Raw genomic sequence first — 56,908 nt, forward strand, 5'->3', positions numbered from 1 at the left:
GGTTGCTCCCCCTGCTGGCGGGCGCCCCCCCCCCGGTCGTGGGGGGCGGCCTCGACGTCGAGTCCGCGCGGCTGGTTGCGGCGTGCGACCTTCAACCGCTCGGCGACCCACGGCAGGGTCGGGCCGGTCAGCAGCGTGTAGACCACGACCATCACGAAGACGATGTCGAACAGGTCGTCCGCGCCGTCCACGCCCTCGGCGAGCGGGATCGTGGCGAGGACGATCGGCACCGCGCCGCGCAGCCCGGCCCACGAGATGAAGCCGAGGTCGCGCAACCCCATCGGCTGCGCGATGCTGCTGGCCAGCACCGACAGCGGACGCGCCACGACCGTCAGCACGAGCCCGGTCACCACGGCCTGCACGACCGTGCCGCCGTCGATCCGGCCGGGCGACAGCAGCAGGCCGAGCATGACGAAGAGGCCGATCTGGGCGAGCCAGGCGATCCCCTCCGCGAACGACCGGGTCGCCACCCGGTGGGGGAGCTCGCTGTTGCCGAGGATCAGCGCGGCGACGTAGATCGCGGCGAAGCCCGACGCGTGCACGGCCGACGCGGCGCCGTACGCCGTGAACGCGAGGCACAGCACCGCGAGGGGGTAGAGGCCCGAGGACGGAAGTGCGACCCGGCGCATCACCCACCCGCCGGCGATGCCCGCGGCGCCGCCGATCATGGCACCGGCGGCCAGCTCGAAGACGATGATCCCGGCGACCTCGACGAGGCCGTGGTCGCCGACCGCGCCCGTCGAGATGATGCCGACCAGCACGACGGTCGGGGCGTCGTTGAGCCCGGACTCGGCCTCGAGCGCCCCGGTCAGGCGCTTGGGCAGCGGCAGCGCGCGCAGCACCGAGAACACGGCGGCGGCATCGGTGGGCGAGCAGATCGCCCCGAGCAGGATCGCGAGCTCCCACGGCAGCCCCAGGAGGTAGTGGGTGCCGACCGCCACGACCGCCACCGAGACGGCGACGCCGAGGGTCGCGAGCGACAACCCCAGCCGGATGCTGGGGCGCATCTGCCGCCAGTCGGTGGTGAGGCCACCCTCGGCCAGGATGATCGCCAGCGCGCCGAACCCGAGCGCGTGCGCGAGCTGCGCGTCGTCGAAGGGGATCGCGAACGGGCCGCCCTCGCCGAGGAGCACGCCGATGAGCAGGTAGATGAGCAGCGACGGGAGGCCCGCGCCGGCCGACACCCGGACGGCGAGGATCGCCGCCAGCGTCACGACAGCGCCGACCAGCACGAACAGGTCGAGCTGGTGGACGTCGAAAGTCATGCAACCTCGTGCAGTCGGGCGAGCGCGGACCGGGCCTGGGTGGACGGGGTACCCGAAGGGCCTCGATCCTATCGTCGGCGAGGTGCCGACCCGGCCGCTGTCCGAGGCGCGACGATGCCCTGGACGCCACGTTTGGGGCGCGGCCGTGGAGGGTAGACGACCACCGACGAAGGGGTGTGATCGATGTACGGCGACACTGCCGCCGGGCGCAAGCGGGCGGCGCAGCTGCGCGAGCAGGCCGGCGACGTCCGGGCCCTCGCCGCCCGTCTCGTGTCGCAGGCCGAGGCCGTCCCGTGGCACGGCAAGGCCGCCGAGGCGATGCGTGAGCGGATCCGCGAGCGGGCCAGCCACCTGCGGACCGCCGCCGCCCAGCACGACACCGCCGCCGAGTCGCTGACCGCCCACCTGACCGAGGTCGACCGGCTCAAGGAGGCGATCGAGGCCCGGTCCCGCAAGGCCACGACCCTCGTCGAGGACGCCCGCACCCGCGCGAGCGAAGGCGCTCCTGCCGACGACGCCGACGCCGTCCTCGTCGCGTTCGACCCTCCTCCCAGCGGCCACCGCGACTGGCTGACCGTCGAGCTCCCGGGACTCTGACATGGTGACCATCGACCTGACCACGCCGCCCGCCCCACCGACGAGCTTCCTCGACGCCACGGCCCGGCGCCTCGCGCTGACCCTGCCCGAGCTGCGGCTCGTCGCCGAGCTGGCCGGGGGTGCGCCCCTCCCCTTCGACCTCCAGCCCACCGAGGACGCGAGCGGCAGCGAGGGAGCGCTGTCCGGGCGCCTCGGGGCCAGCCGCGGCTCGACCGAGGACTCGGCCTACACCGACGCGCTCGGCACGCTCCACGACCCGGACGACTCGTTGCGCCGCCGTGGCCTGCTCACCGACGAGGGCGCGGATGCCGGCCTCCTGGGCGCCGTCGGCCTGCTCGCCACGCCGCGGCTCGCCCTCGACGTCGACGTGGCCGCCGGGTCCACCCAGGTGAAGGCCTGGCACCGCCAGTCCGGCGGCGCGGTCGCGAGCCTGTCGACCTGCGACGGGATCGTCTTCGAGATCGCGTGGTTCCCGGTCGACCAGTGGACCGTCGAGCTGGCCCGCGTGACCACGGTCCCCGAGGACCTGCCGCTGACCACCTCGCGCGTCCCCGCACTGCTCGACGTCCCCTACGCGCTGGCGGACTCCGTCGGCGAGGCCGTCCGGTCCGGACGCTCCGACCTCGTGCCGGTCCTGATGTCCCAGGCCGAGGGAGAGGTCCGCGCCGACGGCGAGGTGCTCGGCGAGGCCGACGCCACCGCTGCCGTGTCAGCGGTGCACGCGGAGAGCCGCGGCCGGCTGCGCATCCTCGCCGCCGAGGTCGCGGAGGGCGCCACCTCGTCGGTGGGGGTGGTGTCATGGGTCCTGCTCCAGGACGGCTGGCACTCGCTCACCCCGCGCCACGACGACGGCGCCCGGGTCTCGGTCGCGCTCGTCCGGCCCGACGACCTGGCCACGGAGCTCGCGCCCGTGCTCGCGCAGGTCTCGACCACGGAGGCCGCACGATGACGATGGACATACCCCGGACCACCCCCAGCGACGCCTCGGACGCGCCGGCCTCGTCGGCGTCCGTCGCGGCCGACAAGTACGACCAGATGCTGGCGCTCGCCGACCTGTTCGACGCCTCCGGCAACGAGATGCGCACCCGTGCCCGCCTCGGCAGCGACATCCTCGCCGACGACGACGTCGTCGAGTCCGGCGAGCTGTCCAAGGCCACGTGGGGCCAGGCGGAGGAGGACATCCGCGCCGCCCTCACCGGCAAGCACGGACTGCTGACCCGCTCGGTCGAGCTGGACGCCGACGCGCTCGTCGTACGCGCCACGGTGCTGACCTACCGGTGGATCGACGAGCTCCAGCAGGCGGCCTACAAGACGCTCGGCTCGATCGCGGGCCGCGCCATCGGCTACCTCGCCCCCGAGGTCGCGCTCGGCGGCGCCATCGTCAGCGCCGGCCTCATCGAGACCGACGCGCTGGACCGTGACGGCGTCGCGGCCTACCTGAGCGATCTCGCCGACAACAACCCCGAGCTCATGGAGCACCTCTCGGGAGGCGGCGGCCTGCTCGACGGCCTCCACATGCGCTCGCTGCTCACCGCCGGCGTGCTGGCCTCCGACCAGGGCGCGAACGCGGCCCGCGGCGGCCTGCGCGCGATCGGTGTCGCCCCGTTCCCGACCGACGCCGTGTCGGCCTTCCGCGACTCGGCGGGATCGTTCGTCGAGGCGGAGACGCCCGAGCCCGACGCCGCCTCGGGCGAGGCCCAGGCTCCCCGCTCGCTGGAGGAGCTGATCGCGACCCTGCTCGCCGAGGACAGCAGGATCTCGGTGCAGCGGGTCGGCGCCGGTCGCTACATCGCCTACCTCCCGGGTTCCCTGAGCAGCGAGCCCGGCAGGCTGCGCCTCGTCGGCGCCGACCCGACCACCTCGGTCGGGCAGGTGGTCCGCGCGATCGAGAAGGTCGTGACCGAGGACGACGCCCGCGTCATGCTCGTCGGCTCGGCCGCCGGCGGCACGGTCGCGGCCGAGATCGCCGCAGCCGCGAGCTCGCCACGCTTCGTCGTGGACCAGGTCGTAACGGCGGGTGCGCCCTCCTCGCAGGTGCCGCGGATCCCCGACGCCACCCGCGTCCTGTCGCTCGAGGACCGCTCCGACCCGGTCGCCCTGCTCGGATCGCTGATCAACGCCTCGAGCGCCAACCGCGTCACCGTCGTCCTCGATGGCGGCTCCGCTCCGGGCTCGCAGATGTACGTCGCCGGCGCCCGTGCCGTCGACAGCGCCGAGCACCCTGAGCTGAGGGCCGAGATCACCCGGATGCAGGACCTGGGCTACCTCGCCGGCTGAGGCCTGGACCGCTGGCCGAGGAGGTCGCGCAGCGACCGTCACGAGACCGAGGTCAATGGTCTCGTGACAGGGCTTCGTCCTTCCTCGACCATCGACGATCCGCTTCAGACGATCTCGTGCACGAACTCCCCGAGCTGGGCGAGGTTGCGGCACTCCACCATCGGCACGACCCTGCCGTACTGGTCGGCCGCGCTGTCCCCGGTGCCCCAGTGGCGGGGGTGCTCGGGATTGAGCCACCACGCGTGGCGGGCCCGACCGGCGAGGTCGGCGAGCACGGGCAGGGCGAGGTCGCTGTAGTTGGACCGGGCGTCGCCGAGCACGAGCAGCGACGACCGCGGGGTGATGGCGTCCGAGTGCTGCTCGGCGAACCGGGTGAGCGCCCGCCCGTAGTTCGTCCGTCCCCACAGCGCGGCGTGGGAGATGCTCGCCGACAGCGACTCCATCACCTCGACGACGTCGGCGCCAGGCCGGAAGGTGTCGCTCACCTCGACGACGTCGTCGACGAAGGTGAAGGCCCGCACGCCCCCGAACGCCTCCCGGAGGGCGAAGACCAGCATCAGCGTGAACTGCGCGAAGTTCGCCACCGACCCGCTCACGTCGCACAGCACCACGAGGTCGGTGCGGTGCGGACGCCGCGGCCGGTGGTGCGTCGTCAACGGCACCCCGCCGGTCGCGATCGACGCGCGCACCGTGCGTCGTACGTCGAGCGGGCCGCGGCGCACCGCGTGCTGCTCCTTGGTGAGGCGGGCCGCCAGCCGGCGGGCGAGCGGGTAGACCTCGCGCCGCATCTCCTCCAGGTCGCTGCGCCGCGCTGCGGTGAAGTCGAGCCGGTCGATGGTCGGGCGCACCGTCACGTCGACGACGTGCTCGGGGCCCTTCTCCTCGGCGATCCGGCGACGGGCGTCACCCTCGACGAGGCGGGTGAAGTCACCGATGCGCCGCCCCGCCGTCCGTTCCGCCCGCTCGGCGTCCAGCCCGCCGGCCAGGAGGCCCTGCACGAGCCGGTCCATCAGCTCGGCGGGCGACACACGCTGGAGGGAGGTGTACGCCGACCAGCTCGACAGGCCCGGCCCGCGTCCCGGCATCGCGCCGAACCTGGCGACCGCCTCGACTGCAAGGTCCTGCAAGGCCTGCTCGTCGCCGGACGCGAGCGCCTCGGCCAGGGCCTCGCGGAAGCGTGCGAGCTCGGGACCGGTGTCGGGCGGTCCCTCGAGGGCCGGCGCGTCCTCTCCGGCGACCCCACCGCCGATGAGCCGGGGGTAGTAGATGTCGAAGACCGCGTCGAAGGTGACCCGCTGCGGCTGGCGCTTCACCAGCGTCGCGGCGTACGCCGCGCGCACGGTCTCGCGGTCGTGCCAGCGCACCTTCTCGAGCGCACTGATCGCGTCGAGCGCCTCGGCCAGCGACACCGACAGGCCCGCCGAGCGCAGCGCCTCGACGAAGCCGATGTGGGTGTCGAGAAGCGTCATCGCAGGAGCTTGAGCTCCTTGGTCGCGCGCTGCTGGTCGGAGGCGTGCTTGAGCACGACGCCGAGGGTGCGCGCGACGGTCGCCTCGTCGAGGTCGCCGATCTGGAGCGCGATCAGCGTGCGCGCCCAGTCGACGGACTCCGCGATCGACGGGGCCTTCTTGAGCTCGAGCTCGCGCAGGCGTACGACGACGTCGACCAGCTGCGCGGCCACCTTGTCGTCGATCCCCGGCACCTGGCTGGTGACGATCGCCCGCTCGCGCTCGGCGTCGGGGTAGTCGAGGTGGAGGTAGAGACAGCGGCGCTTGACCGCCTCCGACAGCTCGCGACTGGCGTTGGAGGTCAGCACCACGAAGGGCCGGCGGGTCGCCGTCACCGTGCCCAGCTCGGGGATCGTCACCTGGAAGTCGCTGAGCACCTCCAGCAGCAGGCCCTCGACCTCGACGTCGGTCTTGTCGACCTCGTCGACGAGCAGCACGGTCGGCCCGTCGCGCCGGATGGCGCTCAGGAGCGGGCGGGTGAGCAGGAACTCCTCGGTGAAGATGTCGTCGTGGGTCTCGCTCCACGCCGCGTCCCCGCCACTCGCCTGGATCCGGAGCAGCTGCTTCTTGTAGTTCCACTCGTAGAGCGCCCGCGCCTCGTCGAGCCCCTCGTAGCACTGCAGCCGGACCAGCTCCGCACCCGCCGCCCGCGCCACCGCCTTGGCCAGCTCGGTCTTGCCGACGCCGGCCGGGCCCTCCACCAGGAGGGGCTTCTCGAGCGCGCCCGCGAGGTACGCCGTCAGCGCGGTGGCGTCGTCGGTCAGGTAGCCCGCGGCACCCAGCCGCGCCGCAGCGTCGTCCGCGGACTCGAACCAGGTCGTCACCCGCGCGAGCCTATCCGCCGCTGTAACGCCGGGTTATGAGCTGTACCCACCCCGGAGGAACGTAGGGGGTAGAGCACCTAACCCGGCGTTACAGCACCTTCCGGCCCGCAGAGAGGGCGGGATTCGAACCCGCGGTAGGTCTCCCTACGACCGCTTTCAAGGCGGTTCCGATCGGCCGCTCCGGCACCTCTCCTCGTGCCGCGCCGAGGCGCCGCACACCGCGGGACTCTACCGTGGGAAAATCGGCGGGTGAGCACCGAGACCGTGACCGTGCACCGCCTCGCGCCCGCCGTCGCGGCGCGCCTGCTGGGGCTGGTGCTGTGCGCGGTCGCCGTACTGATCCTGCTCAGCACGGTGGCGATCGCGGTCCTCGACCTGCACACGGTGTTCCTCCTGGTCCCCGTGGCCATCACGGTCGCGGTCCTCGTCGCGAGCTGGTGGGTCTGGCGCGAGAAGGGCTGGGTCGCGCGCTTCACCGGCGAGGGCTACCGGGTCCGGTGGGTCCGCGGCGTCGGTACGCCGTCCGCGCGCTGGAAGGACGTGGAGGATGCCGTGACGACGACCATCGCCGACTCCCCGGTGGTCGTGCTGCGGCTGCGCGACGGGCGTACGACCACGATCCCCGTCGAGGTGCTCGCGACCGACCGGGAGGAGTTCGTGCGCAACCTCCAGCGCCACCTCCGCGACGGCCAGGGCCTCCGCCCGCTCTGACCAGCACGGCCCCGCCGGGCGCCGGGACTCGCGCATCCGGCGGGCTGATTCGGCGCACCCGCACCGGGCCTTGTAACCTTCTGTGCGCCCGGCCCACAGCCGGGCATGGAGGCGTCGCCTAGTCCGGTCTATGGCGCCCGCCTGCTAAGCGGGTTTGGGGCTAAAACCCCATCGAGGGTTCAAATCCCTCCGCCTCCGCCAGTGTGACCGGCCCCCCATCCGGGTGTGGGGGCCGGTCCCTCGAGCGTGGGATCAGTTGCATGATCCTGCAATGCACAGACCTGCAGCAGCATCGCACTGACGCTGTCGCGGGGCATGGGCGAGAATGGATCGGTCATCCCCTGTGACACATGACTATGAGGTGAAACCCCCAATGACCCCTGTACGCCGCATCGCCGCCGCCGCCCTCGTGGCCACCCTCGGCCTCGGATTCGTCGGCATCGCCAGCGCACCCGCCAACGCCGACTTCACCTGGGGCGGCAAGGTCAGGATGAACCCCTGACACCAGCGCGTGCGATGATCAGCCCGCAGTGAAGAAGCCGGGACACGGACCCCTCAACCCCCCACGAGTTCTGGTCCGGCGGCCGCCCCCACCGGCCCGTCCCGGCACGAGGGCAGCAGCTCGTCGAGCTGCTGCCCTCGCCTCATTTCCACGGCGCACCTCTGCCGAGGGCCGCCGAACGGCGTCGGGGTGCACCGAACGGGGCTCAGCCCGTCGGCTCGTCCGTCTCGCGACCGGACACGCCCCGCTTGCCCATCTCGTAGCCGAGCTGGAAGCGCGTCTCCACCTCGAACTCGTTCTTGAGGTCCGCGACGTAGGCCGCGTAGGTGCGCGGACTGACCCCGAGCCGCTTGGCACCTGCCGGGTCCGCCCGGCCCTCGAGCAGCATCCGGATGGTCATCGCCCGCTGCTCGGCGGCGATGTCGCGCATCAGGGAGCTCTCGTTGCTCGTGAACGGCCTGGCCCGCTCCCAGTGCCGCTCGAACATGTCGACGAGGTAGGCCACCATCGACGGGTCGCTGATCACCATCGCCACCTCCACGCCCTCGTGGCTGGGGATGATCGCGACGCGTCGGTCGATGACGATGAGGCGGTTGAAGAACTCGTCCAGGGTGCGCACCTCGGCCCCGGCGGCGGTGACGGCCGCGACGTACTTGCGCGTGTCCACGCCGCGACGGGCGGCGTGCTGGTAGAGCGTGCGCATCCTGACCCCGCGCGACAGCAGCGCGACCGCCCGCGCGGTCACCTCGGGGAGCTGCTTGATCCCCCGCCGGTCCTGCGGCTGGGCCGTGAGGATCTCCTCCTCGGAGTCGGCGACCATCGAGAGGAGCACCGTCTGGATCGTGCTGACCCCCCGGATCTCGGCGAAGGGACCACCGACCGCGCTCGGGGAGCGGCGCCACGCGTGCGACAGGGAGCTGAAGGCCTGCGCCCAGTGCGCCGACTCGGCGATCAGCTCGGCGCCCTGCTGGCCGAGCGGGGCCACCACCTGCGCCTGGACGGCGGACGGGTCGACCGCGCGCCAGTGGGTCTCGTCGTCCCCCTTGCTGACCAGCCCGACCTCGACGAGCAGCGCGAAAGCCTCGTGGAGCTCGCCGCGCTCACCGATGCGGGGGTCGCCGGCGCTGATGCCGCCGGCGTTGACGATCTCCTCGTAGAGCGGGCTGGACTGCTCCTCGAAGACCGCGCGCTGGTGCTGCCCGAAGGGCACGGCTCACCTCCCACGTTCCCACGAGACCGACGTGAGGATGGTGCCACACGCTCCCCAGCCGTCCGGCCCGAAACCGTGCGGGAGCACGTCGACCCGCCGCCCTCGCACGAGGGAGGCGGGTCGACGGTGGCCCGGGGCTGGGCAGCGGACGATCAGCCGTCGAGGCGCGCCTTCAGGGTGTCGAGCTCGCTCCACAGCACGGCGGGGAGGTCGTCTCCGAACTTCTCGAACCACTCCTCGATCTGCGGGATCTCGGCCCTCCACTCGTCGGCGTCGACCGCGAGGGCCGCGGCGACCTGCTCCTCGGTGAGGTCGAGCCCGTCGATGTCGAGCGAGCCCGGGGCGGGCACGTGGCCGACCGGGGTCTCGACCGCGGCGGCCTGGCCGTCGAGGCGCTCGATGACCCACTTGAGGACACGGCTGTTCTCGCCGAAGCCCGGCCACAGGAAGTCGCCGTCCTCGCCGCGGCGGAACCAGTTGACGTAGAAGATCTTCGGCAGCTTCGCGGCGTCGTTGTCCTTGCCGATGCCGACCCAGTGGCCGAAGTAGTCGCCGGCGTTGTAGCCGATGAAGGGCAGCATCGCCATCGGGTCACGGCGTACGACGCCCACGGCGCCGACGGCCGCCGCGGTGGTCTCCGAGGAGAGCGTGGCGCCCATGAAGGTGCCGTGGTTCCAGTCGCGGGCCTCGGTGACGAGGGGGATCGTCGTCTTGCGGCGACCGCCGAAGAGGATCGCGTCGATCGGCACGCCGCGCGGGTCGTCGTACTCGTCGGCGAGGATCGAGCACTGCTTGATCGGGGTGCAGTAGCGGCTGTTGGCGTGGCTGGACAGCTCGTCGCTGTCCGGCGTCCACGGCTCGCCCTTCCAGCTGGTGGCCTCGGCCGGCGTGTTCTCCAGGCCCTCCCACCACACGTTGCCGTCGGGGGTGAGGGCGACGTTGGTGAAGACCGAGTTGCCCTTGCGGATGGTCTCCATCGCGTGCGGGTTGGTGTGCTCGTTGGTGCCGGGCGCGACGCCGAAGAACCCGAACTCCGGGTTGACCGCCCACAGGCGGCCGTCCTCGCCGATGCGCATCCACGCGATGTCGTCGCCAATTGCCTCGACGGTCCAGCCGGGGATGGTCGGCTTGAGCATCGCCAGGTTGGTCTTGCCGCAGGCGCTGGGGAAGGCCGCGGCGACGTACTTCGTGACGCCCTGCGGAGAGGTGAGCTTGAGGATGAGCATGTGCTCGGCGAGCCAGCCCTCGTCGCGCGCCATCACCGAGGCGATGCGCAGCGCGTAGCACTTCTTGCCGAGCAGCGCGTTGCCGCCGTAGCCCGAGCCGAAGCTCCAGATCATCCGCTCCTCCGGGAACTGGACGATGTACTTGGTGTCGTTGCACGGCCACGCGACGTCGGCCTGGCCGGGCTCGAGCGGCATCCCGACCGAGTGGAGGGCGGGGACCCACTGCGGGTCCTCGCCGGCGGCCTCGAGCTCCTCGATCCGGCGCAGCACGTCGGTGCCCATCCGCGCCATGACCCGCATGGAGACGGTGACGTAGGCCGAGTCGGTGACCTCGATGCCGAACATCGGCTTCTCGGCGTCGAGGTGGCCCATCACGAACGGGATGACGTACATCGTGCGCCCCCGCATGCAGCCGGCGTAGAGCCCGCGCATGAGCTCCTTCATCTGCTCGGGGTCCATCCAGTTGTTGGTGGGCCCGGCGTCGCGCTCGGCACGCGAGCAGATGTAGGTGCGGTCCTCGACGCGTGCCACGTCGGTGGGGTCGGACGCCGCGTGGAACGAGTTCGGCATCACCTCGGGGTTGAGGCGGGTGAAGGTGCCGGTGGCCTCGAGGGAGGCGGTGAGCTCGGCCCACTCCTCGTCCGAGCCGGTGCACCAGTGGATGCGGTCGGGCTGCGTGAGCTCGGCGACCTCGGTGACCCAGGCGAGGATCCCCTCGTGGGTGGTGGGAGTGCTGTCCGAGAGCGTCGTCTGCGAATCGATCGTTGCGGTCATGGGCGTGTCCTTCAGCGTGCGGGGCTTCTGGTTCGCGCGGCCTCGTTGTCGGCGACTTGCGCGGGACGCTAGCCCTTGTGAAGGGGTGCACATATTGGATCGTGCCAAGGGTTGTGACGTGGATCTCGCTACTTCGGCGTATGCCAGTTCCGACGATTTTCGGCGGAACTGCACGGGCTCAGACGGGCGCTCCGGGGTCGATGCTGCGGGTCTCGGCACGGCGGTTGCGGTTGCCGAACCAGTCGCGGACGTAGACCTTCGGCAGCACCTTGGCGACGGCGAGGGTCACGTAGGCGATCGTGTTGATGGCAACGAAGGCCGCCAGGACGGCGAACGACTGGTCGCGCAGCAGGCCCTCCGGCAGGAGGATGCCCATCGGCAGGACGGTCTCGATCGCGGCCATGTCAGACCTCCACCTTGTGCGTGCTGGGCTGGACGACGTGCTTCCACGTCGCCTGTCGGGCAAGCGTCAGGTCCCAGATGCCCTTGAGGTAGACGACGTTGAGGAACATCGCGTAGCAGAGCTCGGGGAACAACGACAGCCCGAGCAGCCGTGCCTTCGGCCCGCCCCGCCACACGGTGACGACCCGCTCGAGGGTGAAGACCGTGCCGATGCCGAGCCAGAAGGGGAACCACACCCACGTGGACGTCGCCAGCACCATCAGGAGGATGAGCAGCAGGTACGCGCCCAGGGCGATCACCCCGTAGCCGATGCCGAGCTGCTGCATCCAGTAGCGGAAGGTCTGGGTGCGCACGCCGTACGCCCCGAGGTTCTCGAGCGCACCCCGCTGCCACCTCAGTCGCTGCGCCCACAGCGCGCTCCAGGTCGGCATCACCTCGGTGACGACCGTGCACTCGCGCGGGGAGATCATCAGGGCCCCGAGGCACTTGAGCGCCAGCGTCAGCTCGTTGTCCTCGGTGAGGGCGACGGTGTCGTAGACGTCCCCCGGTACGCCCGGGAGGAGCTTGCCGCGCTCCTCGGCCACCGCCCGCAGCGCCCGCGGGCGGAAGACCGACGCGGTGCCGGTGAGCACGAACACGCGGCCGCGACGACGGCGCAGGTCGCGCTGGTAGCGGGCGTACTCGTTGCGCTGGAACTGCCCGATCAGGCCGAACCCGTCCTCGCCGTAGAAGAGCCCGCCCACTGCCATCAGCGCGCGGTCGTCGGTGAGCCGCTGGGTCGCGCCCTCGAGGAAGCCCGGGTCGAGGCTGGTGTCGGCGTCCATGACCATCACGCAGTCGTTGTCGCCCTGGCCGGGGAGGAGCGCCGCGAGCGCCTGGTTGAGGGCACCCGCCTTCTTGTGGGTGTTGGCCACCGTCTCGAAGACGTCCACGCCGGCCTCACGGGCGAGCTCGACCGTGCGGTCCGTGCAGTTGTCGGCGACCACGATGATGCGCGCCGGTGGCATGGACTGCGAGACCAGCGAGGACAGGGTCTCGGCGATGCACCCCTCCTCGTTGTGGGCCGGGATGAGCACCGTGATCGTGACCGGTCCGGCGAACACCCCGCGCGTCTCGGCCATGACCAGCTTGGGGGCGAGCGGCATCCGGTCGCCGTCCTCGGAGCGCCGTGCGCTCGTGAGGAGCCGGCGCTCGAGCCCGGCGACGCCCGCTGCCAGCAGGAGGGCCACCCCCATCGCGGCGAGCAGCACCTGCCGGGACGGCATCTCGGTGTCGTAGAAGACCTGCCAGACCCCGAAGAGCACACCCTGCTCCGGGTCGTCGCTCCCCCGGGCGCCGCCGGCGGACACGCCGACCCACAGGGCGACGGCCCCCAGCGCGGCCGTGCCGATGATCGCCAGGCCGACTGCGCGCTGCATCCACTGCATCTGGTGTGCCTCCTTCCGGTGCCTGCGGGACAGGACCTTCATCGCGCCATCGCGGCTGGGGTGAGCATGAAGTCCTCGACGAACACGTTCATCGGCACCGGCTTGCCGATCATGAAGCCTTGCGCGTAGTCGACGCCCTCGGCGCGCACCACCTCGAAGATCTCGGGGTCGGACACGAACTCGGCCACCGTCTGCTTGCCGAGGTCGCGGGCGATGCCCACGATCGAGCGCACGATCGTGCGGTCGACGGACGAGCGGTGCACGTGGGCCACGAACTCCCCGTCGATCTTCACGTAGTCGAAGATGAGGTGCTTGAGGTAGTAGAAGGAGCCGAAACCGGCGCCGAAGTCGTCGAGCGCGAAGCGGCAGCCCAGCGCCGCCATCCGCTCGGCGAACTCGCGGGCCAGCGCGACGTCGGCGACGGCGGAGGTCTCGGTGATCTCGAGGATCAGGGCGTGCGGGTCGACGTCGAAGCGCTGGAGCGCGGCGAGGATCGTGGCCTCGACCGAGGGGTCACCCATGGAGGCGCCGGAGATGTTGACCTCGAGGCAGAAGTCCGGGACCAGCTCGCGCAGCTGGGCGAGCATCTCGATGCTGCGGTCCAGGACCCAGCTGTCGACGCGGGGCATGAGCCCCGAGCGCTCGGCGATGTAGACGAAGCGGCCGGGCGGGACGATCTCGCCGTCCTCCCCGCGCAACCGGAGCAGGACCTCCGCGGAGTCGACGCGCCCGGTGGCGATGTCCATGATCGGCTGGAAGTGCAGGACGAACCGGTCGTTGTCCAGCGCGTCCTCGATCCGGGCCTGCCACTGCAGTCGCATCGAGGTGCGCGGGCTGCGCGAGTCACCCTCGGCCAGGAGCGCGACCCGGTTGCGGCCGGACTCCTTGGCGTCGTACATCGTCATGTCGGCGAGGGCGAGGATGTCCGCGGCGTGCTCGGTGGCGGCGGCGAAGGTGACCGCGCCGACGCTGGCGGAGACGCGGCGTCGTACGCCGTCCAGGGTGGACGCGTGGTCGCGGATCCGCTCGACCACGAGGTCGGCGACCTGCTGCGCGACCACCTGGTCGCCGTCGGTGAGCATGATGGCGAACTCGTCGCCGCCGACGCGCGCCACGACGTCGGTGCTGCGGATCGACCGGCGCAGCAGGCCGGCGATCGTGACGAGGAGCTCGTCGCCCGCGTTGTGCCCCAGCGAGTCGTTGACCTGCTTGAAGTTGTCGAGGTCGAGCAGCAGGAGCGCGCCGACCGGACCGTGCCGGCGGCAGCGGTCGAGGTGCCGCTCGAGCTCGGTCTCGAACCTGCGGCGGTTGGCCAGCCCGGTGAGCACGTCGTGGTCGGCGAGGTGGGACAGCCGGTCCAGGTAGCGGCGGCGATCGGAGATGTCGACCACGTTGACCATGACGATGTCGCCGGCCTGCGGGTCCGCCACGATGGTGCTGCTCAACGCGATCGCGACGTCGTTGCCGCCGGAGTCGCGGAGCCGGCACTCGGCGTCCATGTCGGTCCGGTCGGACATCAGCCGCTCGAGGTGGTCGGCGATGGCGTGCTCGCCCGGCGTCTCGAAGGAGCCGAGGTGGTGCCCGACCATCTCCGGGGGCTCGAGGCCCACGACGACGGCGAGCGCAGTGTTGACCCGCAGGATCGTGCCCGAGCGGTCGAGCAGCGCGACCCCGTGCGGGGCGTCGTCGAACAACCGCTCCACCCGGTCGTTGGCCAGGCGGGCACGCCGGGTCTGGCGGTCGAGGTCGTGGACGATCCGCTGGACGACGGGGCCGAGCACGAGCGCGACCACGGTCCACACGACGACACGTCGCCAGTCGCCCCATCCGTAGGCCGGCGGCCCGATCAGGACGATCGGCGCGACGAAGACCAGGAACGTGAGACCTCCCGCGACCCAGAGCTCGCGGCGCGTGCCGGTGATGGCGAGACACAGGATCGGCAGCAGCATGCTCGCGCTCAGCCCGGACGACGACCCTCCGACAGCACCGCCCGCGGCGTGGTGCACGAGCGCGACGAAGACGAACATGAGGTAGGCCGGGGCCGCGTCCAGCCAGGTCCGCTCCGGCACCCGCAGCGAGAGCGCGAAGAGGACACCGACGCACACGAGCACCGCTGCGGCGAGGCCGGTGACCCACCACGCGCTGACGTAGGGCGGCACGAGGACGACCACCAGGCACGTCGCGGCCACCACGGCGAAGGGCAGCGCGAGCGCGACCCCGGGCTTGCCGTCGCGGGACCACAGCGCCCCGCGCGCGAGTTGACGTTTTGTTGACACAAAGTTGATGCTATGTAGATTTTCCACACCGCGTGTGGGTTTCGCGAGTCACGCCTCGGCGTCGAGCTCCTCGGCGACCCGACGGTGGGCCTCCCATATCTCGTCGGGCATCCGGTCGAACTGCGAGAGGTGCTCCTCGCGGAAGTCCATCTCCTGCTGCCAGCGCTCCGTGTCGATGGACAGGATCCGCTCGAGGTCATCGGGAGCGATGTCGACGCCCTCGAGGTCGAGCTCCTCCTCGGTCGGGATGATGCCGACGGCCGTACGGCGCCCCTCGACCTCGCCGTTCTTCAGCTGCAGCAGCCAGAGCAGCGGGCGGAGGTTGTCGCGGTAGCCGGGCCAGAGGAAGTGGCCGTCCGTCGCGTCGCGCTGGAACCAGTTCACGTGCGCGAAGATCGGCTGATCGGTCGCCGCACCCACCACGTCGAGGTAGTGGCGGGCGTAGTCGCCCTCGCCGTAGGCCATGAAGGGCCGGTTGGACATGGGGTCGTAGCGCAGGATCCCCTCCTTGCCCTCCGCGGCCGACGTCGCCTCGGCGCCGAGGGTGAGGCCGTCGTACACCCCCTCGGCGAGGTCGGTGATCGCCCGGATCAGCGGCTCGCGGTCGCGCGTGCGCCCGCCGAAGATGATCGCGTCGATCGGGACGCCTGTCGGTGCGTCGTAGTCCTGCGCGATGTTGGGGACGTTGGCGAGCGTCGTGGTGAACCGGCTGTTGGGGTGCGCCCACGGGGCGGTGTCGTCGTCCTTGCGGTCGGCGACGGGTGAGCCGGTCCAGTCGAGCCAGCCGTGGCGGTCCTTCGGCTTCTCCTTCGTGCGGCCCTCCCACCAGACCTCGCCGGTGGTCGGGTTGTAGGCGACGTTGGTGAAGATGCAGTCGGTGTGGGGGCCGACCGAGGCGAGGGCGTTGGGGTTGGTGGTCTCGTTGGTGTCCTTCGCGACGCCGAAGACGCCGTACTCCGGGTTCATCCCGTAGAGCTTCCCGGACGCCTCGTCGACCCAGAGCCACGCGATGTCGTCGCCGTAGAACGACACGTGGTAGCGCTCGCCGAGCGCATCAGGGGCGGCCATCATGGCCAGGTTGGTCTTGCCGGAGGCGCTCGGGAAGCCGCCGCAGACGTGGTAGTCCTTCCCGGTCTCCTTGTCGTGGATGCCGATGAGCATGTACTGCTCGGCGAGGAACTTCCCGCTCGCCCAGCCGTCGTAGGCCCCCTGCCGGAGGCCGTGCGCGATCTTGCCGAGCAGTGCGTTGCCGCCGTACGACGACCCGAAGTGCAAGATGGTGCGCTCGTCGGCGACGGTGACGAAGTAGCGCTTGTCCCGATCGGTGCCTTGGCCGAGGTTCTCCAGGTCGCCGGTCACGTGGACGGCGCGGACGAAATGACCCGGGTCCTCCAGGTCGTTCACGAACTGCACGCCGACGCGCGCCATCCGGATCATGTGCAGCACGACGGTGCGGGTGTCGGTGAGCTCCACGCCGGCCGCCCACGGCGCGAGCGCGTTGCCGGCGGGCGCCATCAGGTAGGGGACGACGTACATCGTCTTTCCCTCGCTGGCGCCGCGCATCAGGTCGTGGAGCTTGGGCTTCATCTCCGAGGACGGTCGCCAGTTGTTGTAGACGCCCCGGTCCTTCTCGTCGGCGGTCGCGACGATCGTGCGCTCCTCGGAGCGGGCGGTGTCCTTGTGGTAGCTGCGGGAGTAGTAGCGGCCCTCGCCGGCCTTCTCGAGCTCGCCGGCCGCGACGGCCTCCTCGAGGAGGCGGCGGTCGTCCGAGGCGTTGACGACCTCGATCCGCTCGGCGCCGGTGAGCTCGGCGTACTCCTTCACGAACTCGCGGACCTCCGGGTTGGTGAGCCCGGCCTCGTCCATCACTGCCTCGAGATCTGCCATCGGCGCTACCTCTCCTCGTGCGACGTACGTCGTCCGACGCGGCGTCGCGTGTGCGGGTGCTGTGCACATTAGGGCACCGTCTCAGCAGGTGGGACCAGCCCTCCGGGCAGGTGCTGATTTCGCCCGGCCGGAGGCGGTCGGCTATCCTCGACCAGTCCTCGCGGGCCATGCGGCCGGCGGAGACGAGCGCCTGTAGCTCAACGGATAGAGCATCTGACTACGGATCAGAAGGTTTGGGGTTCGAATCCCTACAGGCGCGCAGCACGCGAACGGCCCCTGACCTGCGGAAACGCGAGTCGGGGGCCGCTTCTGTCGGACGAGAGAGGCTCGGACGGGTCTCAATAGCAGTCTCACTACCGTCGGTTTGACACTGTATTCGTCTTAACGACACTCGGTTCATGAGTGTTCGCCTTAGTTCGCGGCGCTCCGCTGTCACGGCTCTGCCCGGTCGCTTCCCCAGCCGGCACAGGAAGTGCATGCCCAGCTCACCGAACCCCCTGCCCACCTTCCTCACCGTCGAGGAGGTGGCGTACGAGCTGCGCTGCACGCCTCGCCACGTCCAGAACCTCCTCGCGCGCGGCCTCCTGCCGTTGGTGAAGTTCGGACGCTCCGTCCGCATCCCCTCAGAGGCGCTCCTAGAGATCGCCGCGACAGCGACCACCGAGCTCACGCGGGAAGCAGACCCGTCCACGCGAGGCGGAGGCAAGCGATGAGCCCGAAGCGCCGTCACACCTCGCTGAAGGACTACAAGCCGACGATCTACCAGACGGCCGACGGCAAGTGGCACGGCCGCATCATCGTGGGCTACAAACCAGACGGCTCCTACATCCGGCCCCACCGCGTGCGGGACACCCCTCGGGAGATCCGCCAGGTGATGGCCGAGCTGCAAGCTCGACGTGATCAGGGCTTCATCTGGAACTCGGACAAGGTGACTGTCGGCGCTTGGCTCACGCACTGGCTCGAGGTCCTCATCCGTCCTCACCGGAGCCACAAGACCTATGCGGACTACCGCAGCAAGCTGAAGTGCCACATCCTGCCTGTCCTGGGAGGCATGACGCTCACGGACCTCGAACGCGAGGACATCGAGCGGCTCTACGCCTCGATGTACGCCCGCGGCCTCTCCGACTACACCGTCCACGGAGCGCACCGGGTGCTGAGAAGCGGACTGGGGCAGGCGGTCGAACGCAAACGACTGGTGGTCAACCCTGCCGCCCACGCCGAGGTACGCGAACCAGAAGAGCCCGACATAGACCCGTTCCTCGTGGACGAGATCGCCGCTGCCATCCGCGTAGCCCGGTCGATGAACAACTTCCCGCGCTGGAGCCTGGCCCTCGCGCTCGGCCTTCGCCAGGGCGAGGCACTCGGACTCCGTTGGTCCGACCTCAACCTAGGCACGGGGACTCTGGCCGTCCGCAAGCAGTTGCAGCGAATCACGTGGGAGCACGGGTGCACTGACCCGTCGGATGCCCCTCGTTGCGGCAAGACTTACGGCGCCTACTGCCCCGATCGCCACGGTGGCGGGCTACTGCTCGTGAAGGTCAAGACTCACCGATCGAAGCGGCCCATCTCGCTGCCGAAGTTCATCATCGACCTCCTCGAAGTCCACCGCCGGGAGCAGCTTGAGCAGCGGATGCGCGCGAGCCACTGGGGTGACATGAACCTCATCTTCTGCGGGCCGGAGGGCCAGCCGCTGGATCCCAAGCACGACCGCGCGCAGTGGCACGCGCTCCTGGCGCGCGCCGACCTGCGCGATGCTCGGCTGCACGACGCACGCCACAGCGCAGCAAGCATGCTCCTGGCACTCGAAGTGGATCAGCGCTTCGTGATGGACGTGATGGGCTGGACCGAACTGCGGACGGCGAATCGCTACATGCACGTCGTCGCCGAGCAACGCCGGGCCGTAGCAGACCGACTGGACCACGCACTTGGCTTCGAGCACGCGTGACTCGCACACGGCTGTGCGTCGCCTGACGGCGCGCGGGGCGAGCCGGATTGCGGCGCCGCGAGTCCCGTGAGCAGAACTTCCCGGTGCAGCCTCGAGCTGCTCTCGGGTTCGACCACCTGGATGACCGGTAGCGCGGTGAGATGTCGCGAAGCGACCCGGGTCGCTGGTGAGGACGTCCCAGACGCCGGGCAAGACGCTGAAGGCGTCGTGACTCCTAGGGCTACTCCGCGTACGCCCGGAACCGCTGCCACGCTGCCTGCCGCGTAATCCCCATGACCCGACCCACGTCAGCCCAGGTGAGGCCTCGAGACCGCACGACCTTGATCCACTCGCGCAGGAAGTCATCGAGTTGCTCCTGCACGGCCGTGATCTTCGGGACGGTCGCCAAGATCTCTTCGTCCGTCATCACGTTCCACCACGGACGCTGCAGTTCGCGCTTCGTCTCCGGGGAGGACATGATTTCGTAGTACTTCATCACGCAGTGAGAGCACATCAAGGCGCCGAGCCCGCCCGCGAAACTCGACTTGCTGGTGCCTACGACACCGCAGAACGAACACACTTTCCCGATCGGCGTATGGTCCACGGCTTGGATCCTCTCCGTTCGAGCCGCCCGGAGTCGAGCAACGTCTAGCGTCGACGTGTCCGCTGCGAAACAGCTCATGTTCCGTAGCCGGAACGGTGTTCTCGCCGCGCGCTGCGGCAAGAAGTTCCCGAAACGCGTCCCAGAGTAGTCACCGGAACCTAGGGTCTTGAGGCACAGGATCGTCACACCCTCGGGAGGGAACACATGTCCACCGTCAAGTTCTTCGTCGCGCGCCTCATCTGCAACGTGCAGGGGCGGGGCTCGACGGACTGGTACGTCTGGTAGCTGATCTGGGCGTCAGACGAGTGGCGTCGCTCGGGCCCGTCCCCCCAGGTCCCCGTGGTGGTCTCCTCGTGGGCAACTTGAGGGCGTATGAAGAGGATCGCCTGGGCTTTCTCCAGCGAGTCGCGGAGAACTACGGACCGATCTCCGCGTTCGATCGCAGAACGACGGTCCTGAGCGACGCCGGGCTGGCCCGTCGTGTACTAGGCGAGCTGGCCGGCACTGCCGTAATCCGGAACAACGTTCTGCAAGAGCCCATCCCCGTGGGCGAGGTGGCGTCCTGGCCGGTCGCTCGAAGGTTGATGAACCCCGTGCTGCGCAAGCGCGTGATCGACCAGCGGCGCAGCCAGATCGTGCGACTTGCCGTGGACCATGTTCGGTCCTCGGGCGCGCGCTTCTTCGATGCCGTCGAGTACTGGGAGCCCTTCACGTCCCGGACGGCGGCGGATTACTTCCTGGGCGAGGACGGCGGTCGCGTTCCCGCATTGGTCCGTGACCTCCTCGCGAGCCTTCCGGCCGTCGCGGGCAACGTCTTCGCGCTCCCTGCTGCGGTACCCACGCCCAGCCGCCGACGCGTCCGCAACGCCTTCGCGGAGCTGCGGGCCCACCTGCTGCCTCCGCTCACCGCGCGTGCCCGGGACCCCCAGAGCTACGATGACGCAGCGGGCAATCTCGTCCGGCGGGCAGCGCAGATGGAGCCGAGGCCGGGACTGGACAGACTGGTCAACGTTTTGATCGGGAACCTCTTGGCGTCATACACAGTGCCCGCCGCCGGCTTGGCTTGGGCGACCTGGGCGCTCTCGCAACACCCGGAGTGGATCACTCGGGTCCGGGAGGAGGCTCCGCGAGCCCTCGCGCCGCCGGACACTGCCAACGCGCAGATGCCGCACACCACGGGCGTGCTAATGGAGTCCTTTCGCCTGTATCCACCCACGTGGCTGCTAACCCGCCAGCTCTCCTCGGGCGCAATCGTCGGCGGGTACGCCCTGCCAGCTGGGCAGACGATCATGACCAGTCCGTTCGTCCTGCACCGCGATCCAGCTAACTTCGACGACCCGCAGTCGTTCGCCCCGGAGCGTTGGGGACCGGGAGGAAACGCCGACCCGGCGAACTTCTTCGGCTTCGGACACGGGCCGCGCGGTTGCCCTGGACGTGATCTCGCGATCATCAGTTGCTCGTCTGCCCTCGCGGCGTTGGTGTCGCAGGCGGACTTCGAGGTGACCGGGGACCCGACGCCAAACCCACGCTTCATACTCAGGCCCCGCGCACTTCGAATCGAAGTCAAAGTGAGGCGAGTCGGCTAGGGGTGTTCTGTCACTAGATGGGTGACACATCGACGGCGCACCTCGCTGCGGCAGATCCGGACTCTAGGCCGTCGGGTCCCCTACAGAATGAGGGCTTTGCGAACGGCTCGGCAGAGGTCCTCAGCGTCGACGTACGGCGAGCCGTCACCTGGCGACTACAGAGCCAGCGCTTCGCGCAGGTCCTCCAGTCGCTCGTGTCGCGGACAGTCGTCAAGCACGACGCGCTCCAGGTCGTTGCTGCTGCCGGCCGTGTTCGCGACGGACACACACGAGGAAAAGCCCACTCGGGCCCCCAACCTCGCCGCCTGCACAGGCGTAGAGAGGGGTGTGAGAGTCAACGAGATGAGCGTCGGTGCTGGACCGACATCTCACAACACGGGGCGGTACATCGTGGCGACAACGAGGGACCCTGAGTCTGACGTGGACTACGGGACGTTTGAGGACTACGTAGCCCGTGAGCTGTCTAGCCTGCGGAGAATCGCGTACTTCCATGTGCGCGACTGGGAAACTGCCGACGATCTGGTCCAGGACACGCTGGTCCGTATGGCGAGGTCATGGCCGCGGATGAACCGTGGGCACCGGCCGACACGCTCCTACGGCGTGACGGTTCTGGAGAATCTCGTCAAGGATCTGCACCGGCGCAAGTCCCGGGAGCACAGGGCCATTACCTTGGCGCAGGCGAACCGCATGGAGGCCGATCGGGCCTTCCACGAACCGGACGATCTGTGGGAGCAAACCGCGGCCCTAAGCCGCCAGCAACGCACCGTGATTTACCTCCGCTTCTGCCAAGACCTCAGCGTCCAGCGCGTCGCCGAACTGCTCGACTGCTCGGAAGGAAACGTCAAGCGTCACACGTACGACGCGCTGAAGCGACTCGGCTCCATCATCTCGGGCGAACACGACGAACAGGGTGAGACGAATGCGTGACCGCAACCAAGACTCGAAGACCCTCGACGCGCTTCGTAGAGTCCTTCACGAGAACTTGGATCCCGAGCCTCCTACGTGGACACGAGAGGTCCCGGGACCGGCCCGACGCCCCGCGCGCGGCTTGGTCTGGGTCGGCGCCAGCGCCGCAGCGCTCGCGATCATCGTCGTCCCAACCGCCCTGTGGCAGACCGGTGACACCGGCTCCAGTACAACTTCCCCCACGACAAGCGTTCAACCCAGCACTACTGCCCCGCCCTCGACCGACACCGAGTCCTCGACACCGACGCCTTCTGACGCGGTGTGCCAGCCCTTCGAGCCGCGACGACTTCCTAACGGCTCTCCGATCGGACAACCTGCGGACCTCGGCAAGAACCCCGGCGGCGCGTCCGTGAGCTGGGGCACGGGCCAAGACGCCGTGTTTCAACGTCCTGGCGAGGACGTGCTCGGGCTGGCAGCTACGAAGAACGCCGCGACGATCACCAGCGACCGTCTGGGCGAAGTCCGTCTGATTGCAGTCGGGGACCCGCCGCTCGGTCAGATCGCAGCGTTCTTCGAGGTGAATGGGTGCGACTACACGGTGTGGCTGGACGGGAGCATGGCAGACGCCGCCGACGAGTACCTTCAGAACCTATATTGACGCTACCGGCTCTTGTAGCCCTGGCCCGAACCCCACAGTGTGCCCTTCCGAAACGAACTCCAGCAACTCGGCGACGTCATGGATGTGCGCCGCCCCTTGAACCACCGCCTCGTCGTCCGCCATGAGCACGAAGGGCGCGTTCTCGATCAAGTCCGGACGCACCGGTCCAACATCCTGATCTGCCGCGATGAGCCCGCCCCGCAGGTGAGGCTGATGGAACGCGGGTAGACGAGCAGTGAGTCGTAGGTGGGGGTTACTTCGTTGCCGTGGGGCCCTGCGCACCGCGCGCTCAGCGTCCTTCGCCCAGCGCGGCCAGCTCGCGATGAGAGAGAGTGGACCACGTCGCGACCTCTTCAATGGGCAGCACCTCTCGATGCCGGCGCCACAAGTCGGCCACCCGAGCCACTGCGTCGGCGCGCTCCAACTCCGCTAAGGCGATGCGTTGTCCCAGCGTTACCAGCTCCTCGCGCAACTCGTCGCTCAAAGCGCCGTGCCTAGCGCGCCGCCCGCTTGCGTCGTCACAACTAGCGGTTGTTGGTGGAGAAGAGGGGTCTCGTTTGACACTGGCAGCATGACGGTGTCGAAGCTCCCGCTCGCGGTGCTGTGCTCTGCGCAGTTCGTGCTGATCCTTGACGTCGCGGTCGTCAACGTCGCGTTGGTGCCGCTGAGCCGCGATCTTGTCTTGTCTCCCGACCGGTTGCAGATTCTCAGCTGGTCTTACGCTCTGGCCTTCGGTCTCATGCTTCTCCCGGGCGGCAGATTCGCTGATGTCGGTCGACGTCGTTGGTCCTTCTGTGTCGGGCTGAGTGTGTTCGCTGCTTCCTCCGCGCTGGCCGGAGCGGCGGGGTCGCTTGGGACGTTGGCGGTCGCTCGAGTGCTGCAGGGGGTGGGGGCGGGGATCGCCTCACCGGCGGCGCTGGCGCTGCTGACTGCGGCCCATCCCGGGGAGCGCGACCGCGCCCGCGCCTTGGGGGTCTGGGCGGCGGTCGCAGCGGCCGGGGGAGCTGCGGGGCTTGTGATCGGTGGCCTTCTCACTGAGTCATTTGGCTGGCGTTCTGTGTTCTGGGTGAACGTGCCGGTGGTTGCAGGTGTCGTCGTGCTCGCTCAGGTTGTTCTTCCTCCAGACGGTGTTGCCCGTCGGTGGCGCGACGCCGGGGCCTTGGTGCCGCGCTTGCTCTGGCGCACCGGGTCGGTGGTGGTGGCCAACGCGGTCGTCGCGCTGATGAGCGCGGTGGTCGTGGGCACCAACTTCGTCCTGGCGATTCACCTGCAAGGCCGCTTGGAGCTGTCGCCGGTCGAGACGGGGATGGCGTTCCTGCCGATGACGGCAGTGAGTACGGTTAGCGCTTGGTGGGCGGCCGGCTGGGTGGGCAGGATGCCGGCTCACCAGCTGCTGGCCGGTGGCATGTTTGTGTTGGCGCTCGGCTGCGCGTGCCTTTCCCGTCTACCGGCCGATGGTGGCTACCTGACCTCGGTGTTGCTCGGTATGGCGCTTGTTGCGGCGGGGATGGGGCCGGGGTTCGCACTGGGGACCTTGGTCGCCGTCGCCGATGTGCCGCAGGGCCACCACGGCGCGGCAGCGGCGGTCTTGTCGGCGAGCACCCAGCTCGGCGCGGCTCTCGGGCTTGCAGGTCTTGAGGTGGTGGCCGCCACGGCCGCGGCACCTGCAGTCGGACTTCGGCGAGCGTTCGTGGCGATGACGGCTGCCGCGCTGGCTGCGGCTCTCATCGCCGCCCTCTTCCCGGCTCGTGGGACGCAGCAGGTCGCGAACGCAGAAGCACCTGTTGCCTTCGCCTCACCTGCTCCGGCGGCCGGGTGCACCCCGGGCTGCGTACGAGCCTCGTCCTTCCCGCATCTGACACCTGGCCTAAATACTCTGACAAAGGAGACGACATGAACGTGCACGACTTCAGGATCGACGTACCCGCCGTTGTCATTGAGGACCTCCGCGACCGGCTGCGTGGCACCCGGTGGCCTGATCAAGTCGAGGGGGTCGGCTGGGGCCAGGGAACTGAGCGCGAGTTCCTCCGCGAGGTGGTCGCGCACTGGGGCCACAACTTCGACTGGTTCGCGGTGCAGGACCGCTTGAACCATTGTGCGCAGCGGCTGGTCGAAGTCTCTGGTGGGCTTCGAGTGCACGTGGTTCACGAGAGGGGAGAGGTCGAGGGGGGTCAGCCGATCGTGCTCCTGCATGGATGGCCGAGCTCGTTCGTCCAGATGTTGCCCATCATGCCGATGCTCACTCAGCCCTCTCGATACGGGGGCTCTGCCGGGGACGCTTTCGATGCGGTCGCGCTGTCGTTGCCGGGCTACGGGTTTAGTGACCGCCCCACCGACGCTGGATGGGACCTTCGGCGGATCGCGGATGCCGTGGTCGAGGTGATGGAGGCTCTGGGATACACCACGTTCGCCGGGCGCGGCAGTGACCTAGGGGCGGGCGTGCTGCAGCAGCTAGCGTTGGCGTATCCCGATCGTCTGGTAGGGCTGCACCTGTCAGGCACTAACCCCTACCTCGGCTGGGTTCCCGACGACCTCACTCCGGAGGAGCAGTCGTTCGTCGAGGCGGCTCAGGACTGGAACGCCCGCGAGATGGCCTACGCCCAGGAGCACTCCAGCAAGCCGCAGACACTGGCCCACGCCTTGAACGATTCCCCAGCCGGCCTGGCCTCGTGGGTGCTGGAGAAGTTCCGTGCCTGGAGCGACTGCGACGGGGACCTGAGGAACGTGTATGACCTCGACGACCTGCTGACCAACCTCACCGTCTACTGGGTCACCGAGACCATCGGCTCCTCCATGCGGCTCTACTGGGAGGCTGCCCGCTCCACCAACGCCGCCTACGGCCGCGTCGAGGTGCCCACCGGCATGGCCATGTCCGACAAGGACATGTTTCCGACGCCTCGAGCGTGGGCGGAACGGTCTTACCGCTTGACCCGATGGACCAAGCTGCAGCGCGGCGGCCACTTCTTGGAGTGGGAGACGCCCGAACCGCTGGCGGAGGACATCCGCGTCTTCTTCCGAGAGCTACGGACCGCCCGCCTAGAGGGGTGACTGAACGAGATTGTCGACCCTAAAATCGGACCTATGGGGACGACAGCCTCCAATACGCCTGAGCTACGGGAGCTCCGACTCTTCGTGGCCGTAGCCGAGGAAGGCTCCTTCACCCGCGCCGCCGCCCGCTGCTTCGTCACCCAGCAGGCCATGTCGAAGACCATCGCCGCTCTGGAGCGACGTGTCGGGTGCGAGTTGGTGGAACGGCGCCCGCGCGGGTGTGGCCTCACCGAGGCGGGGGAACAACTCCTGACGGGGGCGTACCGAGTTCTCCAAACGGTCGACGAACTCACCGACCCCGGCACCAGAAACACGACGTTGGAGCCGCGTCACGTCCTGCGGGTCGGGGTCCACGACGAAGGGCTGGCGGAGCTGACGCCCTACGTCCTCAGAGCGTTCGCGCAGCGGTTGCCCGAAGTGGCAATCAACTATCGGACGGTCCCCTACGACGAGCTGGAGAACGCGCTGAACGTCGGATCAGTCGACGTCTTGGTCTGCGGCCGAGCCGCTCATCGCGGCGATGGCGAGTTCGTCGGTCTCTTTGGGGATCCAGCGGTCGTGCTCGTGAGCGCGGCCAGCGACCTGGCCGAGGCGCCGACGCTGCGAGCCGAGGACATCATCGAGCAGCCCTTCGTCAGCAACGAGGTCGGGCTCGACGACACCTTCTATGGCGCCTATACCCTTGATGGGCTCCGCGGAGACCGTGCTCCGCAGCTGAAGACTGGCGTTGTCCGGACCTCCGGCGACGTCACCGCCGAAATCGCCCACCACCGCGCCGTTCTGGCCTGCGGCTCCGCGACCACGAGGTTCGCCCCCCACCCAGACGTGGTCGCGGTGCCGCTGACCGACGTGCCCGCATACGAGGTGGGTCTCGCCACCCGTCGACGCGGCGGGCTCGCGGCGGAGTTCGTGGAATGCGCCGTTAAGGTCGCCTCGAGGACACGAGACGTCGTCCCACGCGCCACACCCCCGGGGTAGAGGGCAGCATGACCAAGGCCGGCGAACCGCGCGCCGACCGAACCACCGACGAGGGTGGACCCGACCTAGGACCTCAGGACACAATCCACTCTGTGGACAAGCCACGCGTGCACGCCACGACAGTTGGGGAGTGGCGATCCTGGTTGGAAGACCACCACGCCACCGCCACCGGCGTGTACCTGGTGTCCTGGAAGAAGCACACTGGCAAGCCCCGAGTCGAATACGAAGACGCTGTCACCGAAGCGCTCGCTGTCGGCTGGGTCGACAGCAAGCCCGCAGCGCTCGACAAGGACCGCACCATGCTGTGGTTCTCCCCTCGGAAGCCGACCAGCGCTTGGTCTGCGCCGAACAAGCACAGAATCGAACGCCTGGTGGCAGAGGGCCGTCTCACGCAGGCGGGCCAAGCCGTCATTGACGCCGCCAAAGCCAATGGGGCGTGGACCCGGCTAGACGCCGTCGAGCGAGGCGTCGTGCCCCCCGATCTCGCCGCAGCACTCGCCGCGCACTCCGGCGCAGCAGAGCACTGGGAGACGTTCCCCCGCTCGGTTAAGCGTGGGATCCTCGAGTGGATTGTCCAAGCCAAACGACCGGAAACCCGCGAGCGCAGGGTCCGCGAGACCGCTGAACGGGCAGCTCGTGGAGAGCGCGCGAATCAGTGGCGATGAAACGCGGTCAAGAACGCGCGGCACTCCCGTGATCGCGGTTGCGGCGACTCGTCCGGACGTCTACTCGCACAACACCAGCAACTGCAGCAGGGCCGCTTACGGCCTACTCCTTACAGGTTCGGCCCCCAGTCAACAGTTTCACCGGCGTTGGACACTTTCGTTGACTCCGTCAATGCGCAGTTTGGGATATGTCCGGTGAGGCAGAGCGTAGGGGCCCTGGAAGGCGACGGAGAGGTCGCGGGTCCGGCCGTTGCGGCGCTTGACCCCGATCAGTTCGACATCGCGGGGCGGGTCGGCTCCTCCTCGCAGACGCCGTCCCGGTCGAGCAGGATCGCCATGGCGGAGTCCTGCGAGCGAGCCGGACTCACACGTTGACCCGCGCAGCTCTGCGCACCCGCTTCTGGGCCGCCCCGCATCCGTATCGAGCGGAGGCTCCTACCGCGAGCCGTGTCTTCGGTCGACCTCGGTCAAGGCAACGTACGAGACGTGGCCCGCGCCAGGCTGGGATGGGAGCTCCGGACCGTCGAACCCGCCCTCGCCGATGAGGCCCAAGTCTGCGCCACCCGTACAGCGAGCGGCGCCGCCTCACCGAGCCACTCTCTCAGCGCACCAGGTCACCTTCGACGGACCCGTCGAACCTCTGCAAACCACTTCTCGAGGTGCGAGCAGTCCTTGTCTAGCTCACTCGGACCCTGCCGCAAAGAGTGCGCGGATCTGCCGATGAGCGGTCGACCGGCTGGTGAGTTGACGCCGCAGGCAGTGTGCGGGATCTAGGATCCTGCCGGTCGAACCCAAGCCACCTGGAGTCCGCGATTGCGTCGGAGGCGAGCAACCCTGTGGTGCGACAAGGGGGCGGCGTCGAGATCCGACCGGTGCACAGTGGAGGCCTCGTCGCGTCCGATCTAGGTTGAGCGGTGCTCGCGCTCGAACTGCCGCTGGGCGTGCGCGTCGGCGCGCGCATCTGCCGCGATCCGCTCGAGCTCATGGCGGCAGATCCGGATGCTGTTCGGACCGCATCGGGTGGCCGCTACCCGCCGCCACCACCGCCGCCAGCACCGCCGTCCGACCCGTGACCGCCGTGACCTGCCTGACTGCCGGTCCTTGTTGCCTTCACCGGCCCGCGGAGGACGTTCTCGATGACAAGGCCGACGAGAAGAACGACGAGCGCGACGATGAGGTAGGTCACGGCGACGGCTGCCTCGGCCGCGCTGCGCCATAACGCGTGAGATTCACCTGCATCCTCCTCCAGGGTCGAACACCGAACTATGACATCGGTAGGGCTACCGCACGAGGGGACGTGGAGTGCAGCACCGCCCGACCCGACATCGGCAGTTCCGCGCCGTCATCGCGGCAGATCCGGGACGTTAGCGTGGCATGCTCCTTGCGATCTGATGAGCCGCAAGGAGATAGCCATGGCCCGTGACGACCTGGACGAGGTGAACTCGCTCCTCGCCGAGTTCGACGTGACCATGTACCGCGGGGAGGACGGCCGTTACCGCATCTGGGGTGACATCAACCGCATCCAGGACATCGTCTTCAGCCCATGCGTCGATGCCTTCCCGCCCCAGGCGCGCAGCGACCTCGACTGGTTCTTCGCGCAGGAGGTCGACGCTCGCCTCGTTCGCAACCTGCGCGATCGTGGGGTCACGGTCCTGTACGACCCGGACGAGAAGTTGGGGCTGGAGATCCTTTGCGACGGTCCGTCTGCCTCAGACATGGATGCGGCCTTCGCCGCCACGTATGACTGGCACCGCGTCCCGCCGGATGAGCGTGCCCCGTCGTGACGCTGACCATCCGGATCTCGGCAGATCCGAATGTTCGGGGGGTAACAACGTCATCACGTGCAACAGCTAGGCCTGGCGCAGAATCCCGTCAGAGCGCTCGTCGACGAGCGCGAGCACCCGACGATCAGGCCATGGTCCTGAGTTCGCTCGGGTGCGCCGCAGCGTCCACGAACTTCGTCGCTACCCACGCCACGACCAGCACCACCAGCCACGCCGCGACGACGGTGAGCAAACCTGTCTGCCACGGCACAGGCACCGGCACTACGACGATGGTCTCGTTGGCCACGGACCCATACGACTTCGCATCACTGGTGCCGAGCACCCCCCGCGCACTGACGATGCCGGCCGCCACTGCTACGGGGAGCATGAGCACCAGCGGGATGATCGCTTCGAGCAGCAGGCCAGCACGCAGAGTGCGACGCGGCACACCGGTCGCGATGAGAGCGCTCAGGGACTTGCGCGAGGCCACCACGCTCTCACCGCACGTGACGAGCACGCCGAGCGCTGCGACGCCGAAGGCGATGAGCAGCGCGACGCGGACGGTACCGAGGATTTCGACGTAGCCAGTGTCCTCGACACTCATCACTACCCGGAGATACTCGCCGGTTCCCAGAACGAAGCCCGCAACAGTGGCTACCGACAACAGGACCGCGTTAACCCGAGACGAGGTGTACGGATTGGCAGCAAGCCGGCGCCCAGCAATCAGCAGACTGGGAATCCCCGTTCGTCTCGCGACGAACTGGCCGATTACCTGGGCGATCGACGCCGTCCCGAGCAACATCCCTACGATGGCGAGCAGGGCGAGGATGCCCACGCTAAGCGCTTGACCGGACGACTGGTCAGCAGTGATGCCGAGAATCGACCGAGCGACGGAGAAGGTCATTAGTCCCCCGACTCCGACAACGAACGTGACGAGCGGCGCGCGCCAGGCGGCTTGACCCGTACTTCTTCTAGCGACCTCGAACGGTCCGCTCAGCACGCGCCACTGCGCGGCGTGCGCGATCGCTGCGACAGCGCACGGGATCGCGACCGCAGTCACCACGATGGCGACAGCGGGAGTAGGAACATCCAAGGGAAGCAGAGAGACCGTGCCTGTGACGGTGTCCACCCGGACTGAATCAGACCCGATCTTGGTCTCCGTCGTGTAGGTGCCCCGACCACTTAAGAGCCGGCCCAGCGGCGCCTTGAGAGCCTGCGCTGTGATCAACCCGAGCACCGTGCCCAGAGACGACGACAAGAACGCGTCTGCTGCCACGATCCTGGTGATGTCGGATGGACTGGCGCCGGCCAACCGAAAAGCGGCCAGCCTGCGGTCTCGGTCGGGACCGCCGATCCGCGCGCACTGCGCAAGCAGCACCAGCAGCACCGACACGAACGCAACAAGCGCGGCGATCACAGCCGGACGCATGGCATCCAAGTTCAGCAGATCCGACGCGTAGGGGCCGTTGGCTGGAGAGATCGCCGCCGTGAGAAAGGCCAGCAGCAACACCCACGTGACCAAAACGGCCGCACCCCCGGTCAGGGCTCGACGAAGCGAGTCAGTCCGGGTGCCGATCATCGCCAGGCGAAACGCTGCACCCCAGGACAGGCTCGAGGAGCCCCGCATCACCGACTACCGACCAGAGCGCCGTCGGACATGGACACCACGCGGTCGGCTGATCGAGCAAGCTGCAAGTCGTGGGTAGCCATCAAGACTGCTGTGCCGTTTTCCCGGGCGACGCCCAGCAGCGCATCGAGCACCCTGGCGCCCGTTTGGGCATCCAAGGCCCCCGTGGGCTCGTCGGCAAAGATCGCCTTCGGCTCAGTCACGAACGCCCGGGCCAACGCGACCCGCTGCGCTTCACCACCTGACATCTGGTTGGGCGCAGACCCGGCCCTATGCGCCACGCCCAACCTCTCGAGCCACGGTCCGGCCGCCTTCTCCGCCTGCCGCTTCCCGAATCCCTGCAGCAGAAGGGGCAACGCCACGTTCTCCAGCGCAGTCAGCTCCGCGACCAGGTTGCCGAACTGGAAAACCACACCGAGGTCCGTCAGTCGCAAGCGCGACCGCTCGCGCTCGCCCAGTTGATCTATTCGCCGGTTGTTGAACCACACCTCGCCTTGATCCGGCTTCAGAATCCCTGCCACGCACAGCAAGAGGCTCGACTTGCCCGATCCGGAGGCGCCCACGATTCCGAGCGTCTCGCCCGCTGCGCACTCGACCGAAGTCCCCGCAAGTGCGGCTGTCTGTCCGTACGCCATGTAGAGGTCGCGCGCCTGTACAAGTGGACCCGTCACGACGTCTCCTCCGTCTCCCGAGTTCGCTCGGTGCGCCTGAAGTGCAAGTCAGGCGCACCGAGCGACGGTGTTGCCTACCGTTTCTGCGGCACTCCGAGACTAGGCGGTCCCGTACTTGAAGTCGCTGCAGTCGTTGGGGATGCCGGTCTTCACCTCACAGACCCGCACGCGGATGCTCTGACCGTCCGTCGCCGACCAGTCGATGTCCTTGCAGGTGTCGAGCGCACCGTCGTAGTAGGTCTTGGTGAGGGAACCGCCCGCGATCCCGTACTCCGCGTAGACCTGAGCCACGTTGTGCTTGCACAGGTCGATGTGCTCGCCGACCGAACGGAACCGCGCCTTGGCGTCGTGGTCGCCGCTGTTCCAGAACCAGTCAATGTCCGTGCCCTGTCCCGCTCCGGCCTGGGCCGGCGCCGGCGCAAGAACGAGGACCGATGCGATCGCTGCGAGCACCGCAAGCCCAACTCTTTTCATAACCGAATCCGATGTACTGATCGAGGGCCGCTCCCCCGAGAGGCCCACAACGTGCACCCACCCGGGATATTCTGTCAATGTTTTGTTTACAGCCAGTCTTTCGTGCTGTCCTCCTCGTGTCAGCGTGCCGGGACTTTCTTGCGTGTGTCCCTTGGCATGAGCGCCGGGAAGCGTGTAAGCCTAGCGTTGACAGTGACGGCAAGGTCCCGGTCGTGAGCGGGTGCTCATAGGCCACGTATCACCTCCCCGACGGAGAGGCTCCTTGCCCGTGGGCCGCGCATAGGCGCTCGCCGGCGCGGCGTCGTCCTCACGCCCGTCACCGAGCAACCTTCACCGAAAGCGAGAGCGATCATGACCGAGTCCACCCCTCCCCTTGAGCCACCGCCGTCTCTGGCCGTCACGCCGAACCACGGTCCAGTTAGCTCTCGAGGGCTCGTGAATGCGCCCCGGTCGTCAACGGAGACCGGCAAGTTCGGCCGGCTGTTCCGCACGCTGCCGCCCCTGAACCTCGACGAGAGTCAGATCCGGGCGGTCGTGGCCCTGATGACCGATCCCGGCGACGCAGGGGGAGGCGGCGGCTGGGGTGGAACGCCGTCCACCGGTGACTCCGAGCTTCCCTCTGGGTACACCTACCTCTCCCAGTTCGTCGACCACGACATCACGTTCGATCCGACCTCGCTGCTGGACCAAGCCAACGACCCTGACGCGCTGGAGAACTTCCGAACTCCGCGGTTCGATCTCGACTGCCTCTACGGGCTGGGCCCGACGGCCAACCCCTGGCTGTATGACATCAACGACCCAGACAAGCTCCTCATCGGCGAGAACGCTGACGGCTTCGCGACCCCGGACCTCAGCCGCAACCAGCAGGGTCGCGCCCTGATCGGCGACCCCCGCAACGACGTACACGTCATCATCAGCCAGCTCCACCTAGCTTTCGCCAGATTCCACAACCGGGTCGTTGATCTCGTGCGAGACGACCCCTCGCTGGTCGGCTCGATCCCGGCCACGCCCGTCGGAGGCTGGGGCACGCCGGCCACGCCCGATTCAAAGGTGACATTCGGGCAGGTCGTCACCCTCGTGCGCTGGCACTACCAGTGGATCGTGCTGACCGATCTGCTTGCACGCCTCGTCGGTCCGGACACGCACGCCGCAGTTCTGCCTTCAGACAAGAAGGGTCGCCTGAAGGCCGAGCTCGAGCTGTACAACGTCCGCCGCAAGCCATGGATGCCCGTGGAGTTCTCCGCTGCGGCGTATCGCTTCGGCCACTCGCTGGTGCGCGACAGCTACCTCCTGAACAGCACTCTCAGCCCACTGCCAGTCTTCTCCGTGGACGGTGACAACAACCAGGTCGCAGATCTGCGAGGCCTACGCCGACTGCCGCAGGGCTGGCACATCGAGTGGTCCCGCTTCTTCGACGGCCTCCCTGAGTCGGGTGGCAACACCCAGCACGCCCGTGCCTTCGACACCAAGCTGGTCCCGTCGCTGCATCGCCTGCCGGCAAGCATCGACCGCATGAACCGATCCCTTGCGCTGCTCAACCTCACCCGCGGCGTTGCCCTCGGACTGCCCTCAGGAGAAGACGTCGCCGCTGCGGTTGCCGCGCAGATCGGCCTGGACCCGGGCGCAGTCCAGCTCGATACGGGACTGGCCCACCCCGCGCCCCTCTGGTTCTGGCTGCTGCGTGAGGCCGAGGTCAAGGCAGCGGGCAAGCACCTCGGCCCGATCGGCGGTCGCATCGTCGCCGAGGTTCTCGTCGGGCTAGCAGCTAACGACCCCTCCTCCTTCCTCAAGCACCAGCCCGACTGGAAGCCCAACCTGCCCGGCACCACACCTGGGGACTTCACGATGGCCGACGTGCTCACCACGGCCGGCGGTTAGGCAACCAACTCAGGAGTTGCCGACCCTCGGGCGGTTCCATCAGTCAGGTCGTTGGCGAGTCGTAGGTCGCGCATGCCCGGTGGGTCCCCTGCCGGCGACACCCCGGTACCTGAGCGAGCTCGGCCGGCCGCTACCTTCGGCGCCGACCGAACGTCGACGTGTCGGCGACAGACGTAGGGGGATGTATGACCAACTGGACACAACAACAGGTACGTGCGCTCATCGCTCACGCACGCGCAGCAGACCCTCGGTGGTCGTGGAAGCTGGCGATGCGTCCCGAGTCCGCAGCCTTGCTCGACCTCGAGGCGGGCTTGGTGTGGTCCCCAGACCCCGCGTACGGCCCCCTAGAGGTGAAGAAGTTCGATGAGTGCGAGATTGCCACGCTAGATCTCGGCGGCGATTTCGTCCTCGCGAGTCCGCTGAACGATCAAGGCACGACGCCATCGGAAGATGTCGATATCTACTGGTTGAACTTGAAGACCGGGTTCGTGGGCGTGTGGGACGAGGACTCACTCTCCGACTTGTAAAGCTCTCGCGTCTACTGGGGGGTGCGTCGGGCCGAACGAGAGGCAATGGCACCTTAGGGAGAGCGAGATGGTCCGGGCTATTGCTGATGCGTGGCGCGTGCCGGCGCTCGGCGGCCACGATCGCCAGACCGGCCGCATCGACTCTCTCGCGGAGGCCGCGGGCAGGAATGGCGTCGACGCGCTCCTCATCTTCAGCTTTGCATGTACGTCTGAGTCTCGGCGCTCGATACGACCGCTAGAAGACGTCCACCGTGTAGAAGGTCGCGCTAAGCGCGGAGGCGATGTAGGCCACGAGTCGTCGTACGCGGGTGAGCATCTGGAGGGGGCTGGCCACCGGGGACGCCGTCCGGGCCCAGGGTGCGTGCGACGATGACCACCGCTGCGGCTCGGTCCGGCGGTGGACCACTCCAGCGGAGTCATGTCGTCCGCTACCTTCTTGTTACTTTTGCTACTTCCGTCGCATCTGATGGGCACCCTCGCAGGTTGAGGTCCGCCGACACGTCAAGACCGGTCCGCCTGCCCTCTTCGAGCTCCGCGCTTCAGGGCTTGGGTTCGCCCCCTTGCCTGGCGGGCCGGCCCCGCCGGCGAATCAGGAATCCGCACGTTTACCCAAGTTCGTGGCCCACCGACGGGTCTTGTCGAGCTGCTGCAACCAAGTCGGATTGCGTCACAGCCATCTGAGGGAGCACGAACATCTCAGCCCCGCACACCAGAGAGGTATGACCTACTACACGACTGACCAGCAGCCATCGAGCTGCCCCACCGAGCACACCGTGGGCGACGAGGACCAGAGCAGTCCAACGCTCGCGCAGGACCACTCAAAGGAAAGGGAAGAGCTAGTATTTTTCCCTTCGCCCGAGCCCCGCGATGAGGACGTAAACGTCCTTACAGTGGAGCGCATGACGCCCGCAGGGGCACCGCCGGTCCCCCACCTCGTCGGCCATCCGGTCGACCATCCCGCGGACCGCGCAAACCGCCGGGCGGCGGGCCGGGAGGGCGATCGCGGTGACGGCCCGAACGCGTCGCGGCAGGTCGTGTTCGCGGGTGCGGCGCCGGCCGACCGCGTCGACTCGTTCCTGGCGGAGGCCTCGCGTCGGCGCGCCGCTGCGGCATCGGGTGAGCGAACGACGAGGCCGACGGACTGGGTGGAGGCCGAGCCGGCCCTCGTGCAGCAGTTGCTCGCGCGACGCAACCCCGTCGACCGTGCGTTGGCACGCTCGAAGGAGGGCCTCACCCGCGACAACGTGCGCTACATCTTGCGGCTCGCGTGCGCCCGCCTTCGAGGAATCGAGGACCACCGCTCCCTGAGCTACGACGACGTTCGCAACTACCCCTGGCACGAGCTGAGCGTCGACCAGGCGGCCGACTACCGACGACTCGTCTACCGCCTCTACGCCAAGCAGTCCACGCGCAACGACCAGGTATGCGCGATCCGTCGCGTCGTCATCCAGTGCTTCAAGGCCGGACTCATCAGCGCACTGCGACGCGACTACCTCCTGGAAGAGCTCTACACGATCGCGCCCGGCCCGTCCTCCAAGCGCCGCCGCCTCACCTCCGACGAGATCACCGCCCTGCTTCACGCCTGCGAGACCACGGGCACCGCCATGGCGCAGGCTCGGAACACCGCCATGGTCGCGGTGTTCCGGACCTCCGGGATGCGCATCAGCGAGCTCTCGGCGCTGGACCTCGACGACTGGGACCGGGAGGCAGACACCCTCTTCCTGGCGCAGACCAAGAACGGGAAGGACCACCTCGTGTTCCTGCACCCGGACGCGGTGCCCTACCTCGAGCGCTGGGTGCGCATGCGGGGCGACTTCGAGGGCCCGCTCTTCTCGCCCGTGCGCATCGGGGCCGATCCAACGCGCCACCTGGACACCAGGAGCATCCGTTACATGCTGGGCACCCGGGCGAGGAAGGCTGGCATCGCGCCGTTCGGCTCGCACGACTTCCGCCGCACGTTCGCCACCGAGTTGCTGCGCACCCACGACGTGGCGCTCGTGGGCAAGCTGCTCAATCACTCGAAGCCGGCCAGCACGCTGGTCTACGACCTCTCCGGCGAGGAGGAGCAGCGCGAGGCGGTCGGACGACTCGAGTTGCCGGGGCTGCCGGACCCGGGCGCCACTCCCGGACGCCATGCCGTGGGCATCACTCCTGAGGATGGCGCGCCGGAGGTCTCGGCATGAGCGACGGGACTCGACACCAGATCGCGCAGAAGACCGGCCGTGCGGCTGGGTACCTCGCTTCACCCGGTGACAGGCCGCACGGTGTCGACGACGTCGAAGCCGAGACTCTCGCTCTGCGCGCCGCCGCGCTTCGCAGGTTCCGCGGGAGCTACCGCCACAACCTCAACAGCGAGAGCACCATGCTCGGGGCACTGCGCCGCATCGCCAGCGTCTTCAGCGACGGCCGCTACGACGAGCACACCTTCCCGTGGGAAGTCCTGGTCGACGAGGATCTGGCCGACCACGTCTGGTCCACCGTCGGGCAGCAGTACTCCCGCAACACCGCAGTCAAGGACGCATCGGCACTCCGGTTGATGCTCAAGGCGTGCTACCAGGTCGGCCTGCTCACCCACGACGAGTACGCGCTCGCTCGCTCCTTCGACGCCCGAGGCGTCGGGAAGCCTCGGCCCCCGGCAGGTCACTATCTCAGCAGCGCCGACATCGCGAAACTCGTAGAGGCCTGCGCGTCCGGTCGCGGGAACACGGTCACCCGGGTCCGCGACACCGCCCTGGTCCTGACTTTGGCCAGCACGGCAGCCCGCGGCGTGGAAGTCACGGGAGCACGCCTCGAGCACCTCTACCCCGAGCACCGCCGCGTGTGGCTGCAGCGCACCAAGAGCAACAAGCCGCGAGACGCCTGGCTGCACCCTTCCGCCGTGGTGGCGCTGCGTCACTGGGTCGACGAACGCGGAGACCGGCCCGGGCCGCTGTTCGTGCCCCTGTCGCGGACACGCCCGCTCGTGCACCGCGGGGAGATGAGCACCCTGCAGGTCTGGAAGATCCTCCGCGACCGTTCCTTGGAGGCAGGCCTGCCGCACACGACGCCGCACGACTTGCGCAGGTTCGTTGTCAGCAGCCTCCTCGACCACACCGACCTTGCGATGGTCGCCCGGATCGTGGGACACACCAACCCCGCCACCACCGCCCTGTACGACCGCCGGCCCGGCATCGCCCAGGCCGCAGCGGTCGCGAGCCTCAGCCTGCCCACCATCCCCGCGCCCTGAGGCGCACCCAGCTTGAATCCGCACACGTTGCCGTAAGCGCGGACCACCGCCGGCGACGCAGCGTCTCTCGCTGGCGACCACTGCGAGCCGTGACGGCGACCGCGAGTCAGACGGCGCCGCCACGTACGGACAGCAGGCCGGCATCGCGCTGCCGTGATGAGGTGTGTGTCGCGACGCGATGCCCCTACCATCGGGCACATGGCGCTGAGCCCGGACGACGTCACGATGCTAGACACGCACGCGCGCCAGGTCGGCGAGGCGGTCGGCTGGGACCTGCGGTTCGTGCAGGCACCGGCTGGGAACCACTTCGCCATCACCGCCGACGGGCAGCTCGTCCACGGCCCCTTCCCGCTCGACGAGCTGTCGGTCCACGACGCCCGCATGGAGCTGGACATGATCGCGACCGGCGGTCGGCGCATCGTGAAGGACGACGAGGGGATTGTCCGGCTGCTGTAGCCGCGTGCCGGGCGGCGGCGCGCGTGCCCGTGACGGTGACGGACGTACGCCGACCCACACCGCGTCGGAGGCTCAGCGCCCGTCGGCCGCCCGATCCAGTTCTCGGACCTGCACGCCTAGTTGCCGGTCATAGAGCTCATGCACCGCATCGTAGTAGTCGGTAGTCCTGCCCCGGTGCGTCATGTCCAGGCGACGACAGACGGCCTGCGAGGCAGTGTTGTTCGGGTGCGTCACTGCGATCACTCGCGACAGTCCGCGCTCGGAGGCGTCCTGAAGCACCGCCCTCGCCGCTTCGGTGGCGTAGCCGTTGCCCCAGGCGGCGGGGTGGAGATGCCACCCGATCTCGACCTCAGGTTCTCGCGGCTCCTCGTCTGGGGCGGGCGCTTGGGCGCTTGACCTGGTGGCCGGCTTGAGCAGCAGATTGCCGACTGGTCGTCGGTTGGCCGCCACGGTGATGACCCATATGCCATGCACGGGGTGGTCGAGGGCCTGCCGGCGGGCGATGGAGGCAAGGGCCTCCTCGCGGGTCGACATCGCGGCCTTGCCGTAGAGGAACCGGACCACCTCAGAACGCGATTCCAGGTCGAGGAGGAACTCCGCGTCGCCGACCGTCCAAGGTCGAAGCAACAGCCGCTCGCTACTGATGGTGCGCATGACGCGACGGTAGTTGACGCGTCGTCACGGGCGACAAGTGCGCTGCCTGCTACCTCATCGGTGGCAGGTCACTGCTTGCTCGAGTCGGCGAAAGCAGCCCGCGAGGACGCCGGGACCCACAACAGCAGCAGGGCGGTGATCTCGAGGACGAAGGAGCTGGCTTGGACGGCGATCACGGCATTCGCGTACCCGGGCAGCTGGGCCACCGTGATCGGAAGCGTCAGGTGGACGAGGATCTGAAGCACCAGCAGCGCCGTCAGCACTATCCGCGCACGGCGCCGTCCAGGGGTCAACATTCGTGCGCGATTGCTGAGCACGACGGCTAGGACCGCGTGCGGGACAGCCGACTGGAGCAGTAGCCCTCGCGCCCGTGAGTCAATCGCGGCCTGCGTGAGTGCGGGATGACGAGAGGCGACGCCGGCTGCCAGCGCGTCTTGGTGCAGCAGCAGCAGAACGAGCGCCGCAACGTGGATCGCAGCGACGCCCCACACGGCTCGCCGCGCCCAAACCAGGGCCCTAGGCAGCGCTCGATCCGCAGTTTTGGGTCTAACGGGCGTCACGCTGGCAGGTGACATGCTTCGGCTCATAACCTGGGGTCCTTTCCATTACGGAGTGTAACGTTACATCATGTCCGAGATTAGCAGCACGCCCGGCCGCAAACGAAATCCACTGATCGACGAGGCGATCTTGGAGGCCACGCTCGACGAGCTGGCGGAGCGCGGGTACCTCAACCTGACTATGGATGCGGTGGCGCGGCGGGCCGGCGTGGGACGTCCGACGGTTTACCGCCGCTACCCGAACAAGCCGGCACTGGTGCTGGCGGCATGCACATCAGTGGCCGCCCGGCACGTGCCGTCTCCGAACACAGGCTCGTTGGGCGGCGACGTCGAGGTGCTTCTGGCCGATCTGACCAGGGTGTTCACCCGAACGCGCGCCGCCCAGATCGTCCCGGCGCTGCTGTCCGCCCGCGACGAGCACCCAGAGCTCGGAGCGGCGGCTGAGGCGGTCTGGGACGAGCGTCGGCGAGCGATGCGTGAAGTGCTCGAGCACGCACGGACGCGCGGCGAAGTCGACTCCAACCTCGACATCGAGATCGCCATCGACCTCCTCTACGGACCGCTGTACCTGCGACTACTGGTCACCCAGGCGCCGATTACCGGACAACTCGCTTCGGGCCTGGCAGACATGGCGCTGGCAGGACTGACAGTTCGCCGAGCAGAGAACGGACTGGAAGCGAAGGAACGGTAGTCACCGACTAGTGACATAGACGTATACCTCAGATTGAGGTATACAGGTAACCATGATCCTCCTTCACGCCAACGGCTCATTCGAGCTTCCAGACTCCTTCACACCCACTTCGACGCCTCTTCCACCCGGTTCGTCCCGACCGCTTTGGGTGGAGGCAGGAACCCTCGAGGACGGCCTTGGATGGGTGCTCAAGCCCCAAGGGGTGTGCATCGACGACGCGTGCGTGCCCCTCATTCCTCGCGACGAGTTCGTAGACGTAGATGGCCGTGTCAACGTGACGGCTCTCGCGGAACGCACCGGTCGCCCCCTGGTCGTCGACCAATCGACCGGCATCGCTTCCCTCGGGGAGCCCGCCGGCGAGGAGTCGACAGTCACGAGTGTTGCTCCGGGACAGGTCGTCCTGGACTTGGTCGGCGGCGGTCAGCTCGACCTTTCGCATCTCAGAGGGAGAAAGGTTCTCCTCGCGGCGTGGGCGTCGTGGTGCCTGTGCCGTCACGACCTTGCAGGGTGGGAGGAGGAGTACCGCGCGCTGCGACCGCACGGCCTCGAGGTGGTGTCAGTCGCGCTCGACGAGCGGGCCGCGGACACCCTGCCGTGGCTGGAGGAGGCGGAGGCCAGTCACCACGCCTGCGTGGATCCCCGGCACCGGGTGGCCGAGGTGTTCGGCATGGTCAACGTTCCGATGGTGGTGTGGATCGACGAGGCGGGCGATGTGGTGCGGCCCGCCGATACGCAGTTCGCCACCGAGCACGGCGCGGCGGTGAGTGGTCTGGACTGGCGCGGCGCACGCGCGGCCTTGCGGCGGTGGGTGCTGGACGGAGACTCAGGAGTCACCGAGGACACCCACGCACCGGAGGCGTCCTACGAGGAGCAGCTTGCGCGGGCCCACTGGCGAATCGCCGGCGTGTTGCTCGAGCGTGACGACCGAGAGGGAGCTGCTCGCCATCTCGAAGCAGCGGGGGAAGCGGCGCCACACGATTTCACGATCAGGCGCGCCGGCCTCAAGCTTCGCGGCGAGGACCCCTTCGGGGAACTGTACTGGGACATGCGTGAGTCGTTGCTCGCCAGCGGCGGTGCTGTGTACCGGCCGCTCCCAGACTGGCAGGGCCGGCGATGATCAAGTTAAACCTCGCCACCCCGGTCGTCCTCGGGATGATCGAAGCCGGTCACCGCACCGGGTATGCCATCGCCCAGGCAGTCGCCCGTTCCACGGCCCACTTCTGGCCAGCCGGCCAGAACGCGATATACCCCGAGCTGAAGCGACTGCTGGATGACGGCCTTCTCACCGCCACTCCGGACGCCACCGGCGGACGCCGACGAGACCATCACGCGCTGACCGGGACCGGCCTCGCCGTCCTGGAGAAGTGGCGAAGCGACACGCAAGACCTCCGCATCGAGCAGCGCGACGAAGCCCTGCTGAAGCTTCACTTCGGCGACGCCATGACAGTGGGACAGGCGAGGGCACTCCTGGAGGCCGCCATGCAGCACCGGCTCAATCGCCTCGCGCAGCTCCGCGAGATCCGGCCCGATCCCGAGGGCGACCGCCCGGCCGCCTTCGTCACCTGGCGCACCGGGGAGGCGAGCCTGCTGCACGCCGCGAACTGGTACCAGCGTCTCCTTGAGCACCTCGCCGACCAACCACCGCACGCCCTGGCGATGCCGGTCCTGTCAGCCGCCCTGCAGGAGGTCTCGTGAGGCCGCGTATCGCTCCACTCGACCTCTCCTCCGACCTTGACCGGCTCGCCCGTCTCTACTCAGCGGTCTTCGCGGAACCGCCCTGGAATGCGGGACCAGATGAGATGGCCGACTTCATGCGTCGACTGCCTACCGAAGCTCGCGCGGGCGCAGGCGGATTCGGGGCTTGGAGCACGGATGAGTTGATTGGATTCGCCTACGCAGTACCAACACCAACACCCTTCCCTGCCGGGCGGGCCTACGACCGGGTCGCGCAGGTCACTGACGTCGACAGACTCGTCGGTTGCTGGGAAGTCATGGAGCTAGCCGTAGACCCGGCGCAACGAGGCCGCGGCGTAGCGTCAGCCCTGTTGGACGCACTACTGGACGAGTACTCCCCGGCCTGGCTGCTAACCGCCACCGATGCCCCCGCAGTCCAGTTCTACGACCGACGCTCCGATTTCCGGCGCACAGGTCAGGGCGAAGGCCTGGTGGTCTATGCAAGCACTTATCCAGCCGCGTCAGGAGTTTGAGCCTCCGCTGCGGTTTCGCGAGGCCGTCCTCCCCTCTTTCCAGCCGTAGCGAGACGGGGCGCTTGTCGGGGATCGACTCAGACCAGCGGCGTTCTTCGACCCCACCGGGCTTCACAACGGCGACAATCGACGTTAATGTGGCGACAATCACCATTATTCCATGCCGGAGGTCGCGCGATGCGAAGCACACAGACGGACACTGCTGATTGCGTCGAGCTCTCTGACGCAGACGAGAGTCGGGACGCTGTCCCGCTCGCAACGGACGACCTCATCGACGAGATCTCGATCGACGGAATGTGCGGCGTGTACTGATGTCCTCGCCGCTAGACCGGGCGTGGACACTTACACCCTCCGTCGCGATCAGGCCCGAAACCTTCGGGGGACTGGCGTACAACTTCAGCAACCGGAAGATGGTCTTCCTCAAGCGGCCGAAGCTTGTCGAGGTAGTGCGTCTCCTCGATCGCCACCCTGACGCCCGTTCGGCGCTGCGCGCCGCCGGCGTCCCGACTTGCGATCATGTCGCCTACGGGCGCGCCGTCGAGCAGCTCGCAAGCTCTGACATGATCCGGCTGCGACGGCAGGTATGAGCGTCGACCACACAGCCGCCCCGGCACTGCCTGCGGCTCCACTCAGCCTCGTCGAACACTTCGAGCGCGGACTCGGCGCACCCGTCTGTTTGACGTGGGAGCTCACCTACGCGTGCAACCTCAGCTGCGCCCACTGTCTTTCGAGCAGCGGCCGACGCGATCCACGAGAGCTGTCGACCCGACAGTGCGAGGACCTCATCGACGAGTTCCAGAGGATGCAGGTGTTCTACGTGAACATCGGTGGCGGGGAGCCGACTGTTCGCCGGGACTTTTGGCACCTGCTCCGCTACGCCGTCTCGCACCAGGTTGGCGTCAAGTTCTCGACCAACGGGGTGCGTCTCACCCCAGAGCGAGCGCGCGAGCTCGCCGGCGACTCCTACGACGGCTACGTCGACGTCCAGGTCTCGCTCGATGGAGCGACCGAGGAGGTCAACGACTACGTGCGCGGCCCGGGCTCGTACCGGACAGCAACCACCGCCTTGGCCAATCTGCGCGACGCCGGCTTCTCCGACGCGAAGCTCTCGGTGGTCTGCACCCGGCACAACATCGAGCAGCTCGATGAGCTCAAGGCGCTCGCTGACAGGTTCAATGCGACGTTACGACTGACGAGACTGCGGCCGTCGGGTCGGGGCGCCGACGTCTGGGATGACCTGCATCCGCTGCCCGACCAACAGCGCGGGCTCTACGACTGGTTGATGCGTCACGGCGACGAGGTCCTCACAGGCGACTCCTTCTTCCACCTGAGCGCGTACGGTGAGTCCCTGCCCGGGCTCAACCTGTGCGGCGCTGGGCGCGTGGTGTGTCTCATCGACCCGGTCGGCGACGTTTACGCGTGCCCGTTCGCGATTCACGATGAGTTCCTGGCCGGCAACGTCGTCGAGCGCGGGTTCGAGGCCGTGTGGCGCCGCTCGCCCCTGTTCGAACGGTTGCGTGCACCCCAGAGCGCTGGCGCCTGTGCGACCTGCTCGTTCTTCGACAGCTGCCGCGGCGGCTGCATGGCAGCCAAGTTCTTCACCGGACTTCCGCTCGACGGCCCCGACCCGGAGTGCGTACAAGGACACGGTCGTCAATCCCTCATCGAAGGCGGCCGAGACCGACCGGCTCCCTCGCAAGACCACTCGAGGCCAGCCAAGCGTGCCGAGCCCATCTTGCTAACGCTCTCGCGCCGGTCGTCTCCGCGCTCGACGCCGGCCGCCGGCCCCCAGCAGGAACTGCCGACCCAGCCCAGCGCCCCGCCTGTCTCCGCGTGCAACCAGAACCCCCTCGCCGACCACCACCCGGCGTACGTCGACCGTCTCGACTCTGCGTGGTCAACCAGCGAACGAAAGAAGGCAGCCGAAAATGGACATCCGTAACCCTTGGCGCCGCAATCCGTGGTTCGAGTCGGTCGCCGTCGCGCAGCAACGGGCCAAGCATCGGCTGCCCGCGCCCGTCTACGCGGCGCTGGTCGCGGGCAGCGAGCGCGGGCAGAGCCGCGAGGACAACGAAGCGGCCTTCGCCGAGATCGGCGTCGTACCAGTTGTCGCCGGACAGCCCGCCGAGCGCTCGTTAAGTACCACCGTCATGGGACAGCGAATCGCGGCACCAATACTCATCAGTCCCACAGGTGTCCAGGCCGTGCATCCCGACGGCGAAGTGGCCGTTGCGCGAGCGGCGTTCGCGCGGGACACCCTCATGGGTCTCTCGAACTTCGCAAGCCGGTCCGTCGAGGAGGTCACGAGTACCGGCGCGCTGACGCTTTTCCAGATGTACTGGACCGGAGATCGCGACGTGATGGTGAGCCGCATGCAACGGGCTGCCGACGCGGGAGCGGTCGGCCTCATCATCACTTCAGACTGGTCGTTCGCCGTCGGCCGCGACTGGGGCAGCCCCGAGATCCCTGAACGCGTCGACGCTCGGGCTGCGGCGCGGCTGGCCCCGTCGGTCCTTCGCCGCCCGGTGTGGCTGTGGCAGTTCGCTCGGTCCGGAGGCTTCCCCGACCTGACCGCGCCCAATCTGGCACCGCGAAGCGGCCCTGCCCCCACCTTCTTTCAGGCCTACTACGAGTGGATGACCACCGCTCCCCCGTCCTGGGCCGATATCGCGTGGGCTCGAGAGCAATGGCGCCAGATCAGCGGACGCCCGTTCATGCTCAAGGGCGTCGGGCGCGTGGACGACGCCCTCCGCGCGGTCGACACGGGAGCAGACGCCATCTCGGTGTCCAACCACGGCGGCAACAACCTGGACGGCACACCGGCCGCGATCAGGATGCTGCGGCCCATCGCCGAGTCCGTCGGCGACCAGGTCGAGGTCATAATGGACGGTGGGGTACGCCGCGGTTCGGACGTGGCCAAAGCGCTGGCGCTCGGAGCCAGAGCGGTCATGATCGGCCGCGCCTATCTGTGGGGCCTTGCGGCAAACGGTCAGGCCGGCGTGGAAAACGTGTTGGACGTAATCCGAGGAGGCCTCGACTCCACCCTGATGGGCCTGGGGGTTCGCGATGTCCACGACCTGCGACCCCATCACTTCGTGGTTCCTCCTGACTTTGATCGGCCCCTCGGCGCTACCGGCCACACCGCGCCGAGCGACACCAGGGGTTCGGTCCGAACACCGGCACGTGAGGGCGCCGGCGTGTGAGCGTGCGAGCCGATCCCGCCTTGGTACGGACAGGGACCGAGCCGCGGTGGCTGGCGAACGCGACGTGGCCGTCGGTCGACCGTTCGGCGACCGTGCTGGTGCCCGTGGGTTCGACCGAGCAGCACGGACCGCACCTTCCCTTGGACACGGACACCACCATCGCGACCGCTGTCGCTTCGGCTGCGCAACGGTGGCTGCAGCACGAGCGGGGCGCGAGGGCGTTCGTGGCTCCGCCCGTGAGCTACGGGTCTAGTGGTGAGCACCAGGCCTTCGCCGGGACGTGTTCGATCGGCACGGAGGCGCTGGTGGTGGTGCTGGTCGAGCTCGTGCGTTCACTGCGGACCTGGGCTGGCCCCGTCGTCCTCGTCAACGGACACGGCGGGAACCTCGAAGCGTTGCGGAGAGCATCGACGACGCTGCGTTCGCAGGGACAGGCAGTCGCCGTCTACTGCTGCTCGACCACTGACGGAGACCTGCATGCTGGCCACACCGAGACGTCGCTGATGTTGTACCTGGCCCCGGAAGCGGTCCGCGTCGGTTCGGTCGAACCCGGCAACACTGAGGACCTGGAGGAGCTCATGCCTCGCCTGCGCAAGGACGGGGTGGCCTCTGTCTCGCCGAACGGCGTCCTGGGCGACCCGCGTGACGCCTCGGCTGCGCACGGCCGCCGGGTCATGCGGCACATGACCTCGCGGATGGCGGCTGTCCTCGACAGGGAGCTGGCACGACCGTGAACGCGACTGAGCGCGATCCTCGCGTCGTCCTCGTCACGGGCGCCGGCCGGGGCATCGGTGCCGCCACGACACGCAGGCTCGCCGGCCGCGGTGAGCGAGTGATCGCGGTCGACTGGTGCGTCGGGACCGACACGGCAGTCCCCTATCCGATGCCTCGGCGAGAGGAGCTCGAGTCGCTGGCGCGGCCCAATCAGGTACTGACTCTGGTGGCGGACGTACGGGACCGCGAGGCACTGGCGCGCGGGGTCGAGCTGGCGCTCTCGACATGGGGCCGACTCGACGCCGCCGTCGCCGCGGCCGCAGTCATCGCCGGCGGGTCGCCGCTGTGGCTCACCGCGACCGCCGACCTCGAGATGCTGTGGCAAGTAGACGTCCTGGGGGTGTGGAACACCGCCGCCGTGAGCGTTCCGGCCATGCTCTCGGGCCCCGACCCGGCCGGCTGCAGGTTCGTCGCCCTCACCTCGGCGGCAGCGTCACACGGGTTGTACGGCCTGTCGGCTTACAACGTGGTCAAGCACGCCGTCGCCGGACTGGTGCGCGGGTTGTCGGCCGACCTCGCCGACTCCGGCCCTACCGCCGTGGCGGTGTCGCCCGGCTCGACTCGCACGGCGATGCTCGACGCGACGGCTCGCCTCTACGACATGCCTGACCTCGACGGCTTCGCCGGTCGGCAGCGATTGGGCCGCTTGTTGAGTGCGGACGAGATCGCCGCCGTGGTCGACTTCTGCACCACCCGGGAGGCGGCCTCACTGAACGGGTCGGAGGTTCACGCGGAGGGCGGCTTCCTGCCGTGAGCACTCCGTCACCGCCGGGGACGCATTCCTCGCCGGCCTCTCGATTCCGCGCCGGTCACACCGCGGTGCTCTTCGACGACGTCCTCGTATTCGATAGCGGGAGGCTTCTCGTCGGGGGGTCACCCCTTCGCGCGGTGAGGTTGTCCGCGCGAGCCGCTGAGCTCCTCGCCGGAGGAACGGTCGTCGCGGACGGTGGCGACGCTTCGGTCCTTGCTGCGCGGCTGCTCGACGGGAACCTCGCTTTTCCGGTGCTGCCTGAACGGCTCTTGCGTCCCGAGCAAGTTACCGTCGTGGTGCCGGTGCGTGACCGCCCTGCTCAACTTGACCGTTGCCTGGAGGCGCTCGCTCCCCTGCAGACGATCGTGGTCGACGACGCCTCCGAGCGACCCGACGCGGTGGCCCGGGTGGTCGCCCGACATGGCGCTCGTCATGTGGTCCTTACGGACAACCTCGGGCCGGCCGGCGCCCGCAACGCCGGGTTGGAGCAGGTGACGACACCGTTCGTCGCGTTCGTCGACTCCGATGTCACGGCCACTCCGGAGACTCTGCTCCACCTCGGCGGCCACTTCGGCGACGAGCTGGTGTGCCTGGTCGGACCGCTGGTGGACGGCACGGCTCGCTCGGCGAGACCGCGCTGGTTCGAGCGGTACGACGCCGCAGCCTCCTCGCTCGACCTCGGGACACGGCCGGCGAGCGTGTCACCAGGGGCGTCCGTCGGGTGGCTTCCCGGCGCCTGCCTCGTCGTCCGGGCGGAGGTCCTGCGCTCGGTGGGTGGGTTCAACCCCTCCATGCGGGTCGGGGAGGACGTCGACTTGGTGTGGCGCCTGGTGGACCACGGTCATCGAGTGCGGTACGAACCGTCATGTCGCGTCGGGCACGACACACGCTCATCCATGCAGGCATGGCTGGCTCGAAAGTTCATCTACGGCACCGGCGGCGGCGCGCTCGGGCTCAAGCACGGCGACGCCGTCGCGCCCGCACGCATGTCGGTCGCGTCGGCTGTCGTCGGGGCGGCCCTGCTGCTTCGCCGGCGACGGGCCGTCCCGGCCGCCGTCGGCTCGGCGGTGTGGGCGACACTGCGCGTCGCCCGCACGCTGCCGCCGGGCGCGCCCCGGAGTCTGGCTGTCCGCCTCGTGCTTGAAGGCACGATGTGGGCGGCGCGTCAGGAGAGCTCGCTCCTGTTGCGCCACTGGTGGCCGCTCACGGCCATCGCGTGCGCGCGGAGCACCGCAGTGCGCCGAGCCGTCCTGAGTGCCGCAGTCCTCGACTTGGCGGTGTTCGTGCACGAGCGCCCGCAGCTCGATCTCCCTTCAGCCGCGGCCGGTAGGCGTCTCGATGACCTCGCCTACGGTCTCGGCCTCTGGGTGGGCGCCGTGCGCCACCGGTCCGTCCGGTGCCTGTTACCCCGGCTTCGTTCGACACCTCGACGCTGAGGGACCGTCGGCGCTCCGGCCGCCTCTCGACCGTCGGCCTCTGTCTTGGTGGCCGGGGCCCAGTCCGGCGGAGGGGGCCGCGGGTTTTTTCGCGGGCAGCAGCGGCCCTCTTCCACGCCGCGTCGCGGAGCTGGACGCGGAAGGGGGCCGGGCTGACCGGGTGCGCGGTACCGGGGTGTGCTCACACTTCGGCGAGATCCCGTCCGTTGGTCTCGCGGCTGAGCGCGACGCCGACGAGGGTCACCGTGGCGACGCAGACGACGTAGATCCCGACCGGGACCCAGGAATCGAACTTTGCCAGGAGTGCGGTTGCGATCAGAGGCGCGACCGCACCACCGACCACCGTGGTGACCTGAGCGGCCAGGGACATACCCGTGTACCGCACGGCTGTGGGGAACTGCTCTGAGAAGAAGGCGGCCTGCGGGCCGTACAGCGCGGAGTGGAACAGGAGTCCGCCGAGGATGGCGATGGCGATGCGCGCCCCGCCACCAGCGTCCACGAGCGCGAAGAAGATCCAAATCCAGCACGCGGTTCCGGCGGCGCCTGCGAGCAGTACTGGTCGGCGCCCGACCTTGTCCGACAACAGTCCAAAGCCGGGGGTTGCGAGGAGCTGCAGGATGTTCCCGATCACGAGCGCGTTGAGCACGACGCCCTTGTCCACGCCGTTCTGCTCGGTGGCGTAGACGAGCACGAAGGCGGTGACGACGTAGTAGCTGACGTTCTCGCTCAACCGGGCCGCGGCGCAGATCAGGAGTTGCGGCTTGTGATGCTTCACCACGGTACGCAACGGGCTGTCCACGAGCCCGTCGTCCGTCGCGGGGCTTTTCTGATCGCCCGAGACTGCCCGACGTGCGGGGGAGGTGGCGGCTTCGCGGTGTGCCGCCGCAGCCGGCTGCTCGTGCGTTCGCGAGTCCTGAGCGAGGTCCTGGAACAGGGGGGTGTCCTCGACGCGAGAGCGGATCCAGTACCCGGCGACGAGCAGGACGGCCGACAGAAGGAACGGGATACGCCAACCCCAGGAAGTGAAGGCGTCATCCGTGAGGGTCGCGGCGAGTACCGCGAGCACGCCGGTGGCCATGAGGTTGCCGAGGGGGATTCCTGCTTCGGGCAGGCTGGTCCACCGTCCCCGGGTGTGGGCGGGCACTCGTTCGGCGACGAGGAGCATGGCCCCGCCCCACTCGCCGCCGAGCGCGACGCCCTGCACGATCCTCAGCAGGGCCAGGAGCACTGCCGCCCAGATGCCGATCATGGAGTAGGTCGGGAGGAGCCCGATTGCGAATGTTGCGCCGCCCATCATCACCAGGCTGATGATGAGCAACGGCTTGCGCCCGACGCGGTCGCCGAAGTGTCCGAAGATGACTCCGCCGAGCGGTCGGGCGAAGAACCCGAGGGCGTAGCTGAGGAAGGCGAGCATAGTGCCGACGAGCGGGTCCTGGTCGGGGAAGAACACCTCGTTAAAGACGAGCGCGGCCGCCGAGCCGTAGAGGAGGAAGTCGTAGGCCTCGAGTGCCATGCCGGTGGAGCTGGCGGCGACTACGCGCGCCATGCCCGTGGTGGGGGTGCGGGGGGTGCTCAGGGATTGTGTGGTCATGGTGGGCCTTACTGAGTTGCGGCTTCGCGTCGGCTGTAGCGCCTTTTGCACTATGCGGACGGGAGGCCAGAGAGAGGTTGGGGTTAGCGTGCGAGCGGAAGCGGATCGGGCGTGTCTGTCGACGACGACGCCTTGATGTCGACCTGTGCGAGCGCCCGGGACGCGCGCGCGAGGCTGAGACACGCGCGGCAGGTCTGGAGCCCGGGTCTCGTGGGGAGCAGGTGCCAGAACACCCGCCAGCCGGCGACGCGAACGCCGCAAGCGGCCGTGCTGGTGCCGGGTCTCTTGAGGTGGACGGCCGTGGCGGGCACGAACTCGCGTCCGTGTACTTCGTCCGATACCCAGCCGCCGAACTTGGCTGTCACGAACCAGTGGCGTGCCTGGGGGCTCTCCGCGTTCACGACATCACCGAATGGCAAAGCCGGCATCGACCGCGAACGGAACGCCCGTCACGTAGCGACCCTCGTCCGAGGCCAGGAACAGAATGGCGTTGGAGATGTCGACCGGTTCGAGTAGCTCGACGGGCAGTGCGTTCTGCATGTTGTCGCCCCATGACGGGTTCGCGGCGAGGAACGACTTGATGTGGTCGTTGTCGAGCAGCTTGGTGTCTACGCCGGTGGGGTGGATGGTGTTGACGCGGATGCGGTGCTCGGCCAGCTCGTTGGCGAGGGTCCGCATGAGCCCGACCAGGCCGTGCTTGGCGGTCGAGTAGTGGCCGAGGTTGATCATGCCCTTGGTGCCTGCCGAGGAGCTGGTGATCGCGATGCTCCCACCGTTGCCGGCGGCAATCATCGCCGGAACGGCGGCCTTGACGGTCTTCCAGACGCCGCTGAGGTTCACGTCGATCAGCTCGTCCCACTGATCCTCGGTGATCGACCATGTGTTCTCGACGAAGCAGGTGTAGGCCGCGTTTGCGCACACCACATCGAGCCGGCCGAACTCCGAGACGCCTCGCTCGACGAGGTCTGTCACCTGTCGCAGGTCACGGACGTCAGCCTCGGACCAGACGACGCGACCGCCCGCCGCCTCGACCAGCCGGGCTGTTTCCTTGAGGTCGCTTGAGGTGGCCATGTCATACGGCGCGGTCGTGATGGGCGCGCAGATGTCGAAGGCGATGATGTCGGCGCCCTCTTGGGCGAACCTCACCGCGTGCGACCGGCCTTGCCCGCGTCCGGCGCCCGAGATGAGGGCGACTTTTCCTTGCAATCTTCCAGTCATGAGAATCACTTCCAGTTATTGAAATGGTCAGACGTCAAGTTCGGTTGCTGTGTCCGTTCCGGTCGCTGCCTGGTGCGTGGAGTGGCTGCCAGAGACCGGCGCGTCCGGGGCGGGGGCCGGCGTCTCGGAGCACGGCTCGTGGCCGCCTCAGAGCGTGATGGGCTGCCCCTTCTCCTGGGACGCCTGGATGGCTTCCATGATCGCGACGACTCGACGCCCGTCCTCGGCGGACGGACGCGCCGGGCGTCCCTCTCGCACCGCGTTCACGAACTCCGCGAACTGGGCGCGGAATGAGGCGTCGCCTTCGATATAGGGGGTGATCTCCTCACCGACCACCGGGACCCCGTCACGCCACAGGTTGCGGTCGTCCGAGAGGTGCAGGGAGCCGTTGGGCCCGTTGACCCAGCGGAGGTTTACGGGTTCCTTGGCGTTCAGCGTGATGTGCCCGGTCGCGAGACTGCCGTCGTCGAACTCCAGGACGAAGATGGCTTCGTCCTCTCCCTCCCACTTGTCGCGCAGGCGGCGGGTCTGGGCGTAGACCCGTGTCGGCTTCGCGTCGACGAGCCACAGCATCGTGTCGATGACGTGCGGCCCGTTGAGCCCGACGGCGAGGCCGCCGGCCTCGCGGGCGGACCGCCACCAGTCCGTCGCAGCGTCCTCGACGTACACGCCGAGGTGGTGGTTGACGGTCAGTGGCCGGCCGAGCGACTCCACGAGATCGCGGGCCTGCTGGGCCCCGCGGAAAAAACGCCGGCACTGCCCGACCATGACCACGAGACCAGACTCCTCGGCCGCTCGGACGATGGTGTCGCTCTCGGTGACGGAGTTCGCCAGCGGCTTCTCCATCAGCACGTGCTTCCCGCTCTGAAGGATGCGGACGGCCAAAGGGGCGTGGACGTGATTCGGGACGGTCACCACGACGGCGTCGACGTCGTCGGAGGCCAGCAGCTCCTCGGTGTCGTGGACCGCCCGCTCGGCGGAGAACCGCGTTGCCAGTTCCTCGGTGCGTTCTTTCTCCTCGGGGAGGCCGCACACCGCGACCAGAGTGGCGAGCGAGGAGTCGTGAGTGATCGCGTCGAGGTGCGCGACGGAGATCCGTCCCGGTCCGATGAGCGCCACGCGGAGGGGTTGGTGGTTCATTCTTTGCCTCTTGTCGGTGTAGGTGATTCGGCGTGAGGGGCGGCCGCGACGCGACCAGATTGGTTGGTCTCGTTGGACTGGCTGGACTGACCGCCCCCGCCGACCCCGCCGACCCCGCCGCCGTCGTCCGCGTCACCCCTGTCGCCCTGATCGGAGCGCCGCATGAGCGCGAGCAGCTCGCGCACAGCGAGCTCGGCGAAGGCGCCGTCGTTGATGTGCAGGGGCGTTCTGATCACTCGTGTGTCGGAGCCGCTGAGCGCCTTGACCAAGTCGTCGGCAAGTGCGGCGCGGGCTGCGCTGTCCTCGAAGGGCTGCCCCGGGGCGTCGAGCGCAGATACGCCGCCATCAGGGACGATCACGACCGAAGGGCCGGTCGATGCCGCGACGCGCGACCCGATACTGAGACCGATCTGACGCGACTCCTCGACGGTGGTGCGCATCAGGGTGTTCTCGGCGTTGTGGTGGTAGAACGTCCGCCCCGTGAAGCGGGCAGGCACTGTGTCGGGGCGGCCGAAGTTCACCATGTCGGTGGCGCCGACCGAGACGACCTGCGGGATGCCGGCGCGCGCCGCCGCGTTGAGTCTGTCAGCGCCGGCGCTGAGGATCCCCCCGACAACTTCGTCCGCCCACTCGGTGGTGGTCAGGTCCAGGACTGCGGCGAAGTGGCCTTCGGCGCACAGTCGCTCCAATGTCCGGCCCCCGGCTCCCGTGGCGTGGAACACGACAACCTCGCACCCGGCCTCCTCGAGCAGCTCACGGCTGCGAAGCACCGCCGGGGTGGTGACCCCGAACATCGAGGCAGCCACGACCGGGCGTTGTTCGACGGCGGACGGGCGGCGGTCACCCTCTCGGATCGACAGGCCCTGCACCATTCCTGCCATCGCGTCGGCGGCGGCGGTGTAGGTCAGCCTCGAGACGGAGTTGACGCCGGCGACGTCCACCACGCTGGGGAACAGCACGATGTCGCTGGTGCCGAGGTAGTTGCTCGTGTCGCCGGCCGCGATCGTGGACAGGATCACCTTGGGCATGCCCAGCGGCAGCTCGCGCATGACGGCCGAACCGATGGTGGTGCCTGCGCCGCCCCCGAGTGCGAAGACCCCGTCGACCTCGCCGTCCGCGTGCAGTTGTGCGACGAGGAGTCGTGCGCCGCTGCCCATCGCTGCCACAGCGCGCGAGCGGTCCCGAGCTTCGCGGAGTTCCTGGAGGCTGGTGCCGGCGAGTTCGGCGACTTGGGCGGCGCTGTGGTCGGGGACGACGGGCGGGTCCCCGACCACGCTGTAGTCGACCAGAGTGACAGCGATGCCCCAACTCTGCAGGCGCGCGCGCACGAAGGCGGCGTCGTCGGCTTTCGTGTCCAAAGCAGCCAGGAGGACGACGCGTGGACGGGCGGTGTGCTCGGGCATCAGATCGTCAGGATCCCGCCGTTGACGTCGATGGTGGCGCCGTTGACGAAGCGGGAGAGGTCGGAGAGGAGGAACAGGATGACGGCCACGACGTCCTGCTCGTACACGTTGCGGCCGAGCGGGGTCTGGTTCGCCAGGACGACGAGGTCTTCCTGCCGGTCAAGGTCGGTGAGCAGGTCGTTCATCCGGGCTCCGACGATGCCGCCCGGACAGATGGAGTTGGCGCGGATGTTCTGGGGGCCGAACTCCTTGGCGAGGTGCCGCGTCAATCCGAGGACCCCCGCCTTAGCGGCCGAGTAGTGGCACCCGAGGAAGGGGCTGCTCGTTCGCCCGGCCAGGGAGGAGATGCTGACGAGCGCACCACCTCCGGCTGTTGCAATATGGGGGAGGAATGCCTGGTAGGTGACGAAGGCGCCCTTGAGGTTCGAGTCGAGGATGAGGTCCCACTCGTCACTGTCGACGTCAAGGGTCGGGCGCTGCGCTCGGTACGCGCCGGCGCTGTAGACGACGTTGTGGACGGCACCGAATGTGTCGACGGTGGCCTCGGCCACCTTCGCCATCTCGGCCGGGACGGTGCAGTCACCGACCAGAGTGACAACGCGGTCGGAGTGCTGGGACAGTTCTCTCGCGGCGGTCTCGACTCTCGTCGGGTCGATGTCAGTGACGGCGACCCGAGCGCCCATCTCGAGTAGCTGCTCCGCTGCGGCTCGTCCGGTGCCTCGCGCCCCGCCGGCGATGACGGTTACCGTCGACGCGAGGCTCTTCTCGATGCCCTCCCAGTTGAACTTGTCGTTGAGAGTCGCGTCCATGTCGGTCGCCGCCCTTTCTGCTCCGGTGGTTTGGGCGCCTCCGCCGTCACGAGCGGCGGTGGCGTGGTTGGGTTGAGTGGTCATGCGGTGCGAGCCGACTTGAACGCCTCGGTAGTGCTCACGAGTGCTTCCTCGACGGGGAGCCGTTCCATGCTGGAGGCGCCGACGAAGCCCACGGCATTCGTGCGGGTCATGACGTACTCGGCATCCTCGGGGGTGGCGATGGGTCCGCCGTGACACAGAACGATGACGTCCGGGTTCTCCTGCTTGGCCGCGTCCCCGATGGCCTGCGTGCGCTCGCAGGCGTCGTCAAGGGAGAAGGCGCCGTCGGCGGCCATGCCGATGCTGCCGCCGACGGTGAGGCCCATGTGTGCGATGACTGCGTCTGCCCCGGCGCTGACCATCGCCTTCGCCTCGTCTGGGGTGAAGACGTAGACGGCTGTGAACAGGCCCTTCTCGTGGGCTAGACGGATCATTTCCACCTCGCGTTCGAAGCCGAGGCCGGAGGCTTCGAGCTCGTGACGGATTCGACCGTCGAAGAGTCCGACGGTGGGGAAGTTGTTCACTCCTGAGAACCCCGCGGCGACGACCTGATCCAAGAAGACGCCGAGGTCGCGTGTGGGGTCGGTGCCGTTGACGCCCGCGAGGACGGGGACGTCGCGGACCACGGGGAGGACTTCGCGCTCCCCCATCTCCATCACGATGGCGTTGGCGTCCCCGAGCGGAAGGAGGCCGCACATGCTGCTGTGTCCGGCCATCCGGAACCGTCCGGAGTTGTAGATGATGACGAGGTCGGCGCCGCCGCGCTCGATGAACTTGGCTGAGATGCCTGTCCCGGCTCCGGCTCCGACGATCGCCTTCTTCTCCTGGACCTGCGCCTCGAGCCGGGCGATGACCTGCTGCCTGGTGTGTGTCATGAGTGTCAACCCTCGACGGCGTCCTGCCGTCGCCTTTCTGTTGTGGTTCTGCGGTGTCAGCACGACGCGAGGTCGCGGCTGGTCCGGGCGGACCGGCTACTTCTTCTTGGCCAGGGCGACGGCGATGATGATGATCACGCCCTGGATGATGATCTGTTGCGAGACGTCCGTCCCCGCGAGGATCAGGCCGTTGTTGATCAGCCCGATGAACACGGCTCCGACCGCGGAGCCGACGACTCGGCCGTTGCCGCCGAACAGGCTGGTTCCGCCGAGCACGACGGCCGCGATGACGGAGAGCTCGTCCCCGGTTCCCCACTGGTAACGCCCCGTCTGCAGCCGCCCCGCGTAGAGCATCCCGGCGATCGACGCCACCACCGCGGAGACCAGGAGCACGTAGAAGGTGATGCGCCGTGTGCGCACGCCGCTGAACTGGGCTGCGACGGCGTTGCCGCCCGTGGCGAGGACCTGGCGCCCGTAACGGGTCTTGTTCAGGACGACTACGCCGACGCCGACTGCGAGTGCGGCCCACACCAGGAGTGTTGGCGCCGGGCCGATCTCCCCGGACCCGAACGCGTTCGTGAACGTCGTGTCCAGGATGGGAACCGGTTGGAAGTTGGACATCCATTGAGCGATCCCGCCAGCGATGCCCAGCATTGCCAGGGTCACCAGGAACGAGGGGATCCTCAGCAGCGCGACGAGGGTGCCGTTCACGATTCCGACGGCGGCACCCACGCCGAGACCAGCAAGGATGCCGATTGCGGCGCTGCCCGTAGAGGCGATCGTCATGGCGACAACGACGCTGGACAGCCCGGCGACGGCTCCGATCGACAGGTCGATCTGCGCCGACGCGATGACGAAGGTGCCGGCGACCGCCATCACCACGATGATCGCGGTCTGGCGGGCGATGTTGAGCAGGTTGTTGGTGTTGAGAAAGCCGTCGTCCCTCAAGAAGATGGCGAAGAGGCAGAAGACGACTGCGAAGCCGATGTAGATGGCGTAGTCGCGCCAGTCCAGGCGGGCCCGCAGCGCGGGCCTTTCCGGCGGTCGACTGCGGTCGTCGGCGAGCGACTCCGCATTCGCGCCGGGGGTGGACTCTTGGTGCGCCGACTGGGCGTCGCGTGATTGCGTGGTCACGTCAGTTGACTCCTTGGACTGCGAGCTGGAGGGCTTCTTCGTCCGCAATGTCGGAGCGGTCAAGCTCTTCGTGGATGCGTCCGGCCCGAAGGACGAGGACCCGGTCAGCGACCGACAGCAGCTCCTCGAGCTCAGACGAGATGACGATGATCGCTGCGCCCGTGTCGGCGATGTCGAGCACGAGCTGCATGATTTCGGTCTTGGTGGCGATGTCGACGCCCTTGGTTGGTTCGTCGAGGATCAACACCCGCGGCGCTTGGCCGACGTGCTGCAGGCCGAGCCACTTGGAGATGACGACCTTCTGCTGGTTGCCCCCGGAGAGCCGCCCCACGGTCTCGTTGAGGGCCGAGGCCCTGATGTCGAGGCGGCTCATCAAGCCGGCGCACAGTTTGCTCCCGCGTCCGTCGTCGATGAGCGGCCCGCGCCCGAGCTTGCCGAGGCTGGGGAGAAGCAGGTTGGTTCGCACGGTGTGCCCTAGGACCAGCCCCTGCTGGGCGCGATCCTCGGGTACCAGCACGATGCCGGCGTCGATGGCGTCCTGAGGTC

At 68.5% G+C, this 56,908-nt stretch carries 56 protein-coding genes and 3 tRNA genes (1 of these 59 cut by a window edge); 34 read left to right on the forward strand and 25 right to left on the reverse strand.

Annotated features, from left to right (window positions below):
• Positions 1-1,265: potassium/proton antiporter (locus tag L2K70_RS10780; RefSeq protein ID WP_236401846.1), on the reverse strand; the 1,265-nt coding region annotated here is incomplete at its 3' end.
• Between the two features lie 183 nt (positions 1,266-1,448).
• Between L2K70_RS10780 and L2K70_RS10785 the strand changes: the two genes are divergently transcribed.
• Genes L2K70_RS10785 through L2K70_RS10795 form a run of 3 tightly spaced genes read left to right on the forward strand, consistent with a single transcriptional unit; the run spans position 1,449 to position 4,139 of the window.
• Positions 1,449-1,862: a hypothetical protein gene (locus L2K70_RS10785; RefSeq protein WP_236401847.1), complete on the forward strand. Its 414-nt coding sequence runs from the start codon at positions 1,449-1,451 to the stop codon at positions 1,860-1,862.
• 4 nt (positions 1,863-1,866) lie between these two features.
• Entirely contained in the window at positions 1,867-2,811 is a 945-nt protein-coding gene (locus L2K70_RS10790) for a hypothetical protein (protein ID WP_236401848.1), read from the forward strand.
• 2 nt (positions 2,812-2,813) lie between these two features.
• On the forward strand, positions 2,814-4,139 hold the full coding sequence (locus L2K70_RS10795; RefSeq protein WP_236401849.1) for a hypothetical protein: 1,326 nt from the start codon (positions 2,814-2,816) through the stop codon (positions 4,137-4,139).
• Between the two features lie 104 nt (positions 4,140-4,243).
• Here L2K70_RS10795 and L2K70_RS10800 read toward each other — a convergent pair whose 3' ends face one another.
• From L2K70_RS10800 to L2K70_RS10810, 3 genes are all read right to left on the reverse strand, one after another.
• Positions 4,244-5,608, reverse strand: a complete 1,365-nt coding sequence (locus tag L2K70_RS10800) for a vWA domain-containing protein (protein WP_236401850.1) — start codon at positions 5,606-5,608, stop codon at positions 4,244-4,246.
• Positions 5,605-6,471: an AAA family ATPase gene (locus tag L2K70_RS10805; protein WP_236401851.1), complete on the reverse strand. Its 867-nt coding sequence runs from the start codon at positions 6,469-6,471 to the stop codon at positions 5,605-5,607. The genes L2K70_RS10800 and L2K70_RS10805 overlap by 4 nt, the downstream gene beginning before the upstream one ends.
• 108 nt (positions 6,472-6,579) lie before the next feature.
• Positions 6,580-6,664, reverse strand: a tRNA-Ser gene (locus L2K70_RS10810).
• Between the two features lie 56 nt (positions 6,665-6,720).
• Here L2K70_RS10810 and L2K70_RS10815 point away from each other — a divergent pair.
• From L2K70_RS10815 to L2K70_RS21150, 3 genes are all read left to right on the forward strand, one after another.
• Complete coding sequence (locus L2K70_RS10815) at positions 6,721-7,182, forward strand: hypothetical protein (RefSeq protein ID WP_236401852.1); 462 nt, start codon at positions 6,721-6,723, stop codon at positions 7,180-7,182.
• 107 nt (positions 7,183-7,289) lie between these two features.
• A tRNA-Ser gene (locus L2K70_RS10820) sits at positions 7,290-7,383 on the forward strand.
• A gap of 172 nt (positions 7,384-7,555) precedes the next feature.
• Positions 7,556-7,684: a hypothetical protein gene (locus L2K70_RS21150; RefSeq protein ID WP_268930480.1), complete on the forward strand. Its 129-nt coding sequence runs from the start codon at positions 7,556-7,558 to the stop codon at positions 7,682-7,684.
• A 205-nt stretch (positions 7,685-7,889) separates the two neighbouring features.
• Here the strand turns inward: L2K70_RS21150 and L2K70_RS10825 are convergent, their stop codons facing one another.
• The 6 genes from L2K70_RS10825 to L2K70_RS10850 all read right to left on the reverse strand — a co-directional run bounded on the left by L2K70_RS10825 (position 7,890) and on the right by L2K70_RS10850 (position 16,886).
• The gene (locus tag L2K70_RS10825) at positions 7,890-8,894 is read right to left on the reverse strand and encodes a TrmB family transcriptional regulator (RefSeq protein WP_236401853.1); all 1,005 of its coding nucleotides are present in this window, start codon (positions 8,892-8,894) and stop codon (positions 7,890-7,892) included.
• 152 nt (positions 8,895-9,046) lie between these two features.
• Positions 9,047-10,894, reverse strand: coding sequence for a phosphoenolpyruvate carboxykinase (GTP) (locus L2K70_RS10830; RefSeq protein ID WP_236401854.1), 1,848 nt, complete (start codon positions 10,892-10,894; stop codon positions 9,047-9,049).
• A 178-nt stretch (positions 10,895-11,072) separates the two neighbouring features.
• On the reverse strand, positions 11,073-11,297 hold the full coding sequence (locus L2K70_RS10835; RefSeq protein ID WP_236401855.1) for a hypothetical protein: 225 nt from the start codon (positions 11,295-11,297) through the stop codon (positions 11,073-11,075).
• 1 nt (position 11,298) lies between these two features.
• Positions 11,299-12,723, reverse strand: coding sequence for a glycosyltransferase family 2 protein (locus L2K70_RS10840; protein ID WP_236401856.1), 1,425 nt, complete (start codon positions 12,721-12,723; stop codon positions 11,299-11,301).
• A 38-nt stretch (positions 12,724-12,761) separates the two neighbouring features.
• Complete coding sequence (locus L2K70_RS10845) at positions 12,762-14,999, reverse strand: putative bifunctional diguanylate cyclase/phosphodiesterase (protein ID WP_236401857.1); 2,238 nt, start codon at positions 14,997-14,999, stop codon at positions 12,762-12,764.
• Positions 15,000-15,047: 48 nt separating this feature from the next.
• On the reverse strand, positions 15,048-16,886 hold the full coding sequence (locus L2K70_RS10850) for a phosphoenolpyruvate carboxykinase (GTP) (RefSeq protein WP_236401858.1): 1,839 nt from the start codon (positions 16,884-16,886) through the stop codon (positions 15,048-15,050).
• A gap of 186 nt (positions 16,887-17,072) precedes the next feature.
• Between L2K70_RS10850 and L2K70_RS10855 the strand changes: the two genes are divergently transcribed.
• From L2K70_RS10855 to L2K70_RS10865, 3 genes are all read left to right on the forward strand, one after another.
• A tRNA-Arg gene (locus L2K70_RS10855) sits at positions 17,073-17,145 on the forward strand.
• A 217-nt stretch (positions 17,146-17,362) separates the two neighbouring features.
• On the forward strand, positions 17,363-17,599 hold the full coding sequence (locus L2K70_RS10860; protein WP_236401859.1) for a helix-turn-helix domain-containing protein: 237 nt from the start codon (positions 17,363-17,365) through the stop codon (positions 17,597-17,599).
• Positions 17,596-18,831, forward strand: coding sequence for a tyrosine-type recombinase/integrase (locus L2K70_RS10865; RefSeq protein ID WP_236401860.1), 1,236 nt, complete (start codon positions 17,596-17,598; stop codon positions 18,829-18,831). The genes L2K70_RS10860 and L2K70_RS10865 overlap by 4 nt, the downstream gene beginning before the upstream one ends.
• Positions 18,832-19,051: 220 nt before the next feature.
• Here the strand turns inward: L2K70_RS10865 and L2K70_RS10870 are convergent, their stop codons facing one another.
• Entirely contained in the window at positions 19,052-19,414 is a 363-nt protein-coding gene (locus tag L2K70_RS10870) for a ClpX C4-type zinc finger protein (protein WP_236401861.1), read from the reverse strand.
• Between the two features lie 305 nt (positions 19,415-19,719).
• On the opposite strand from L2K70_RS10870, the gene L2K70_RS10875 reads away from it, so the two are divergent.
• The 3 genes from L2K70_RS10875 to L2K70_RS10885 all read left to right on the forward strand — a co-directional run bounded on the left by L2K70_RS10875 (position 19,720) and on the right by L2K70_RS10885 (position 22,564).
• Complete coding sequence (locus L2K70_RS10875; protein ID WP_308195790.1) at positions 19,720-21,000, forward strand: cytochrome P450; 1,281 nt, start codon at positions 19,720-19,722, stop codon at positions 20,998-21,000.
• A 420-nt stretch (positions 21,001-21,420) separates the two neighbouring features.
• Positions 21,421-21,927, forward strand: a complete 507-nt coding sequence (locus tag L2K70_RS10880) for an RNA polymerase sigma factor (RefSeq protein ID WP_236401863.1) — start codon at positions 21,421-21,423, stop codon at positions 21,925-21,927.
• Between the two features lie 388 nt (positions 21,928-22,315).
• Positions 22,316-22,564, forward strand: coding sequence for a hypothetical protein (locus tag L2K70_RS10885; protein WP_236401864.1), 249 nt, complete (start codon positions 22,316-22,318; stop codon positions 22,562-22,564).
• A 289-nt stretch (positions 22,565-22,853) separates the two neighbouring features.
• Here L2K70_RS10885 and L2K70_RS10890 read toward each other — a convergent pair whose 3' ends face one another.
• The gene (locus L2K70_RS10890; protein ID WP_236401865.1) at positions 22,854-23,048 is read right to left on the reverse strand and encodes a hypothetical protein; all 195 of its coding nucleotides are present in this window, start codon (positions 23,046-23,048) and stop codon (positions 22,854-22,856) included.
• 87 nt (positions 23,049-23,135) lie between these two features.
• Here L2K70_RS10890 and L2K70_RS10895 point away from each other — a divergent pair, with 87 nt between their 5' ends.
• From L2K70_RS10895 to L2K70_RS10920, 6 genes are all read left to right on the forward strand, one after another.
• The gene (locus tag L2K70_RS10895; protein WP_236401866.1) at positions 23,136-24,461 is read left to right on the forward strand and encodes an MFS transporter; all 1,326 of its coding nucleotides are present in this window, start codon (positions 23,136-23,138) and stop codon (positions 24,459-24,461) included.
• On the forward strand, positions 24,458-25,612 hold the full coding sequence (locus L2K70_RS10900) for an epoxide hydrolase family protein (protein WP_236401867.1): 1,155 nt from the start codon (positions 24,458-24,460) through the stop codon (positions 25,610-25,612). The genes L2K70_RS10895 and L2K70_RS10900 overlap by 4 nt, the downstream gene beginning before the upstream one ends.
• Positions 25,613-25,645: 33 nt before the next feature.
• Positions 25,646-26,590 (forward strand): LysR family transcriptional regulator, encoded by a 945-nt coding sequence (locus L2K70_RS10905; RefSeq protein ID WP_236401868.1) that lies wholly within the window; start codon positions 25,646-25,648, stop codon positions 26,588-26,590.
• 92 nt (positions 26,591-26,682) lie between these two features.
• The gene (locus L2K70_RS21670) at positions 26,683-27,255 is read left to right on the forward strand and encodes a YdeI/OmpD-associated family protein (RefSeq protein ID WP_236401869.1); all 573 of its coding nucleotides are present in this window, start codon (positions 26,683-26,685) and stop codon (positions 27,253-27,255) included.
• Between the two features lie 914 nt (positions 27,256-28,169).
• Positions 28,170-28,328, forward strand: coding sequence for a hypothetical protein (locus L2K70_RS10915; protein ID WP_236401870.1), 159 nt, complete (start codon positions 28,170-28,172; stop codon positions 28,326-28,328).
• 339 nt (positions 28,329-28,667) lie between these two features.
• Positions 28,668-29,039: a hypothetical protein gene (locus L2K70_RS10920; protein ID WP_236401871.1), complete on the forward strand. Its 372-nt coding sequence runs from the start codon at positions 28,668-28,670 to the stop codon at positions 29,037-29,039.
• Between the two features lie 124 nt (positions 29,040-29,163).
• Here the strand turns inward: L2K70_RS10920 and L2K70_RS10925 are convergent, their stop codons facing one another.
• From L2K70_RS10925 to L2K70_RS10935, 3 genes are all read right to left on the reverse strand, one after another.
• A complete protein-coding gene (locus tag L2K70_RS10925) occupies positions 29,164-30,528 on the reverse strand; it encodes an FtsX-like permease family protein (RefSeq protein WP_236401872.1) in 1,365 nt (454 codons plus the stop codon).
• A 116-nt stretch (positions 30,529-30,644) separates the two neighbouring features.
• Positions 30,645-31,316, reverse strand: coding sequence for an ABC transporter ATP-binding protein (locus tag L2K70_RS10930; RefSeq protein ID WP_236401873.1), 672 nt, complete (start codon positions 31,314-31,316; stop codon positions 30,645-30,647).
• Between the two features lie 99 nt (positions 31,317-31,415).
• Positions 31,416-31,769 (reverse strand): hypothetical protein, encoded by a 354-nt coding sequence (locus L2K70_RS10935; protein WP_236401874.1) that lies wholly within the window; start codon positions 31,767-31,769, stop codon positions 31,416-31,418.
• 372 nt (positions 31,770-32,141) lie between these two features.
• On the opposite strand from L2K70_RS10935, the gene L2K70_RS10940 reads away from it, so the two are divergent.
• The 5 genes from L2K70_RS10940 to L2K70_RS10960 all read left to right on the forward strand — a co-directional run bounded on the left by L2K70_RS10940 (position 32,142) and on the right by L2K70_RS10960 (position 37,877).
• Positions 32,142-33,668, forward strand: a complete 1,527-nt coding sequence (locus tag L2K70_RS10940) for a peroxidase family protein (RefSeq protein WP_236401875.1) — start codon at positions 32,142-32,144, stop codon at positions 33,666-33,668.
• 185 nt (positions 33,669-33,853) lie between these two features.
• The gene (locus L2K70_RS10945; RefSeq protein ID WP_236401876.1) at positions 33,854-34,195 is read left to right on the forward strand and encodes a hypothetical protein; all 342 of its coding nucleotides are present in this window, start codon (positions 33,854-33,856) and stop codon (positions 34,193-34,195) included.
• 719 nt (positions 34,196-34,914) lie between these two features.
• The gene (locus L2K70_RS10950) at positions 34,915-36,378 is read left to right on the forward strand and encodes a tyrosine-type recombinase/integrase (RefSeq protein WP_236401877.1); all 1,464 of its coding nucleotides are present in this window, start codon (positions 34,915-34,917) and stop codon (positions 36,376-36,378) included.
• A 179-nt stretch (positions 36,379-36,557) separates the two neighbouring features.
• The gene (locus L2K70_RS10955; RefSeq protein WP_236401878.1) at positions 36,558-37,421 is read left to right on the forward strand and encodes a tyrosine-type recombinase/integrase; all 864 of its coding nucleotides are present in this window, start codon (positions 36,558-36,560) and stop codon (positions 37,419-37,421) included.
• 198 nt (positions 37,422-37,619) lie between these two features.
• The gene (locus tag L2K70_RS10960) at positions 37,620-37,877 is read left to right on the forward strand and encodes a hypothetical protein (protein WP_236401879.1); all 258 of its coding nucleotides are present in this window, start codon (positions 37,620-37,622) and stop codon (positions 37,875-37,877) included.
• Positions 37,878-37,949: 72 nt separating this feature from the next.
• Here the strand turns inward: L2K70_RS10960 and L2K70_RS10965 are convergent, their stop codons facing one another.
• Positions 37,950-38,531: a GNAT family N-acetyltransferase gene (locus L2K70_RS10965; RefSeq protein ID WP_236401880.1), complete on the reverse strand. Its 582-nt coding sequence runs from the start codon at positions 38,529-38,531 to the stop codon at positions 37,950-37,952.
• 68 nt (positions 38,532-38,599) lie between these two features.
• Positions 38,600-38,827 carry a hypothetical protein gene (locus L2K70_RS10970; RefSeq protein ID WP_236401881.1) on the reverse strand — a complete coding sequence of 76 codons (228 nt, stop codon included), beginning with the start codon at positions 38,825-38,827 and terminating at the stop codon, positions 38,600-38,602.
• 331 nt (positions 38,828-39,158) lie between these two features.
• On the opposite strand from L2K70_RS10970, the gene L2K70_RS10975 reads away from it, so the two are divergent.
• From L2K70_RS10975 to mftF, 11 genes are all read left to right on the forward strand, one after another.
• Entirely contained in the window at positions 39,159-39,779 is a 621-nt protein-coding gene (locus L2K70_RS10975) for a TetR/AcrR family transcriptional regulator (RefSeq protein WP_236401882.1), read from the forward strand.
• A gap of 52 nt (positions 39,780-39,831) precedes the next feature.
• Positions 39,832-40,896: a TlpA disulfide reductase family protein gene (locus L2K70_RS10980; RefSeq protein ID WP_236401883.1), complete on the forward strand. Its 1,065-nt coding sequence runs from the start codon at positions 39,832-39,834 to the stop codon at positions 40,894-40,896.
• 35 nt (positions 40,897-40,931) lie between these two features.
• Positions 40,932-41,474: a PadR family transcriptional regulator gene (locus tag L2K70_RS10985; protein ID WP_236401884.1), complete on the forward strand. Its 543-nt coding sequence runs from the start codon at positions 40,932-40,934 to the stop codon at positions 41,472-41,474.
• A complete protein-coding gene (locus tag L2K70_RS21860) occupies positions 41,471-41,986 on the forward strand; it encodes a GNAT family N-acetyltransferase (protein WP_372477485.1) in 516 nt (171 codons plus the stop codon). Before L2K70_RS10985 ends, L2K70_RS21860 begins: the two co-directional genes overlap by 4 nt.
• A 177-nt stretch (positions 41,987-42,163) precedes the next feature.
• On the forward strand, positions 42,164-42,298 hold the full coding sequence (gene mftA / locus L2K70_RS10990; protein ID WP_236401885.1) for a mycofactocin precursor MftA: 135 nt from the start codon (positions 42,164-42,166) through the stop codon (positions 42,296-42,298).
• A complete protein-coding gene (gene mftB / locus L2K70_RS10995) occupies positions 42,298-42,573 on the forward strand; it encodes a mycofactocin biosynthesis chaperone MftB (protein WP_236401886.1) in 276 nt (91 codons plus the stop codon). The genes mftA and mftB overlap by 1 nt, the downstream gene beginning before the upstream one ends.
• Positions 42,570-43,928, forward strand: coding sequence for a mycofactocin radical SAM maturase (mftC, locus tag L2K70_RS11000; protein ID WP_236401887.1), 1,359 nt, complete (start codon positions 42,570-42,572; stop codon positions 43,926-43,928). Before mftB ends, mftC begins: the two co-directional genes overlap by 4 nt.
• Entirely contained in the window at positions 43,915-45,189 is a 1,275-nt protein-coding gene (gene mftD, locus L2K70_RS11005; protein ID WP_236401888.1) for a pre-mycofactocin synthase MftD, read from the forward strand. Before mftC ends, mftD begins: the two co-directional genes overlap by 14 nt.
• A 2-nt stretch (positions 45,190-45,191) precedes the next feature.
• Positions 45,192-45,923: a mycofactocin biosynthesis peptidyl-dipeptidase MftE gene (gene mftE / locus L2K70_RS11010; RefSeq protein WP_236401889.1), complete on the forward strand. Its 732-nt coding sequence runs from the start codon at positions 45,192-45,194 to the stop codon at positions 45,921-45,923.
• Entirely contained in the window at positions 45,920-46,717 is a 798-nt protein-coding gene (locus L2K70_RS11015) for a mycofactocin-coupled SDR family oxidoreductase (protein WP_236401890.1), read from the forward strand. Before mftE ends, L2K70_RS11015 begins: the two co-directional genes overlap by 4 nt.
• 65 nt (positions 46,718-46,782) lie before the next feature.
• Positions 46,783-48,150: a mycofactocin biosynthesis glycosyltransferase MftF gene (gene mftF / locus L2K70_RS11020; RefSeq protein ID WP_236401891.1), complete on the forward strand. Its 1,368-nt coding sequence runs from the start codon at positions 46,783-46,785 to the stop codon at positions 48,148-48,150.
• A gap of 181 nt (positions 48,151-48,331) precedes the next feature.
• Here mftF and L2K70_RS11025 read toward each other — a convergent pair whose 3' ends face one another.
• The 8 genes from L2K70_RS11025 to L2K70_RS11060 form a co-directional block, all read right to left on the reverse strand.
• Positions 48,332-49,741 carry an MFS transporter gene (locus tag L2K70_RS11025; protein WP_236401892.1) on the reverse strand — a complete coding sequence of 470 codons (1,410 nt, stop codon included), beginning with the start codon at positions 49,739-49,741 and terminating at the stop codon, positions 48,332-48,334.
• 405 nt (positions 49,742-50,146) lie between these two features.
• Positions 50,147-50,959, reverse strand: coding sequence for a mycofactocin-coupled SDR family oxidoreductase (locus L2K70_RS11030; RefSeq protein ID WP_236402671.1), 813 nt, complete (start codon positions 50,957-50,959; stop codon positions 50,147-50,149).
• Between the two features lie 147 nt (positions 50,960-51,106).
• Complete coding sequence (locus L2K70_RS11035) at positions 51,107-52,099, reverse strand: Gfo/Idh/MocA family protein (protein WP_236401893.1); 993 nt, start codon at positions 52,097-52,099, stop codon at positions 51,107-51,109.
• The gene (locus L2K70_RS11040) at positions 52,096-53,502 is read right to left on the reverse strand and encodes a Tm-1-like ATP-binding domain-containing protein (RefSeq protein ID WP_236401894.1); all 1,407 of its coding nucleotides are present in this window, start codon (positions 53,500-53,502) and stop codon (positions 52,096-52,098) included. The genes L2K70_RS11035 and L2K70_RS11040 overlap by 4 nt, the downstream gene beginning before the upstream one ends.
• Complete coding sequence (locus tag L2K70_RS11045) at positions 53,502-54,311, reverse strand: SDR family NAD(P)-dependent oxidoreductase (protein ID WP_236401895.1); 810 nt, start codon at positions 54,309-54,311, stop codon at positions 53,502-53,504. Before L2K70_RS11045 ends, L2K70_RS11040 begins: the two co-directional genes overlap by 1 nt.
• 80 nt (positions 54,312-54,391) lie before the next feature.
• Entirely contained in the window at positions 54,392-55,291 is a 900-nt protein-coding gene (locus L2K70_RS11050; RefSeq protein ID WP_236401896.1) for a phosphoenolpyruvate hydrolase family protein, read from the reverse strand.
• Positions 55,292-55,324: 33 nt separating this feature from the next.
• Positions 55,325-56,362, reverse strand: a complete 1,038-nt coding sequence (locus L2K70_RS11055) for an ABC transporter permease (protein WP_236401897.1) — start codon at positions 56,360-56,362, stop codon at positions 55,325-55,327.
• Between the two features lies 1 nt (position 56,363).
• On the reverse strand, positions 56,364-56,908 hold the end of the coding sequence (locus L2K70_RS11060) for a sugar ABC transporter ATP-binding protein (protein ID WP_236402672.1). The gene runs 955 nt beyond the window's last position; only the last 545 of its 1,500 coding nucleotides appear in the window; its start codon lies beyond the right edge, outside the window; the stop codon is at positions 56,364-56,366.

Origin of the sequence: Nocardioides potassii, assembly GCF_021648885.1 — a bacterium.
GTDB classification, from domain to species: Bacteria; Actinomycetota; Actinomycetes; order Propionibacteriales; family Nocardioidaceae; genus Nocardioides; species Nocardioides potassii.

Excerpts from the sequence above, each read along its gene's own strand:
- L2K70_RS10950 (WP_236401877.1), top strand. The coding sequence starts at position 34,915 with ATGACCTACTACACGACTGACCAGCAGCCATCGAGCTGCCCCACCGAG.
- L2K70_RS10970 (WP_236401881.1), bottom strand. The coding sequence starts at position 38,827 with ATGTTGACCCCTGGACGGCGCCGTGCGCGGATAGTGCTGACGGCGCTG.
- L2K70_RS21150 (WP_268930480.1), top strand. The coding sequence starts at position 7,556 with ATGACCCCTGTACGCCGCATCGCCGCCGCCGCCCTCGTGGCCACCCTC.
- mftC (WP_236401887.1), top strand. The coding sequence starts at position 42,570 with ATGAGCGTCGACCACACAGCCGCCCCGGCACTGCCTGCGGCTCCACTC.
- L2K70_RS11025 (WP_236401892.1), bottom strand. The coding sequence starts at position 49,741 with ATGACCACACAATCCCTGAGCACCCCCCGCACCCCCACCACGGGCATG.
- L2K70_RS10945 (WP_236401876.1), top strand. The coding sequence starts at position 33,854 with ATGACCAACTGGACACAACAACAGGTACGTGCGCTCATCGCTCACGCA.
- mftA (WP_236401885.1), top strand. The coding sequence starts at position 42,164 with ATGCGAAGCACACAGACGGACACTGCTGATTGCGTCGAGCTCTCTGAC.
- L2K70_RS10900 (WP_236401867.1), top strand. The coding sequence starts at position 24,458 with ATGAACGTGCACGACTTCAGGATCGACGTACCCGCCGTTGTCATTGAG.
- L2K70_RS11035 (WP_236401893.1), bottom strand. The coding sequence starts at position 52,099 with ATGAACCACCAACCCCTCCGCGTGGCGCTCATCGGACCGGGACGGATC.
- L2K70_RS10830 (WP_236401854.1), bottom strand. The coding sequence starts at position 10,894 with ATGACCGCAACGATCGATTCGCAGACGACGCTCTCGGACAGCACTCCC.
- L2K70_RS10940 (WP_236401875.1), top strand. The coding sequence starts at position 32,142 with ATGACCGAGTCCACCCCTCCCCTTGAGCCACCGCCGTCTCTGGCCGTC.
- L2K70_RS10960 (WP_236401879.1), top strand. The coding sequence starts at position 37,620 with ATGGCGCTGAGCCCGGACGACGTCACGATGCTAGACACGCACGCGCGC.
- L2K70_RS10850 (WP_236401858.1), bottom strand. The coding sequence starts at position 16,886 with ATGGCAGATCTCGAGGCAGTGATGGACGAGGCCGGGCTCACCAACCCG.
- L2K70_RS10835 (WP_236401855.1), bottom strand. The coding sequence starts at position 11,297 with ATGGCCGCGATCGAGACCGTCCTGCCGATGGGCATCCTCCTGCCGGAG.
- L2K70_RS10800 (WP_236401850.1), bottom strand. The coding sequence starts at position 5,608 with ATGACGCTTCTCGACACCCACATCGGCTTCGTCGAGGCGCTGCGCTCG.
- mftB (WP_236401886.1), top strand. The coding sequence starts at position 42,298 with ATGTCCTCGCCGCTAGACCGGGCGTGGACACTTACACCCTCCGTCGCG.
- L2K70_RS10920 (WP_236401871.1), top strand. The coding sequence starts at position 28,668 with ATGGCCCGTGACGACCTGGACGAGGTGAACTCGCTCCTCGCCGAGTTC.
- L2K70_RS11030 (WP_236402671.1), bottom strand. The coding sequence starts at position 50,959 with ATGACTGGAAGATTGCAAGGAAAAGTCGCCCTCATCTCGGGCGCCGGA.
- L2K70_RS11040 (WP_236401894.1), bottom strand. The coding sequence starts at position 53,502 with ATGCCCGAGCACACCGCCCGTCCACGCGTCGTCCTCCTGGCTGCTTTG.
- L2K70_RS10785 (WP_236401847.1), top strand. The coding sequence starts at position 1,449 with ATGTACGGCGACACTGCCGCCGGGCGCAAGCGGGCGGCGCAGCTGCGC.
- L2K70_RS10905 (WP_236401868.1), top strand. The coding sequence starts at position 25,646 with ATGGGGACGACAGCCTCCAATACGCCTGAGCTACGGGAGCTCCGACTC.
- L2K70_RS10955 (WP_236401878.1), top strand. The coding sequence starts at position 36,558 with ATGCTCGGGGCACTGCGCCGCATCGCCAGCGTCTTCAGCGACGGCCGC.
- L2K70_RS10985 (WP_236401884.1), top strand. The coding sequence starts at position 40,932 with ATGATCGAAGCCGGTCACCGCACCGGGTATGCCATCGCCCAGGCAGTC.
- L2K70_RS10975 (WP_236401882.1), top strand. The coding sequence starts at position 39,159 with ATGTCCGAGATTAGCAGCACGCCCGGCCGCAAACGAAATCCACTGATC.
- L2K70_RS10895 (WP_236401866.1), top strand. The coding sequence starts at position 23,136 with ATGACGGTGTCGAAGCTCCCGCTCGCGGTGCTGTGCTCTGCGCAGTTC.
- L2K70_RS10965 (WP_236401880.1), bottom strand. The coding sequence starts at position 38,531 with ATGCGCACCATCAGTAGCGAGCGGCTGTTGCTTCGACCTTGGACGGTC.
- L2K70_RS10865 (WP_236401860.1), top strand. The coding sequence starts at position 17,596 with ATGAGCCCGAAGCGCCGTCACACCTCGCTGAAGGACTACAAGCCGACG.
- L2K70_RS10840 (WP_236401856.1), bottom strand. The coding sequence starts at position 12,723 with ATGCAGTGGATGCAGCGCGCAGTCGGCCTGGCGATCATCGGCACGGCC.
- L2K70_RS10795 (WP_236401849.1), top strand. The coding sequence starts at position 2,814 with ATGGACATACCCCGGACCACCCCCAGCGACGCCTCGGACGCGCCGGCC.
- L2K70_RS10980 (WP_236401883.1), top strand. The coding sequence starts at position 39,832 with ATGATCCTCCTTCACGCCAACGGCTCATTCGAGCTTCCAGACTCCTTC.
- mftD (WP_236401888.1), top strand. The coding sequence starts at position 43,915 with ATGGACATCCGTAACCCTTGGCGCCGCAATCCGTGGTTCGAGTCGGTC.
- L2K70_RS10860 (WP_236401859.1), top strand. The coding sequence starts at position 17,363 with ATGCCCAGCTCACCGAACCCCCTGCCCACCTTCCTCACCGTCGAGGAG.
- L2K70_RS11045 (WP_236401895.1), bottom strand. The coding sequence starts at position 54,311 with ATGGACGCGACTCTCAACGACAAGTTCAACTGGGAGGGCATCGAGAAG.